Origin of the sequence: Bordetella tumbae (assembly GCF_965139195.1) — a bacterium.
GTDB lineage: Bacteria > Pseudomonadota > Gammaproteobacteria > Burkholderiales > Burkholderiaceae_B > Bordetella_A > Bordetella_A tumbae.
In genome coordinates, this window is the sequence record NZ_CBCSJH010000018.1 from 61,592 (window position 1) to 109,618 (window position 48,027).

Annotated in this window: 43 protein-coding genes, 1 tRNA gene and 1 pseudogene; 23 read left to right on the top strand and 22 right to left on the bottom strand. The window is 57.9% G+C overall.

All coding sequences use genetic code 11. The features are described 5' to 3' along the window. Positions 1-89: 89 nt before the first annotated feature. The 10 genes and pseudogenes from ACNA0J_RS18125 to ACNA0J_RS18170 all read right to left on the bottom strand — a co-directional run. Positions 90-788: a class II aldolase/adducin family protein gene (locus tag ACNA0J_RS18125; protein ID WP_415820246.1), complete on the bottom strand. Its 699-nt coding sequence runs from the start codon at positions 786-788 to the stop codon at positions 90-92. A 64-nt stretch (positions 789-852) separates the two neighbouring features. After that, the gene (locus ACNA0J_RS18130) at positions 853-1,800 is read right to left on the bottom strand and encodes a helix-turn-helix domain-containing protein (RefSeq protein WP_415820247.1); all 948 of its coding nucleotides are present in this window, start codon (positions 1,798-1,800) and stop codon (positions 853-855) included. 143 nt (positions 1,801-1,943) lie between these two features. Next, complete coding sequence (locus ACNA0J_RS18135) at positions 1,944-2,936, bottom strand: NADPH:quinone oxidoreductase family protein (protein ID WP_415820248.1); 993 nt, start codon at positions 2,934-2,936, stop codon at positions 1,944-1,946. Further along, on the bottom strand, positions 2,936-3,370 hold the full coding sequence (locus ACNA0J_RS18140; protein ID WP_415820249.1) for a PaaI family thioesterase: 435 nt from the start codon (positions 3,368-3,370) through the stop codon (positions 2,936-2,938). The genes ACNA0J_RS18135 and ACNA0J_RS18140 overlap by 1 nt, the downstream gene beginning before the upstream one ends. After that, positions 3,367-5,058, bottom strand: coding sequence for a class I adenylate-forming enzyme family protein (locus ACNA0J_RS18145; RefSeq protein WP_415820250.1), 1,692 nt, complete (start codon positions 5,056-5,058; stop codon positions 3,367-3,369). The genes ACNA0J_RS18140 and ACNA0J_RS18145 overlap by 4 nt, the downstream gene beginning before the upstream one ends. A gap of 52 nt (positions 5,059-5,110) precedes the next feature. Continuing rightward, positions 5,111-5,911: an SRPBCC family protein gene (locus tag ACNA0J_RS18150; RefSeq protein WP_415820251.1), complete on the bottom strand. Its 801-nt coding sequence runs from the start codon at positions 5,909-5,911 to the stop codon at positions 5,111-5,113. An 8-nt stretch (positions 5,912-5,919) separates the two neighbouring features. Continuing rightward, positions 5,920-8,334: a xanthine dehydrogenase family protein molybdopterin-binding subunit gene (locus tag ACNA0J_RS18155; RefSeq protein ID WP_415820252.1), complete on the bottom strand. Its 2,415-nt coding sequence runs from the start codon at positions 8,332-8,334 to the stop codon at positions 5,920-5,922. Then, positions 8,321-8,815: a (2Fe-2S)-binding protein gene (locus ACNA0J_RS18160; protein ID WP_415820253.1), complete on the bottom strand. Its 495-nt coding sequence runs from the start codon at positions 8,813-8,815 to the stop codon at positions 8,321-8,323. Before ACNA0J_RS18160 ends, ACNA0J_RS18155 begins: the two co-directional genes overlap by 14 nt. Before the next feature lie 3 nt (positions 8,816-8,818). Then, the coding region (locus tag ACNA0J_RS18165; protein ID WP_415820254.1) for an FAD binding domain-containing protein at positions 8,819-9,250 on the bottom strand (432 nt) is incomplete at its 5' end. Position 9,251: 1 nt separating this feature from the next. Continuing rightward, a pseudogene (locus ACNA0J_RS18170) lies at positions 9,252-9,703 on the bottom strand (FAD binding domain-containing protein); the annotation flags it as partial. Between the two features lie 111 nt (positions 9,704-9,814). Here ACNA0J_RS18170 and ACNA0J_RS18175 point away from each other — a divergent pair. The 8 genes from ACNA0J_RS18175 (at position 9,815) to ACNA0J_RS18210 (ending at position 17,927) form a co-directional block, all read left to right on the top strand. Continuing rightward, a complete protein-coding gene (locus ACNA0J_RS18175) occupies positions 9,815-10,714 on the top strand; it encodes a polysaccharide deacetylase family protein (protein ID WP_415820255.1) in 900 nt (299 codons plus the stop codon). Positions 10,715-10,960: 246 nt separating this feature from the next. After that, positions 10,961-11,743, top strand: a complete 783-nt coding sequence (gene xth, locus ACNA0J_RS18180) for an exodeoxyribonuclease III (RefSeq protein ID WP_415820256.1) — start codon at positions 10,961-10,963, stop codon at positions 11,741-11,743. Between the two features lie 261 nt (positions 11,744-12,004). Beyond that, the gene (locus tag ACNA0J_RS18185; protein ID WP_415820257.1) at positions 12,005-12,304 is read left to right on the top strand and encodes a type II toxin-antitoxin system RelB/DinJ family antitoxin; all 300 of its coding nucleotides are present in this window, start codon (positions 12,005-12,007) and stop codon (positions 12,302-12,304) included. After that, positions 12,291-12,578: a type II toxin-antitoxin system RelE/ParE family toxin gene (locus tag ACNA0J_RS18190; RefSeq protein ID WP_415820258.1), complete on the top strand. Its 288-nt coding sequence runs from the start codon at positions 12,291-12,293 to the stop codon at positions 12,576-12,578. The genes ACNA0J_RS18185 and ACNA0J_RS18190 overlap by 14 nt, the downstream gene beginning before the upstream one ends. Before the next feature lie 158 nt (positions 12,579-12,736). Then, positions 12,737-12,812, top strand: a tRNA-Ala gene (locus ACNA0J_RS18195). Positions 12,813-13,353: 541 nt separating this feature from the next. Then, positions 13,354-14,712: an ATP-binding protein gene (locus ACNA0J_RS18200; protein WP_415820259.1), complete on the top strand. Its 1,359-nt coding sequence runs from the start codon at positions 13,354-13,356 to the stop codon at positions 14,710-14,712. 570 nt (positions 14,713-15,282) lie between these two features. Beyond that, the gene (locus ACNA0J_RS18205) at positions 15,283-16,464 is read left to right on the top strand and encodes a GmrSD restriction endonuclease domain-containing protein (RefSeq protein ID WP_415820260.1); all 1,182 of its coding nucleotides are present in this window, start codon (positions 15,283-15,285) and stop codon (positions 16,462-16,464) included. After that, positions 16,461-17,927 (top strand): ATP-dependent nuclease, encoded by a 1,467-nt coding sequence (locus ACNA0J_RS18210; protein ID WP_415820261.1) that lies wholly within the window; start codon positions 16,461-16,463, stop codon positions 17,925-17,927. The genes ACNA0J_RS18205 and ACNA0J_RS18210 overlap by 4 nt, the downstream gene beginning before the upstream one ends. Before the next feature lie 571 nt (positions 17,928-18,498). On the opposite strand, the gene ACNA0J_RS18215 is transcribed toward ACNA0J_RS18210, so the two are convergent. After that, complete coding sequence (locus ACNA0J_RS18215) at positions 18,499-21,057, bottom strand: DNA primase family protein (protein ID WP_415820262.1); 2,559 nt, start codon at positions 21,055-21,057, stop codon at positions 18,499-18,501. Between the two features lie 952 nt (positions 21,058-22,009). Between ACNA0J_RS18215 and ACNA0J_RS18220 the strand changes: the two genes are divergently transcribed. Both ACNA0J_RS18220 and ACNA0J_RS18225 read left to right on the top strand, forming a co-directional pair. Next, a complete protein-coding gene (locus ACNA0J_RS18220; RefSeq protein ID WP_415820263.1) occupies positions 22,010-22,624 on the top strand; it encodes a tail assembly protein in 615 nt (204 codons plus the stop codon). Between the two features lie 527 nt (positions 22,625-23,151). Beyond that, the gene (locus tag ACNA0J_RS18225; protein WP_415820264.1) at positions 23,152-24,165 is read left to right on the top strand and encodes a hypothetical protein; all 1,014 of its coding nucleotides are present in this window, start codon (positions 23,152-23,154) and stop codon (positions 24,163-24,165) included. A gap of 153 nt (positions 24,166-24,318) precedes the next feature. Here the strand turns inward: ACNA0J_RS18225 and ACNA0J_RS18230 are convergent, their stop codons facing one another. The 6 genes from ACNA0J_RS18230 to ACNA0J_RS18255 all read right to left on the bottom strand — a co-directional run bounded on the left by ACNA0J_RS18230 (position 24,319) and on the right by ACNA0J_RS18255 (position 30,836). Further along, positions 24,319-24,597 carry a helix-turn-helix transcriptional regulator gene (locus ACNA0J_RS18230; protein ID WP_415820265.1) on the bottom strand — a complete coding sequence of 93 codons (279 nt, stop codon included), beginning with the start codon at positions 24,595-24,597 and terminating at the stop codon, positions 24,319-24,321. Then, positions 24,557-24,970: a hypothetical protein gene (locus tag ACNA0J_RS18235; RefSeq protein ID WP_415820266.1), complete on the bottom strand. Its 414-nt coding sequence runs from the start codon at positions 24,968-24,970 to the stop codon at positions 24,557-24,559. The genes ACNA0J_RS18230 and ACNA0J_RS18235 overlap by 41 nt, the downstream gene beginning before the upstream one ends. A 678-nt stretch (positions 24,971-25,648) precedes the next feature. Next, entirely contained in the window at positions 25,649-26,686 is a 1,038-nt protein-coding gene (locus ACNA0J_RS18240) for a tyrosine-type recombinase/integrase (protein WP_415820267.1), read from the bottom strand. A gap of 787 nt (positions 26,687-27,473) precedes the next feature. After that, positions 27,474-28,760: a M28 family peptidase gene (locus ACNA0J_RS18245; protein ID WP_415820268.1), complete on the bottom strand. Its 1,287-nt coding sequence runs from the start codon at positions 28,758-28,760 to the stop codon at positions 27,474-27,476. 49 nt (positions 28,761-28,809) lie between these two features. Continuing rightward, positions 28,810-29,787 carry a Bug family tripartite tricarboxylate transporter substrate binding protein gene (locus ACNA0J_RS18250; protein ID WP_415820269.1) on the bottom strand — a complete coding sequence of 326 codons (978 nt, stop codon included), beginning with the start codon at positions 29,785-29,787 and terminating at the stop codon, positions 28,810-28,812. Between the two features lie 125 nt (positions 29,788-29,912). Beyond that, positions 29,913-30,836: a LysR substrate-binding domain-containing protein gene (locus ACNA0J_RS18255; RefSeq protein WP_415820270.1), complete on the bottom strand. Its 924-nt coding sequence runs from the start codon at positions 30,834-30,836 to the stop codon at positions 29,913-29,915. A gap of 152 nt (positions 30,837-30,988) precedes the next feature. Here ACNA0J_RS18255 and ACNA0J_RS18260 point away from each other — a divergent pair, with 152 nt between their 5' ends. After that, a complete protein-coding gene (locus ACNA0J_RS18260) occupies positions 30,989-31,339 on the top strand; it encodes a DUF2200 domain-containing protein (RefSeq protein ID WP_415820271.1) in 351 nt (116 codons plus the stop codon). A gap of 41 nt (positions 31,340-31,380) precedes the next feature. Here the strand turns inward: ACNA0J_RS18260 and ACNA0J_RS18265 are convergent, their stop codons facing one another. Beyond that, entirely contained in the window at positions 31,381-32,718 is a 1,338-nt protein-coding gene (locus ACNA0J_RS18265; RefSeq protein ID WP_415820272.1) for a DUF7256 domain-containing protein, read from the bottom strand. Between the two features lie 254 nt (positions 32,719-32,972). On the opposite strand from ACNA0J_RS18265, the gene ACNA0J_RS18270 reads away from it, so the two are divergent. From ACNA0J_RS18270 to ACNA0J_RS18285, 4 genes are all read left to right on the top strand, one after another. After that, positions 32,973-34,001, top strand: coding sequence for a Bug family tripartite tricarboxylate transporter substrate binding protein (locus ACNA0J_RS18270; protein ID WP_415820273.1), 1,029 nt, complete (start codon positions 32,973-32,975; stop codon positions 33,999-34,001). 36 nt (positions 34,002-34,037) lie between these two features. Beyond that, entirely contained in the window at positions 34,038-35,015 is a 978-nt protein-coding gene (locus ACNA0J_RS18275) for a LysR substrate-binding domain-containing protein (RefSeq protein ID WP_415820275.1), read from the top strand. Between the two features lie 163 nt (positions 35,016-35,178). After that, complete coding sequence (locus ACNA0J_RS18280) at positions 35,179-35,991, top strand: aspartate dehydrogenase (RefSeq protein WP_415820276.1); 813 nt, start codon at positions 35,179-35,181, stop codon at positions 35,989-35,991. 19 nt (positions 35,992-36,010) lie between these two features. Continuing rightward, positions 36,011-36,967 (top strand): hydroxyacid dehydrogenase, encoded by a 957-nt coding sequence (locus ACNA0J_RS18285; RefSeq protein ID WP_415820277.1) that lies wholly within the window; start codon positions 36,011-36,013, stop codon positions 36,965-36,967. A 266-nt stretch (positions 36,968-37,233) separates the two neighbouring features. Here the strand turns inward: ACNA0J_RS18285 and ACNA0J_RS18290 are convergent, their stop codons facing one another. Next, positions 37,234-37,377, bottom strand: a complete 144-nt coding sequence (locus ACNA0J_RS18290; protein WP_415820278.1) for a hypothetical protein — start codon at positions 37,375-37,377, stop codon at positions 37,234-37,236. 53 nt (positions 37,378-37,430) lie between these two features. On the opposite strand from ACNA0J_RS18290, the gene ACNA0J_RS18295 reads away from it, so the two are divergent. The 8 genes from ACNA0J_RS18295 (at position 37,431) to arsH (ending at position 42,562) form a co-directional block, all read left to right on the top strand. Beyond that, entirely contained in the window at positions 37,431-37,580 is a 150-nt protein-coding gene (locus ACNA0J_RS18295; RefSeq protein WP_415820279.1) for a hypothetical protein, read from the top strand. Between the two features lie 195 nt (positions 37,581-37,775). Further along, entirely contained in the window at positions 37,776-38,102 is a 327-nt protein-coding gene (locus ACNA0J_RS18300; RefSeq protein ID WP_415820280.1) for an ArsR/SmtB family transcription factor, read from the top strand. Between the two features lie 13 nt (positions 38,103-38,115). Continuing rightward, positions 38,116-38,610: an ArsI/CadI family heavy metal resistance metalloenzyme gene (locus ACNA0J_RS18305; protein ID WP_415820281.1), complete on the top strand. Its 495-nt coding sequence runs from the start codon at positions 38,116-38,118 to the stop codon at positions 38,608-38,610. An 8-nt stretch (positions 38,611-38,618) separates the two neighbouring features. Further along, the gene (locus ACNA0J_RS18310) at positions 38,619-39,119 is read left to right on the top strand and encodes an arsenate reductase ArsC (protein WP_415820282.1); all 501 of its coding nucleotides are present in this window, start codon (positions 38,619-38,621) and stop codon (positions 39,117-39,119) included. A gap of 4 nt (positions 39,120-39,123) precedes the next feature. After that, positions 39,124-40,203: an ACR3 family arsenite efflux transporter gene (arsB, locus tag ACNA0J_RS18315; protein WP_415820283.1), complete on the top strand. Its 1,080-nt coding sequence runs from the start codon at positions 39,124-39,126 to the stop codon at positions 40,201-40,203. 3 nt (positions 40,204-40,206) lie between these two features. Further along, positions 40,207-41,394, top strand: a complete 1,188-nt coding sequence (locus ACNA0J_RS18320; protein WP_415820284.1) for an MFS transporter — start codon at positions 40,207-40,209, stop codon at positions 41,392-41,394. A gap of 30 nt (positions 41,395-41,424) precedes the next feature. Further along, the gene (gene arsC / locus ACNA0J_RS18325) at positions 41,425-41,847 is read left to right on the top strand and encodes an arsenate reductase (glutaredoxin) (protein WP_415820285.1); all 423 of its coding nucleotides are present in this window, start codon (positions 41,425-41,427) and stop codon (positions 41,845-41,847) included. Further along, a complete protein-coding gene (gene arsH, locus ACNA0J_RS18330) occupies positions 41,840-42,562 on the top strand; it encodes an arsenical resistance protein ArsH (RefSeq protein WP_415820286.1) in 723 nt (240 codons plus the stop codon). The genes arsC and arsH overlap by 8 nt, the downstream gene beginning before the upstream one ends. A gap of 74 nt (positions 42,563-42,636) precedes the next feature. Here the strand turns inward: arsH and ACNA0J_RS18335 are convergent, their stop codons facing one another. The 3 genes from ACNA0J_RS18335 to ACNA0J_RS18345 form a co-directional block, all read right to left on the bottom strand. Further along, the gene (locus ACNA0J_RS18335; protein ID WP_415820287.1) at positions 42,637-43,341 is read right to left on the bottom strand and encodes a hypothetical protein; all 705 of its coding nucleotides are present in this window, start codon (positions 43,339-43,341) and stop codon (positions 42,637-42,639) included. Further along, complete coding sequence (locus tag ACNA0J_RS18340) at positions 43,338-47,744, bottom strand: beta-ketoacyl synthase N-terminal-like domain-containing protein (protein WP_415820288.1); 4,407 nt, start codon at positions 47,742-47,744, stop codon at positions 43,338-43,340. The genes ACNA0J_RS18335 and ACNA0J_RS18340 overlap by 4 nt, the downstream gene beginning before the upstream one ends. Positions 47,745-47,804: 60 nt before the next feature. Next, on the bottom strand, positions 47,805-48,027 hold a 223-nt coding region (locus ACNA0J_RS18345), incomplete at its 5' end, for a hypothetical protein (protein WP_415820289.1).

Consider the following 48,027-nt stretch of genomic DNA (forward strand, 5'->3'; position numbering starts at 1 on the left):
GACCGACTCCGTGAAGCGCCAACGCGGTCACTGCCCCGCNTCGNCGTCCAATAGAACTCAATCCCTATCCGCCAATAGGCTGGCCGTCATCACGCCTCCCCCACCCACAGATCCCAAGCCCGATCTATAGCCGCCGGCGGCACTTTAGCAGCAAGCTCAATCTCCCCATCAGTAAGCCCCGTCACCGTCCCAATCGCCATAGCACGATACTGAAACTCCGCATTCTTGCACGCCGAAACAGACCGAAATACCAGCTCACGCAAACCAGTACCCACGACAGTCGCGCCATGATGCCGCATTAACACCATCGAAGCGGAACCCAACGCACGCGCCAAAGATGCCCCCTGCTTTCCGTTAGTGACGAGCAGATTCGTATCGCCAAATTCGTCCCGACTATCCCACATAGGCACATGCCGGCCAATCAACGCACCGTGCTGATATACAGGAACAATCGATACGCCAGCCACGCAAAAAGGCAGCACCGACGGACTGTGATGATGGCAGATCGCCATCACATCCGGACGCGCGCGATATATCTCGTTATGGATAAAACGCTCGCTATACTGCGGCACTCCTACACCGTCCACGGGCACAGCTTCACTGTCATATTCGAGAATGTCCGCATCGCTCACCAGCTCAGGCGCTTTCGATTTCGACAATAGAAAATTATCGGGCCGATCTGGATGCCGGATACTCACGTGACCGAACGCGTCCAGCACGCCAGCCCTGGCCAGAATACGATTAGCGAGAACAAGCTCCGTACGGCAGATGTCGATATTGGTTGTCATGGCGGCTCTAATCAATATGGTGTTTGAATACAGTTGCAAAACTGCCGCGATGACACCGCGGCCACTATTTCGACGAACGCGCAGCGCGCTTTCGGCCGGGTTTCGGATCGGGTTCTACAGCGTCCGTGGCGCTCTCCGTTGCCGCAAGCAACTCACGCAAATGTGCCGCCGCGGCCTCACCTTTGATTGCCGTCCGCCAAGCTTCTTTCACGATCTTTTCGTGCAGTTTCAGTGCCTCCGGGGCCGAAGTCAGCATCGCTACACCCACCCGGATATTGGGCTGTTCCCCCAAGCGGAACGGACTGATCGTCAAAGTACGACGCTCCGCTTGACGGAAAATCTGGAATCCGTTGTGCGGCAAAATGTCAGTAGCCAAACCGATTTGCACGCCCAGATCGTCGGCCTCCAGCAGCGTGGCCAGATGCTCGATCTCGGCACGCGCCTTCTCCTGCCGTTCCCGGCGCACTGTCTCCGGCAAATCCCGTTTCCCCATCAGCCCCATCTTGAGAAAACGCTCGATCGAATCAGCCGAGATCAAATTCACGATGCTGGGCCGCCGGCGCCGGTAGGTCTGTTTACGCGCAGCGAGTATGTCGATGACCTGGCTCACGTCAGTCATATATTTGGCGCGGTGCGGGTAATCCTCGGGCACGGACTCGCGCAACGACTGGTCGAGCACAGTAATAAAGTCATCCGACGCCAGCAGGAATGACACAGGGCTGGCCAGCACGATGATCTGATCCGCCCGTTCCTCCAGCTGACGGGTACGCTCGAAATAGCTCACCGCGGAAGCCAGGTATTCGATACCCACCCCCATCAGCGTGGGCATCGAAACGTCAAGCAGCTCGGAAAGCCGCTCCAACGTATCAATTTTTGCAATATCACCCTTTTCTACACGGTACAGGGCGGTACGTGAAATCCCGATACGTTGTGCGACCTCGTCGGCACTGAACCCCGAGGCCATCCGGAACGCCCGGACCCGTTGACCGATTTCTTCATACTGCGAAGGCATTTTGACTCCCGTAGTGTCTTGCCGAGCATACAAACGCATCGACGAAAGGGACTGAGATCATACAATGTTGACCCAATTTTGGAACATTCCCCCCTTTAGACACATGATGCTGCAAGTTCCATGCACCCGCCGGCAGCTTGGCATCAGCCCTGAGGGACCAGGATCAGCCGCCCCCCTGCCGTACGCGTTTCCAGGGCACGCAATGCTTCTCCAACGGATTCGAGGGAATAGGTGTGGCTCGGCGTCTTTACCAGCTTTCCTTCACTATAAAGTCGGAAAATCTCGGACATGCAGTGCGCCATTTTTTCGGGCGTACGCTTGCGATAGTCACTAACCTGAACGCCACTGACCTCGATGTTCTTCAACAGCACGTAATTGACCTTTAACGTGGGAATACGCCCCGCCGCAAACCCGATCACCACCAGACGTCCGCACCATGCGACCGCCCGAATGGCGCCGTCAAAATAATCCCCGCCTAACGGATCCAGCACGATGTCAGCGCCTTTACCGTCGGTCAGGGCATAGACTTGCTCGCGTATGCTGTCGCGCGGGTTGTCGCGAGAGAGGTCGATCCACGCGTCGGCGCCGGCCTGCGTCACGAGATCGGCTTTGCCAGGTCCCGATATGCCGGCAATGACCTTGAGCCCGTAGGCCTTGGCCAATTGCAGCGCAGCCAGGCCTACCCCGCCCGATGCGCCCATCACCAACACGGTCTCGCCCGCTGCGGCGCGGCCACGGTCACACAGCGCGAACCAAGCCGTGTCATACGCCAGCGCCATACTGGCAGCTTCGACAAAAGGCAAACCCTCCGGCATACGGAAACAATCCGCGGCCTTGACGACCGCCTTTTGTGCATATCCCCCGTGTTCGGCCAGTGTGAGCACGTGGTCGCCCACCCGCGGCTCCGTCACGCCCTCGCCCACCGCACGCACGATACCCGTAGGCAGTTTCCCGGGCACGAACGGCCGCTCAGGCAAGAACTGATATTTCCCCGTGACGACCAGGGTGTCGACGAAATTGACAGCCGTCGCCTGGACGTCGATCAATACCTGGCCGGGCTGAGGCACGGGATCCGGGACTTCCTCTACACGCAAGGCGTCTACCGGGCCAAACTCGCGGATCAATACGGCTTTCATCACTGCTCCTGTGCGTTCATATTCAAACTGCTGAAGGTCCCACGGCCTGCGGCGATCAGCTTGTCATGCTGACTCCGGATCTCGATGTCGACGCGCGATACGGCCTTGCCTACCTTGAGCGTATGGGCGGTCGCAATCAGATCGTCTGCAGGTGCTGGCCTCAGGAAATCGATGCGCAGATCAATGGTGGGGGCCATCCTGCCAATCTGCACCGCAACGGCTGCGTGCCCCGCCAGATCGATCAGCGCGGCGATCACCCCGCCATGAACTTCCGGGCTGTTTTCCGCTCGGCCGAATACGGGCTTGTACGGCAGCCGGATCACTACTGTGCCGTTATCCGCGTCGGCCGAGATGGCTTGCGGTTCCAACACGGTATGAAACGGTGGGTGTGCCAACTCGTGGCGCAGCCGATCCAGGGCATCGCGCTGGCTCATGACGCCACCGTCGCGCTCGCCTTGAAGCGGACAGGCTCGATTGCCAAACGCCCCTCGCGTACGTCGTCGACGAGCCCGCGTTTGAACATTTTTCCGCTTGCTGTCAGGGGTATTTCATCCAATGCGATGAAATACTCAGGCATGTCATAGCGCGACAAACCCGCCTCGTCCAAATGCGCCAGCAACGTATCCGCATCGACAGACCGGCCGGGCTTGAACATGACAGCCAGGCAGACCTTTTCTCCCATTCTCGAATCCGGCACAGGCAGTGCCGCGGCGCGAGCGACGGCATCATGCTGCATGGCCAGGTTCTCGATTTTGGCCGGATAAATGTTGTGCCCGCCACGAATGATCAGGTCTTTCTTGCGGCCGGTGATCACCAGATAGCCGTCTTCGGTGAGCCTACCCAGGTCACCGGTCATGAACCAGCCAGAGGCGTTGAACGATTCTTCGGTGGCCTGTTGATTATCGAAATAGCCCAGCATGAGGCTGGCACCTCGCCCGCCAATCTGGCCAATCTGGTCAGGACCGATCTCAGTATCCGGATCCTCTGTGGAGAAAATACGTACCTCATAGCCGGAGCACACGCGGCCAGAGGTGTTGATGATCCGGTCGGCACTATCGTCGGGAAGCGTGTAGTGATGCGAGCAAGCCTCGGTCATGCCGTAGCCGCTTTGCGGCTTCACGCCGTGTTCGATCAAGCCCGCGACCACCTCTGGCGGAGCAGAGGCGCCCGAAATCCGAAAGCCCTCCAGGCGGCCCAGTTTTTTGAGGCCCCTTTGGCGTAGCTCATTCAAAATATCGATACCGTGCGTCGGCACGCCAAAGAGAAAAGTCGTATTGGTTTCAATCAACCGGTCAACGAGGCTCGCGCCACGAGCCAGATCGTGCACCACCAATTCGCCACCCGTGGCAAAGGCGCTGATCATGGCACCCAAGCCGAGGTTGTGGCTGAGCGGACTCATCGTATACAACACAGACGCAGGCCCAAAATTCCAATCATGGGCAATGGCACGGGCATTGGCCAGCAAGGTGTTATCGCTGTGCATGACACCCTTGGGCTCGCCGGTCGTGCCCGAGGTAAAGGCCAAGTACACGACGCGATTCGGATCCGTGCAGACAGGCACATCGACCGCACCGGCCTGTACGTCGCTGGTGGCAGCCTTTCTCGAGGCCAGCAAATCCCCCGATCCCGTATCGGCGAGATCAATCACCAGCTTCAGATTTTCCAGATCCGCCAACATTTTAAAAATGTCGTGACGCGCGACGTCCGCGCCCCAGCCTTGTTGGCCGATGAATGCCGCGGCGCGCACCCGGCGCATCAATACGTTGACATCCCCGACCGTGTGATCGCGATGCAATGAAGGGCAGCAGGTATATCCATTGCGCGAGCATGCCAACCACACCACTGCGGTCTCTACGCGGCTGGCGGTCCACAGACCCACACGCTGACCAGGCTGCACGCCTGCATCGTGCAGACGTATCGCCAGCGCATCCGCGCAAGCGATCAATTCTTTGTAAGTCAGCCGATTCGCGCCATCTCGAATCGCATAACTATCCGGATTACGCTGCGCCTGCGCCAATGCGGCCGCATAAATCGTCTGATCGCGCCAATGGCCCGACGCATAGTAGCGCTCGATCTCCTCTGCGCTCAGCATGGTAAGTACCGTGCTTTTTTTGATCGACATGAATGACACTCCTGATAGCGTTGGCTGCACGACTCGCAGCCCATGATTTGTATTAATGCGTACGGCCGCCGAACCACCCTCGAACGGTGGCCCACAGCGACGAAAAGATGAGCGAGATGCCGCCTATCGGCTTGGCAGGCGTGACGGGAGGCAGTGCGCCAGGTGTCCCTGCAGGCGGTAGACCGGATCGTTGCAACGCGGCGGCTGCGGCGAGGCCTGCAGCGTGTCCGGCATTGAACCCGGCGCCAAAGCCATCGCGGTAACCCTGGGCATAAGCAGGCTCCGTCGCGACCGCGCGAGATGCGGTCTCGCCCACGGCAGAACCTGACATACTGGCGGCCGGTGCAGTCTCCTCCTGACGAGGGGGACCCGATACGCCATACACCTTTTCGTGCTCTTTGATTTGCTTGATGCGCGCCTCGAGATTGCGAGCGAACTGCGCCACGATCTGGTTGGCCACGTTCTGAATCAGCCCTGCTCCGCGGCCATACTGCGCCACTGCGCCTGCCAATGTCAGGTCCGTGGTGATCACAATCTCCGACCCGGCGGCGCTAGGCTGACAATGAAACTGAATGCTGGCCTGTGCAGTACCGCGCCCCTTCGCGTCGGCGCCCTCGGCCTGCACGATTGCCCGCCGACGTTCGTCATCGATCTCGGTAAAGTTGGCATCACACAAAAAGACCAGACCGACCGGCCCCAGCCTGACCGACACCTTGCCCTTGAAACGGCGCTCATCAATACGCTCGACGATCTCCGCCCCCGGCATGCAGGGAACCACCGCCGGCAGATCCATCAGCAGCGGCCATGCCTCCTCCGGTGGAAGCGATACCTGGAAATGATTCGTGAATTGCATCTTGTCCCTTACTTGGAGTCCGCCGCATTGCCAGCGGCTGCGTCACGTTGTGTCTGCGTCGATCGACCTTGGGTGAGATAACGCAAGATATCTTCAGGCAATACCGGCAGCCGATTGACCGTACCGGGCATGCCCAGTGCGTCGTCGATGGCCGCGGCAATCGCGGCGCCTGCGGCGTTGGTACCACCCTCTCCTGCGCCTTTCAAGCCCAGAGGATTCAATGGGCTGGGCGCGTCTTCGGTAATGAGGACATCGACCGGAGGCATCTCATGCGCCGTGATCATCAGATAGTCGGCAAACGTCGTCGACTGAGGCTGCCCATTGGCGTCGTAGGTGAACTGTTCATAAAGCGCGCCGCCCAGCCCCTGTGCCAGGCCCCCGACGATCTGCCCCTCGATCATTTTCGGATTGACGGCGCGGCCCACGTCATACGAAACCCAGTAGCGTTCGATATCCACCAGCCCTGTTCCTTCGTCCAGACGGACCTGGGCAACGTGTACGCCATACGGGTAATTCATGTGTTCGCTATAGAACCAGCCTTCCGCGGACAGACCGGGCTCATGGCCATTGCTGGTTTTCTGACTGGGATGCAGATAAGACGCCACCTGCGCCAGTGTGACGCCAGGCTTTTCATCGTCGTCCAGCGACTTGATCACCCCATCACGCACGTACAACCGGTCTGCCGCAACGCCCAGCATCGCCGCCGCAATGCCAAGAGCCTTGGCACGGATTTTTTTCGCCGCGATCTGCGTGGCAGATCCTGACATCACCGTGACGCGCGAGGCATGGGCACCGTTACCAAACTCGATCTGGTCGGTGCGGCCTTTGATCACGCGAATCTTGCGGTAGTCCACACCCAGCTCGTGCGCGCAGATCTGCGCCAACGCGGTCTGCATCCCTTGGCCTACGGAGCCTGCGCCGGTAACGAGCTCGATAGAGCCCCCACGATCGACCGTGAGGCGAACCATATCGGAGGGCCCCAAGCCGGATTTTTCCACGAACATGGCCAAGCCCAGGCCGACACGTTCTCCGGCCTGACGGCGAGCATGCAGATTCTCGCGCAACGCCTTCCAGTCTACGCGCGACAGCGTCTTGTCCAGCAGCCCCGCGTAATCGCCAGAGTCCAGCAACACATCGACCCCCAACGCATCGAGCGGACGTGTGTACGGCATCTCTGTTTTGTCGATCAGATTACGGCGCCGGATATCGACGGGATCAATCCCGGTACGCGCAGCGATGGCATCCATCAGCCGCTCGCGTACGAAGCTGGTTTCGTAGCGCCCAGGCGAGCGATATGTCGCGGCAGGCGTCTTGTTCGTCAATCGATAATGGCCAGCGACCTCATAGGCCGGAACGCGGTACGGTCCCAGCAACAGTCCCGCAGACATATCCGCTACGCGCGGCCCGTGCGTGCGCACATAACCGCCCTGGCTATGGAAAAAGCGATTGCGTATTCCCAGAATATGCCCGTGTTCGTCGATAGCGGCATTGATAGAGTGGTACTGTTCGCGCGAGTGATTCGTCGCCAACAGGTTTTCGCGCCGGTCTTCGATCCACTTCACTGGCCGCCGCAAACGCAATGCGCCGAGACAAACCAGTACGTCTTCAGGATAAAGCTCGCCGCGCACACCGAATCCGCCACCTACATGGCCCTCATACAGATGAACCGTCGCGGGCGCGCGGCCTATCATCTTTGCCATTTCGTCGCGGTTCCAGTGCGATTTCTTGGCCGCGCCATGCATTTCAAGCACATCCCGAGACGCGTCATAGCGAGCAATAGCGCCTCGGCATTCCAATGGCACCCCGCTGTGACGACCGATGGACAAATCGAGTGACACGACGGCCCACGCAGCACTGAAAGCCGATTCCAAATCGCCGTATCCTTTGCGGATCACGGTAGGTTCGGTATTCAACCCCGGCAAGAATTCCTGCGGCGGGTCACGCGCATCCATCAATGCCGGCAACGGCTCGATATCCATGCGCACGAGTGCGGCAGCGTCTTCTGCGACATAGGGATCAGTCGCAAAGACAACGGCGACGGGCTCACCCACGTAGCGTACGTGGCTTTGCGCGAGAATGGGTTGGCAGTACGGCTCCAAACCCTGGACTGTCGTGGCACGAAATGGAATGGGCGGAATATCGGCCACATCCGTACCGGTCCACACCGCAATAACGCCCGGGATCTGCAAGGCCTCGCTCGCGTCGACATCCCGCACGCGGCCATGCGGCACCTCGGAGCGAACCACCCGCATATGCAATTGACGCGGGAAATTCACATCCGCGGCAAAGCAGCCCTCGCCTCGCACCAGCGCGTCGTCTTCCAGTCTGGTGACCGACTTGCCGATCACCGCATCCGCGGTCTCTGCCCCCTGAGCGATCGCGCCGGTACCGGGATCCACCATGGTGGAGTCACGCGCATTCATGATGGCCCTCTTTGTTCAAGATGTCTCGCGCCTGCTTCACTGCGGCAATGATGTTGTGATAGCCCGTACAACGGCATAGATTGGAAGACAAGGCATCGACGATTTCCGCATCGCTGATGTGCGGGTTACGCTCCAGAATGCCCTGGGCCAGCATCAAGAACCCCGGCGTACAAAAACCGCATTGCAGCGCATGTTGATCGACAAAGGCCTGTTGCAAAGGACTCAGCTGCTCACCACAGGCCAGACCTTCGACGGTGCGCACAATTCGCCCGTTCGCCTGTACCGCAAACATCAGGCAGGCACGAACAGGATCACCGTCAACCAATACGGTGCAAGCGCCGCACACGCCGTGTTCACAGCCGATATGTGTGCCAGTCAGGCCACATTCATCGCGCAGCACATCCACCAGGCTCTGGCGAGGCTCGACCCGCAGATCCTGAATCTCGCCATTTACATTGAGCGTTATATCGAGTTTGTCCATGATTTATTCCCCCTTGTTCGTGGCCAGGAAACGGGCGCATGCTTTTGCCAACGCTCGACGAACGACGGTATTGACCAGATGGCGTCGATACTGCTGCCCCTCCTCGCTGATATCGGAGGGGGTTGCATCTGCGCTGGCACGCTGGGCAACGGCGTCAATGAGGTCCTGCGTCACGGACCGGCCCTCGATCATGGCCTCGGCATCGGTCATCCGGCGAGGCGTGGTCTCGACCGCGCCCAAACCAATCCGGACATTGCGCACGCGATCGCCGTCATGCTCGACCACGACCAGAGACATCGCCTGAGCAAAATCGCCCGCACGCCGGCTGACTTCTTCGAAACCAAAGGAACAGTGTTGAGACAGCATCGGCAGCGATACCGATTCCAACAGCTCATTGGCCGCCAGCGCTGTCGTCATGTAACCGAGGAAAAACGANGCGGCCGGCACCTGCCGTGCCTCGTCCTGGCTACGTACCTGCATCGTCGCATCCAGCGTGACGCTGACCAGACACCATTCAGAAGCCGGATCCGCATTCGCCAGACTCCCACAGAAGGTGCCACGATTGCGTATAGGCAAATGCGCGATATGGCGCACGACAGTACTGAGCAATGCGCCAAGCGGCCCATCAACGACCGGCTGATGAAAAGCCGCATGGCGAACACAGGCACCGATTTTCAAGGTATCCCCCTCGGCGACAAGCTGCTGCAGGGAGGCGATACCGTTGATATCGATCAGATAGGCCGGCTGCGCGAAACGCAATGCCATCGCAGGCACCAAGGTCTGGCCGCCAGCCAGGATGCGGCCGTCCTGATCCGCCACATCGGCCAGCATCATGACCGCCTGCTCGACGGAACTGGGTTCGTAATACGTAAATTTGCCGGGCTTCATTGGGTCATCCGTTTTACGCTGAATTGTCGCTATATTGGAATCATAACCAATTTTGGTACACTCGTGCTACCGAATTTTGTTCGATGCAGTCCTCTTCCCAAAGGAACTCTCATGCAACTGCCTCACCACAACCGTTACGCCTACCGCCCGATCACAGAACGCCCTGCCTACACGTGGCCAGAGGGCAAGCGCCTGGCCTTCTTTATCGGGCTGAACATCGAACATTTCGCCTTCGGTGCCGGGTTGTCCCATTCTCTGTCAGTGCCACTGCCGGCGCCGGATCAGCGTGCCTTCGCCTGGTCGGATTACGGTAACCGGGTCGGCGTCTGGCGCATCTTTGACATGCTGGACGATCTGCAGCTGCCGGCGTCTCACCTGATCAACACCACCTTATTCGAATATGCGCCTCAGATCCTGGAACGCATCAAGGCGCGCAACGACGAGGTCATCGCCCATGGCCGCACCAACGCAGAGCGCCACGCCGGCATGTGGGAAGCCGATGAGGCCCGCTTCATCGCCGAAGTGCGCGACGACATCCGAAAACATTGGGGCCAGGCTCCGGCAGGCTGGATGGCGCCATGGATGTCGGTGACCCCCTCTACCCTGGACCTGCTGGACGAAGCGGGATTCAAGTTCGTCATGGACTGGCCAGCAGACGATCAACCCCTGTGGATGAAAACGCGTAAAGGGCGAATCATGTCCGTGCCCTACCCCTTTGAACTCAATGACTCTCCGCAAATGCTCGTGCGCCATCAAAGCCCGGATGATTTCAGCCAGGCCATTATTGATCAGTTCGACGAAATGCTGGAGCAGAGCGAAAAGCAACCGCTGGTATTCAGCCTGGCTCTGCATGCCATGATCGTGGGGCAACCCTACCGGCTGCGCGCCTTGCGCCGCGCGCTGCAACACATCGTCAATCATCCGCAGCGCGACAAAGTGTGGTTTACCCACCCCGGCGAAATCTATGCGCATTGCACAGGGTTGCCGGAAACGACAATGCCGGCTCCCTGACTCAGTTCGTCAGGCGGCGGATGGAATATTCATAGCCGTAATTTCTTTCGATCAAGACCCTTGGTGGCGGGAACAATTCAAGCAGCAGAGATCGGTCTGCAGAACCGCTGATACTATGGCGTAGACGCGGCACGCAGAAACCTGTTGCCGCGCCTTGAGTTTGGGTAGCCAACTACTAGGCAAGCCCATAAAATCAAGGCGCAAAAACCCGCCAAACAGTTGAAATAAAAAGAGTTTTGATACGGAATGAAATTAGCCACCTGGAACATCAACTCCCTGAAAGTCCGTCTGCCTCAAGTCCTGGACTGGCTTTCAGCCAACCCCGTCGACGCCCTCTGCCTCCAAGAACTCAAACTCACCGACGATAAGTTTCCATTGGACGCTTTCACCGAGCTCGGCTATCAAGCCGTCTGGGCCGGGCAAAAAACCTATAACGGCGTCGCAATCATCTCGCGCGAAACGGGCTCTGCCATGGTGCGCAACATCCCGACGATGGACGACCCGCAACAGCGCGTACTGGCCGTCACCCTGCCCGCGCCGGGCGGCGACGTGCGCGTCATCTGTGCCTATTGCCCCAATGGACAATCGCTGGATTCCGAAAAATATCCCTACAAACTAGACTGGTTCCAGCATCTGAATCGCTGGGTTGCGGAAGAACTGAAAAACTATCCGCGCCTGGCCTTGCTAGGGGACTACAACATCGCCCCTGCCGACGAAGACGTGCACAATCCCGCCAAATGGGTGGGTCAAGTGCTGGTCTCAGAGCCGGAACGCGAGGCCTTTCGCGCACTGATCGATCTCGGCCTGGCCGATTCATTCCGCAAATTCGAGCAGCCCGAAAAATCCTTTACCTGGTGGGATTACCGGCAATTCGGCTTTCGGCGCAACGCGGGTCTGCGGATCGACCATATTCTGCTGTCCGAGCCGTTGATCAAGCAGTGCACCGCCTGCGCCATCGACAAAGCGCCGCGCGCGAACGAACAGCCCTCGGATCACGCACCGGTGATCGCTACGTTGAATCTCGAATGAGGTGTCCCACGGCGTGGAGGTGAGACGTTGCGGGATTAGTCCGATTCGAGGTTTATGCTGGTCGAATATCCAGGTTTTTGGTGTGCTGAAGCTATATTTTTGCCATTGACGTTATGTCTAGAGTCCGTCAGACGAGCTTGTCTGACTCTCAATAGATAGCTGAGGAAAGGGCAATATCATATGGACAGTACCATGCAGCTCTTGAATGCATCTCGATTGAGATACATAATTGAAGCATCACCAATCAAGAGAGATGCGACGATGGCCGCTCAAACATCCATGCTGCACGTCCGTGTAGATGAAAAACTCAAGGCAGATGCAACCGAGACACTCGCCAGCTTTGGGTTGTCTATCTCGGATGCTGTACGCATCCTGTTGACGCGCGTGGTAAAGGAGGGAGGGCTACCGGCAGGGCTGACCTTTGATCCAGACGCACATGATGCGTGGTTTACTACCAAAGTCCGCGAGGCGCTGGCGAACACTCAACAGACTGTACCGCATGAGCAGGTACTGGACGAGGTACAAGCGCTGATCGACCGGAAGCGCCGTGCCAGAAGTTGAATGGACCGAGTTTGCCCGCGCAGACCTGCTGGCAATTGTCGACTACATTTCGGACGATAACCTGGATGCTGCACAACGTTTAAAGGACGACATAGAAACCAAAGCCGCGAGCTTGCGAGAGTATCCCCGGTTATATCGTTGCGGTCGAATCCCTGGGACGCGCGAAATGGTGGTGTGGGGCAATTATGTCGTTGTTTACACAGAGGATCCGTTCTTCGTGCGCATCTTGCGAGTCCTTCATGCCGCGCAACAGTGGCCACCGGCGATAGAATAAAAAAGCCTTTTTATTGTGTAATTTAGCAAGGCTAGCCCCATGGTTTGATACTACAAAACCCCGTCCGCGGCAAGACTCCGACCGGATTTCAGAAGCATGGTGAATCCCTTCATCGGCCACAAGGAGGCCGCCGGATATGCTATATTTGTCGACTAAACGGGGCGGTAGCTCAGCTGGGAGAGCGTCGCGTTCGCAATGCGAAGGTCGGGAGTTCGATCCTCCTCCGCTCCACCAAAATTCTTGCTTTAATACAAGAACTTATGTGCCGGGGCTTCGTGCCAGTCCGGTGACTCTTGTTGTCACCACTTGCCTTGAGCAAGTTCACATATTATCTCACGAAAACCTATCCTTGCGGGTAGGTTTTTGCATTTAAACTCCTGATTTTTAACGATAAATATTGAGCGATCATCGCTCCTGCGAGACCTAACTACGTCTTTGACCCAGACTGGCCCCACCTCCGCGTTTGTCACCATGGTGTCACCACGACTGAGGCTAAGTGTGAGCGTACTAATTGCTCCTGCCGACACTCGTTTACTACCGCTCCCAGGTAGGGGCCGAGGTCGATGCGTCGAGTGACGGGGTAAGTTTCTCTACACGGGTTTTCACATTGGGCCGGCCAAGTCCCTCAAAAAAATTTTTGGATTTTTGAAACTTCGGATGCTCCTAACGCTAGTGCCTCTCGGGTAGTATGTGCACAAGCAAAGGCCAGCATTAAGCTCGTAGTGTTGGCGTACGCCAGTAGAATCATCGATTGGCCCTGAAAGCGGAGATTAGAATGGGAGTTTCCGGTTATTCCAAAGATGACTTCGGAAAAAAGGTCGCAATGGTCGTCAATGCCGCCACGCCGATACGCTCTGTCGAGCATCTTAAGGGACGAGACCAAAAGCTTGAAGAAATTCAAAGAGCTCTGTATGCCGCAGGACGCCACATTTTTGTTTATGGTGATCGTGGCGTAGGAAAAAGTTCGTTAGCTGCCACCGCAGCATATCAATACCAAAGCTCGGACGCTGAGCCAATATTTGTCTCTGGATCCCCCGACGATACCTTTCAGTCAATCATTGCCAATATAGCAGTACAAGCTTTGGGTCGGTCAAAGGTACAAAGTAAAAACAAAAGAGAAACAGCTTCGATCTCGTTTCGAGGCTTACAGTGGTCTTCAACCAACGAAATTAGCGCTACCGATTTGATAGGCCAAGTCAAAAGTATTGGCGACGCGTCTGAGCTTCTTAAACAGGCATCGGCAGCGCATTCAGACAAACCTACTGTCGTGCTAGACGAATTCGACATGATTAAAAATGTCGACGAGCGAGCTAAGTTTGCTTCTTTACTAAAGCAGCTTGGCGATCAATCCATCAACCTAAAATTCTTCATCACGGGCGTGGGCCCTTCATGCCAAGAATTGCTAGGTGCCCATCCCTCAACCCATCGTCAATTGGCCACCTTCGAACTTATGCGCTTAGGTTTTGAGGGCCGCCGAGAGATAGTCCAGGAAGCTGCATCCGCGTTTGATTTCGAACTGGACGACGATGTGAACTGGCGGATTGCACTTATCAGTGACGGGTATCCATACTATATACATCTAATCGTCGAAAAAATGCTATGGGCTGCCTTCGACTCAAATTCGGACGACCCAAAGCTTGGATGGGATGAGTTCCACACAGGCCTAAGAGTAGCTGTGGAAGAAACCAATGCAGACCTAAAAAAGCCTTATATGAAGGCTGTTTTATATCGCCCTCCAGAACTAGAGGACATAGTCTGGTCAACTGCAGACGGAGACGATCTATTCCGCGACTCGAAATCAATGTTTTCTTCTTACGAACATGTCATCTCAAAGCGCTTAGACCGACCAACTGTCGATCGCAGCAAATACGGGGACTATTTGCGAAAGTTGCGCACAACGGTATACGGATCGATCCTTAAGCCAATAGCAGGTAGAAGCGGATGGTACGAATACAGTGAGAAAATGCTTAGGGGTTACGTCCGTATGCAAGCAGAAGCCAACGGTGTCACTCTCAACGGCGAAAGAGCTATTCCCCGCCAGCACATGTACATCGGCAACAGTCGTACCGGCAGCTACGGCCCGACTATACCTAAAGGCGTCAACCAAAATCGCCAAGTGTCCGAAGATACGTAAGCGGACTGCTGGTATACGAAGTGACGTTGTTCCATAGCACCATGGAGCGAGTAGACGGCTACGCTCGTAATGCGTCGGACTTCGCGCAGCAGTTGAACCAGCACAGTGAACGCCAACAGCCCGGTCTCAATGGATCAGGAACCTGTCGCAGCACGTCAATAACAAGCCCGTCTAATTGAGGACTAACCTCGGCTAGTCAAACGGTGCATTTCCGTGACTTTACATTTCTTAACTCATAGATAAAATAAGGTACTTTTATTAGAATGGCGGCATGGCTGATTCTGTCTCCAGTTACTTTGAAACCTCATCAGTAAGCGATGTGAACATTTCAGGATATGCAGCTTGGGGGACATTCATAGGTATGAATTAGATGGCAGTTTGTAGGACTTTCTATCTGTCAACGATTACCCCGTGAGGCTTTATCGTGAATGGCGTCCATAAAGTGATAGACGTTAGTTTCGGTAGCCAATGCCCCGCCTGTCGCGGCTCGACGCTGGTATCAATACATGAAGAGACAGTATGAAGGCTGTGACCCGCCGTTCGACGCAATGATCGATAAGAGACTCAAATATGCGCCTGCTACCGTCCGACCCCGATATAGAAACTATCGTCTCACGCATCAAGAGCGGCGATATCGATTTACAACCAGATTTCCAGCGGGGGGAAGTTTGGACTCGCGCAAAGAAACAGCGCCTGGTCGATAGCGTCCTGCGTGATTGGCACGTACCACCTATTCACGTTATCGAAGACGTGCAAACACGTAAACAAGAGGTACTCGACGGCCAGCAACGCCTAGCTGCTATCAGAGACTTTGTCGATGGCGAATTTGCGCTAGACGGTACGATTGAACCTCTCGACGATGGACTAACCCCCCTTCACGGGAGCAAGTATCGAGATCTGCCAGAAACGTGGAGAAGGAGATTTAACCAGTTCACAATCCGCCTCTTTCGAATCGTTGATTATCGCCCTGGAGAACCGGGGGAGTTGTTCTTTCGTTTGAATCAACCGACCAGCCTTACAGGCGCAGAACAGCGAAATGCATTTTTTGGACCTGTCCGCGCTCAAATAAAGAGCTTGGTAGAAGGCCTCAATGAAATGGGTCTAGGCAAGGACTTTCTCGGATTTTCTAATTCAAGGATGGCATACGACGACGTTCTATCTCGCGTTGCATTGTTCTTAGAGCGAGGATCCTTGGACATAAAAGTGAAGTCCTCAGACTTAATTGAACTCTATCGATCAGAGACTCCCCTGACCCCCGAGACGACGCGATTAATCCATGAGGCGCTGGAATTATTTGGCAAGACTCGAGAACATCTCATGGTGGACATGAAGTTCAACAAGGCGACTCTTTCCACTTGGCTGCTGTTCACAGTTCGATGTTTAACGCGTGATTACGATTGGATGTCTGCCAAAACGCTCGCAGATTTCATGGAATATTTTGAAAAAGCTCGCTTACTTGGCTCATCCCACTCCGAGCGTGTTAGTTCGACGGTTTCGACCGAGTGGTTGTTTAACGTATATGTAAGTCGGTCGACGGCCCGAGTCGCAGACGTTTCTTCAGTGTTACTCCGTGACGCGACCTTGTGGTTGGTGTTCGATGAGTTCATACGTGCGCATGCAATAAACACAGCGCGTCCCGACATCGACTCGATCCTATCAGCGTTCGCTTACGATCCAAATAGCAACCAACCACCGGAGGACGATTCGGTCGCTCGACGGCTAATCGAAAATGGTTGGGGAGATCTAGCATGAGTCTGCGAAGTGCTCGGTTTAATGACCATTGGCGTCGTACATTTGCTAGGAATTATCCTACCCGACTTGAAACTATAGGGTTCAAGCAACTCCTATGTATAGCAGATAATGAATTGTCTATCCCACGGGGAATTTGTGCCATTGTGGGCGGGAATGGTGTGGGTAAATCAGCATTACTCGCCGCGGTTTCTGAGCTGTTAGCAGATCCGGAGATGCCCCTTGGCGTAGGGCACCACACGAGACTGCGACACAGCGAGCTTGAAGGGACCGTCGTCGATCAAACGGGTCAAAAAAAAATAATTGTTCGCGAAGACGCTGCCGGAGTACGAAATTCTGAAGGAGACAAATTCCAAGCAGAATTCCACTGGCTCGAACCCTCCTATCTTGTCAACTTGGCACATAAGCAAATAAACGAAGACGCCAATTTTTCTGACTTACTAGAACCTCTTAGCCCCTCCAAGCTTGAGGACGAAGAACTGGAAATACTCCGGTACTTGTTGGGGAAAAAGATCGATTCATGCTTAATCTACGAAATTACAGAATATGGTGACCTGGACCCCTTTCCATATTTCGTCGCCGAGGCTGGAGGGCACCACTATGGAAGCGAGCGCATGGGCTACGGTGAACTTGCGCTCCTATTTGTAGTATGGAAATTGCGAACGATCGAGAAGAACTCAGTCTTAGTTCTTGAAGAGCCCGAAGCTCACGTATCTCCGCGATCCCAGCGAGCTTTGATGGATATTCTTGCAAAAGCTTGTGACGAAAGAGGTTTGTCGATAATTTTAACTACTCACTCGCCCACCATTATCGCCAAGCTGCCGAATAGAAACATCATCTTAATTTCTAAGAGTGCACACGGAACCCAGGCCTCCATTGGGCCAAGCAAAGTGCAAGTGAACGACCTGCTCGGCGCGACTACGCTAAAACATGCGATGGTCTTAGTGGAGGACAGGACAGCGACTCTGTTCGCACTTGCACTAGTAGGCGAGCTCAATTTCGACCTATTGTCCCACCTCGAGGTCATAGAAGCGCGAGGTGCCGCAAATATTGATTCGATTCTTTCAACACTACCAGCCTCCCAAACAGGTTGGCCGAAGGTAATCGGTATATATGACGGGGATATGCGCAAGCGTGTAGAGCCCCGTAACTTCAATTGGCCACACCTATTCTTGCCCGGAAACGCGTCACCTGAGCAAATGCTGCGTGACATGCTTACTTCCCTACAAGCAGGGCAAAAGTTGCTTGCAACGGAGCTACATAGTAATGAAGAGGTAGTTAGGACTGCATTAGATATGGTAGAAGGCCTGGACGCACACGACTGGTTCACAGAATTAACACGCTCGCTCAAATGTGAGCCTCAATCCCTTATGAAGGCACTCGTAAGAATCTGGTTACGCGATAACCAACAAACGGGGGAAGAGTTTTCTCAAAATATTGTCGATACGCTTAACTTGGTTGATTAGCCCTAGGGACTTCAAGCAAAAACGTCAACGGCTCAAGCGGTCAGAGAAAGTCCGACTTGCCCGTTTATTTGCAAAAAACTACCGAATCAGGTCTGCCTCAGCGGACAGATTCCCACAACTGACGCTAGCACTTTAAGCAGCCGAGGCATTACTACCATCTCACATATTCGCCTGACAGTGCCATCAGTTTCACTGGAAGAAGTAATTTGCCTAAGTGGATCGCTCATGCTTCTGCTCACTGAAAAGAATAATTGATAAATCAATAAACTGCAGGATAAAATTCTGAGGATTCATGCGGCTCGACGCGCAGTATGCCGAAAATTCCAACACAGAGGGCGAGACCGTGGAGTTGGGCCGTGAGCTCGTAAAATTTTCTAAAATTTTGGATTTCCGCCTCGATCAAGGCTTAGCCGTCCCGCCAATTGGTGATAGTGGTGATAATTAATCCCGCCAAAAGGTATCTTTTTTTAATAATCTATTCATGAGGATTTCATACTTTTTGAGGGATTAATTATCACCACTATCACCAATTTTCCGACGCATCACTTGAGCGATGATCGGCCTCGGCCTTTTAGTCGTCTTCGGCTATCGCCATCGCTGCGGCTGCATCCTTCTCCGTCCAGCTCTCCCGCACCGAATCCGGCACCACGTCGTCCCAAATTCGCCAACCGCGATAACTGACCCGTCCCCCAGAGCGGACTTTCGGCACCTTATCCACCATGTCCTCACCGAATACCCGCCCACTTGGGCACGGGAGTCCATTCCGAATGCACCAAGCGCGGAACACCTGAAACAATACCGCCGCTTCTATCTTGCCTCCGTTCTGGCGCCCCGGCTCGTCCTCGACCATGCATTCGTCAACGAACCGCTGTACCGTATCCAGCGATGCGCGATAGTCAGAAGTCTTTTTCTCGACCGATGCCGGCAGCCGCATCTCACGTCGCTGCACCATCTGGAAACCGCCAAGGCACCAATTTAGAATCCCGGCCATCTCCCGTGCCAGTTTTTCCTCTAAGTGCATATCCCGGCCCAACCCCGTAAACGTCGCAGAGAATGGCACCGCACGGACACGCCTCCAAGTGCCATGATCGTTCTCGGAAATTGTCGGTAGAAAATTACCGGGCATCACTACCTTGCACACTGGCCGCAACATGACAGGATTTTGATTGAGAAGCCGGACTGACATCGCGTCACCCGACACAATATCCTTGAACACCCCGCTATTAAGTTGCTGCCCCCGCGCTATCTCTGACGTTACCGCCATGCGAACACCGCGCAGTTGCGCCAAATCAGGAGTCGCCTGACCTGGCTTATGCTTCACCATCAGCGCATCAACAGGCAACGTCGCCGCATACGAACCCAACAACTTGCGCAGAGTGCCAACAAACACCGATTTACCATTGCCGCCAGCGCCGTGCATGAAATAGCTTTCATGTCGCGAAATATCGCCGGACAAGCAATAGCCAGCCACGCATTGCAGATACCGCACCAGCTCGGCATCGCCGCATGCAATTTCATTCACAAACTGTTCCCACCTTGGGCACTGCGCGCCAGCGTCAAAAGCAACATAAGCTCGTTGTGTCAGGAGCAACTCCGGGTCATGGGCAAACAGTTGGCCCGATTTCAGATCGAGTACGCCGTTGTCGACGTTGAGTAGGTACGGTTGAGCATCAAGCAGACCAGACCCAACACGCAGAGCCAACTCCGCCCGCATCAACTCCTTGACCGCTCGCACCGTTGACGCCTTTTCCATGCGTGCCACGAACGATGTAATAGCCTTCACGCGATCCTCGTCCATGTCCGCCGTGATATGCCGCACCAAGCCCCGCCCCTCGACCTTGAGCAGAGGATTAATCGACGCGCCATCAGATTCGAAATTCCACTGCTTGCCGTCCCACACGATCCAGCAGCCCGCATCCTCGACAAATCGTATTTGATGCGAATACTTCGCCGCGATGAATTCAGCCATCCCCAGCTCTGTTAGCTTCGGTCGCGCATCCGGATTCTGTTTTAGATCGGCCAGAGGATTCAACTCTGGATACGGATCGACCCATCCTTTTTCTCGCGCCCGCATAACCAGAGTGCCCAGCGCCACCACCTTGCCCGTCTTGGCGCTGCAAGCATCAAACATCGATTGCCATTCACGCTTTTTGAAAAATTCCTTGCTGCCGCTCTGCTTGGCCCACTCCCGCACCAAAGCCAAACCGTCATCGCGGCCCAACTCGAAATACACTGCTTGTAGCACCTGTAACCTCAGGGAATGCTTGCTCACGCCATCCGCTTCGTCGTCAGGGTGCAGCACTTTCAACAAGCTTTTCACGCGTGCGACTTTCTCGCCAGTGACTGGCGTTGCAGTTGCCGATACCGTATCCCGGGCCATCGCCTTCGAGCCTGCTGCGTCCCAGAGTTCGCCCAATGGCGGCTCATCCTCAGTAAATCGCTCTGGCGCCCACGTATCGCGGGGACTCGCCACCAAGGCGCGGTAACTCTCCGGTGTCATCGCCATGATTTCATCGCGACTGATCTGCACCTTGAACGTGCCCGTGTCCGGTCGCCTCACATTCACGCAGCGCCACATCCGGCCCTTGCGTGCCGAGTAAACGCGCATGTCGAGGCCGTCCACGTACAGCGATTCCGCAAACTTTTCGACAATGCTCGGCAACATTCGCCGCTCATCGTCTCGCAAATTCGCATACCCGCTCTCAACGCAAAACGCTAGCGGGACTTCGACGTGAAAGCCCTTTTTCCCTGTCGCGTACAGTCGCAACATATCCACGTCTACACCGTACCCCTGCAACTTGGACAGGAACCGTTGAACTGATTCGATAGCATCGCCGAGTTCGTCTCGATCAATATCGAACCATGCACAATCAGCGAGGTATTTCACCTCGTTTGGTGGGGTCTCCGTCTCATCATTCTTCTGATACGTGGTCGCACAGATAGTACGGAACAACGCATTGGATGGGATGTTGTCCGCGTTTTCCTCTGGCATAGAAAGCCATGCACTCTCCGCTTGTCGCTGGTAGTAGCGCACGAATTCCCGCCCAGCGTTTCCGCTATCTGTGAGGGCGCTAACATTGTCAGCGCCCTGTGTGTCGGCTTCAATGCCGATCTTGTTGTTTTGGTACATAGGACCTCATGAAACAAGGCATATTGATAGCCACAGCGCCAGCCCAGAGGTAAAATACACCTGTTATTTGTTCCCGCTGTGCTCAGGGCCTGACGTTATGCCGATGACGTCAGGCCTTTCTCTTTGGCAGCGGCCCAGCGCCGCCTACTTTTCCTTATCATCCGCCTATTTAGGCCTTCTGCAATACGCTCGCAGGTAGCGCCAACACGGCCAAGGCACCAGCGCCGCCCTGGCGTATATCTCGATGCCAACGGAAGGCACCGAGCGTCAAATCAGGTGTCCCAGCGGTTTATGTTGCGAACGGTCGTAGGCTTCGATCCCGCAAGCGCATTGGCGATTTCTCCCGTCTCCCAGCAACGCACGCCTGCCACCTTCCAGCACGGAATCGCGGCCAACCAGTTAGGGGGAGCGTTACGAACGGATGCCTCAGGCCTGCCCAGGACTCGAGCCAATTCAGCCCAACCAAAATAACAGTCTCGCGGTCGCTCGGAGGTTTGAAAAACGGTTCTCATGTCGTAGGTTCTTATCATTAATTATCGACACCGCTAATTCAACCAGACTTTTGACGAACGTGCAAACATCAGACGGCCCACCATTTGGACAGCCCAGGCGACGCAGACATTGACCTACTCGGCAAGTAGTTTCATAATGGCATCACTGAGTCCCCATAACTATGTCAATAAGGGCCCATTGTGAAAGCACTTCACACCATGCCGCCGAGGCCGATCATCGGTTACCGGCAACTATCTCAGGTACTACATCGTTCTATCGGCGCACTCAAAGACGCTGCATTGAACGAACGACTTCCACTATCCGTTTACCGTGTTGGCAACACCGTCATTTTTGATCGTGACGAGGTAGAGGCCTACGCAAAAAACTACGTCCCGTGGCGTCGTATTCGCAGCTAGTCACCCTGCACAAAACTGCTCACACAAGAGGAGAAAAATCCCAAATGAGCGAAGTCATCCAACCCACCGAAAAACTACGCACTATCCGCTTGTACGGCGACCTCGGCTCCAAGTTCGGGCGCGAACATAAGCTATACGTCAGCACACCCGCCGAGGCTATCCGTGCACTATGCAGCCAAATCGAGGGCTTCGACAAGCACATAAGCAATGAGGCGTACCGCTACGCCGTCCTGATCGGCAAACGTCGCGTCAACTTACACACGAAGCCTGAAGAGCTTCACGAGCCCCCCGGCGATGGCATCGTCAGGATCGCACCAATTCCCGCTGGCGCAAAACGAGGCGGACTATTTCAAACAATCCTTGGCGTTGCCCTGATCGCAACCGCCTGGTTTAACCCGCTGGGTCTAGCCGCCGGCTCGTCGCTGCTTACAGGCATGATGAGCGTCGGAGTCGGCCTCACCCTTGGCGGCATTGCCCAACTCTTGAGCCCACAACCCAAGCTCAACTTGGGTGAGGGTGCAAACAACAAGGCCAGCCAATACTTTTCAGGCCCCGCTCAAACTGTGCCGCAGGGAAATCCTGTGCCGATCTTCTATGGCCGCGGCCTCGTAGGTTCAGTTCCGATCAGTGCCGGCATTTACGCCGAGAACAGCCAGTAATCCCGTCAACCACGCAGAGGACACACAATAATAATGAAAAAGCTCGACTCACTCATCGGCGGATTTGACGCCAATGTTTACGGCAAGAGTCCCAGTCGCTTGCATGAGCACTTCTGTAAACACACGCGACACAAAGGGTTCACTACCATGCCTCGCAGATCGTTAAACAGCGCCAAAGAAGAGGCGTCTCCCCTCCTTGTCCAAACGATTCAAGCAGAAACGCTGGCCGTCCAACGCTTGAATTCTTCGGAATGTGCTCCGGCTAGCATCGGAGGGCAAGATCTCAAGCGATACCGCCTGGGCTTTCAGGTATGCCATCTCGCTTGGTCCCGCGTAATGAGTGCATGGAAACGCATCCCCGGCTCAGAAATCAGTCGGACCCCAGGCATTCAGTTTCTCGAATACTCGAATTTTTCCATGCACCCCGAGGCCTTAGACCTGCTTCGCATGTGGCATGGCGTATATCCAGGGACAAATTTTGAGCAACGCACTATCACCCTCAATGGTCCGGTATGGGAACTCTGCAAATGACCGAACAACAACTCATCGCCACTCTTGATCTGTTGCGGCAAGCGCCCGAGAGCAACTTCCCTATCAACCCCGCGGCAGCGATACAAATGAATGTACGACGGGCAACATTCGATGCGCACTACCGGTCCTGGAACTCGCTGACCTTAGACGATCCCGAATGGCTTACAAACCTAGGCGGCCGTGCGAAGCTGCCTCATATTCGACGCGAACTCCGTCGCCGAGGTTTCGATATCCGCATCCTTGAGGGCGATACAGGCAAGGACCCAGAGACAGGGGCTCCATACACAAGGCAGTGTCTCACCCTTGTGCATAACGCCGTCTCGAAAGAGCAGACCACGGGCGCTGTCGGCATCGATCCCTCCGAGCAAATCGCAAGAGTCGTACAACGCATAGAATCCGCTGCCCAACCCATTCAGCGTGAGTGGGGCTCGTCCACGTATCGACATGAAACTGACATACGCCGACCGTTTTATGGATGGCACTCTACAAATTTCTTCGCCAAAGCCGGGGCCTGCGATCTAGAGTTTCTAAAGCCCCACTTTGAACGGGCTAATTATCACTTAGTGCTGAGTTCATTTGAGCGCATTCTGCAAGATGGCACCACATACAACCTTGAGGGACTCGATCACCGCCTAAATGCCCAATACGACACCGCTTGGGCTCGCCTCGATACGCGTGGAGCGCTCGCTGGTAAACACGGCCCATTGACGGAGAATGAATACCACCTACATAGAGCAGTTCGCCAATTCAAAATAGACCAATGGCACGAACTTCGGCCACGAGACCTTGAACGCATGCAACGTGCAGGCATGTTGGACAGCCATGGCTGGCCCACTGACCACACAGTCTGGACTGATGTTGATTCAGAACTTCTGGCGGCTTGGCGCTTAGGTTGGAGTACCGCCGAATTGCATACCCTCGAAAAGGGTGAGCAGCAATGGGCTGGCCAGACCTTCAACGGGCAACGTCGTTCGCTGCCGTTTCGTATGGCACCTATGCCGCGCATGTAATGCAGGCCAGCAGGCTCGGATTCGAGCCTGCTGATTGCCGTTTTTTAAAGAACACGCTAGGCACCTCGCTGGAAGTGGCTAGCGTGTTGGCTCTTTCGAAAGAGCCAACCGGAACCGCGCAACTTGCCCTCTTGTCAGTTGTCCCTCTGCAAGTCAATCAGGTTCGCTATCGGAGTCGGCCACAGTGCGATAAGTCAGGGGGCTCTCCAGCCAGCGACTGATATCTGCGGAATACCACGCCACTGCTCTAAGTCCGATTTTTATTGGGTGTGGGAATGTACCCAATTTGATCCGCCGGTATAGTTCGGATCGTGACAGACCGGTGATCCCAGGAAGATCCCGCATCCGATACAGTCTCCGCAAGTGCTTTTCAAAGGGCATGAGATTACCCTCAAGCGTGGAAATTAGGCTTCGGCTCTTTCGCGTTTTCATCAAGCGTCCAGCCGAGACGGAACGTCTCACCCGCAAGCTCGCCCAAATCCTTGTGTAATCCTTTGATATGCTGCCGAGCCATCCAAGCGATGTTGGCTAATGACTTGCTCGCGTCCTCTTTCCCGAGACTCGCAATCACTGCAATTTCAGTGCACATTGTCCGGTACTGATCTAGCAAGTCGCTCAAGTCTCTGAGCGAGTGCTGCACGGCCTTGTCAACTGTTTGGCGGCGCAGTGTGCGCAGTAGTTCGTCTGCGGCTTCCAGGCTGAAACGCGCTTGCGGTGTCTCTGGCTGTCGAACATGCTGTGTCCAAGTCAGCGCGCCTTCGCCGTTCAATTTTGGTTTTGCACCCGGGTTTAGTAGTGTCGTCATCTCGAACATCCTCTAACTTGAAGGTGGAGCGGCTGCGCCGCCCCGGCGCATTACAGCGCGGTAAGTGTGTAATTCACCCAACAGTGGTCCAGGTATAGCGAGAACCGAGTATCAACGGTCGTCACTGGCCTTGCTATTGCAAACCAATTGGCTCTATCAGCACCCAACTTACGCCCATACAGTTCCATCTGACGCCTCTCATCCCTCCCTATGCCGGAGTACTGACACGCCTCTTTCCACCGCATTAAATCGGGGTAATCGTCTGGAATCCCAAACCGAGCCAATCCAAATCGAGCAAGTTGCTCGCTGAATGTCATACAACCTCGTTGATTACCCTGCTCGAAAATCTTTAGCGCGGTAGGCTCGTAGTCTTGGCGAGCGGAGAACCATAAGAGAGGGGGCTCCCCCGGTAGGCTGTACGCTGCAACCCTTGGGCGCAGTTCGCCGCACTCCAGTATTCGCCCAGCGCGCACATGTGTTGTGTAATGCCAGAGCATCAGTTATCCCTCAATGAGTAAGCAAGCTGTAAACCCGGCCCCTTGGACATCTTGTGAATACGTAGTCGCACAATAGGCCAGAAATAACGTATGAATTGGGGGGACTCCGCCTCTGGCGGTAGTGAACAACGACACACATGCAAGAGCGTCTCCAGGCCCATGGCCGCGATAGCGGTATCATTCATGGCATGCCCCCTTCGAGTTGTGCTAGCTTGTTGACCAAGTGCGACGCGCGAACATGGCTATACCGTGCCAATTGGGTGAGTGTTCGATGTCCGCTAATCGCTTGAATCTCGCCCAGGCTCAAGCCTAATTCGTGCAGCTCGGAAACCCGCGTATGTCTGCTATCGTGGAACCGAACTCCCACAAGCCAATCAGGATCAGGCGTCACGCCTTCGCGTTTGCATTGCGCCTCGTATGCTGCCCTAGCACGCTTGGCCGCACGACTCCATGCCTTACTCATAGCATCAGCCCTCACATTGAACACGCGTTCACCTGTACGCGGTAGATTCCTCAGAATCTCCACTGCCTTAGCCGTCAACGGAACATCGCGCCCGTAGCCGTTCTTCGTCTCCACCAAATGCGCCACGCTGGCAGCCAGATCGACGTAACGCCATTGCAGGTTCACGACTTCGCCCAAGCGCATACAGGTCGCCAGTGCCAAGCCCGCTACGGCAGGTAGAACTGCGCTATCGCTGGCCTCGATGACCGCCTCGAACTCCCCCTCTTGATAACGACGGTCGCGCTGGTTGCGTATGGTCGGCTTACGAATGTCGCGCACAGGATTGCCACACGGCACACCCCAATCCAACTTGGACACCTGAAACACATGACCCAACACAGCCAGGTGGCGCGCTACGGTAGCCGGGGCCTTGTCTCGCGCAAGATTATTCCTTAGCTGCGTCACGTCGGACGCCTGTACTTGATCCAACGGCTTTGCAGCTATCGAGGCCGAGGCCAAGGCTCGGATGATTGATGCCTCCTTGTCGGCTGACCTTTTGCGAGCGCTGATGTCTCGCTGGTAACGACTAAGCGCCTTGGCCAGCGTCATGACGGCCGCAGTCTGCTCTGGTTGATACAAGCCAGCCCGCATAGCGTCCTCTGTTGCCAGAGCCCAGCGTAGCGCAGCTCTCTTATCATGGAAACTGCGGCTTGCTGCCTGTCCTGCTGCGCGAGCCCGAGCCAGGAACTTGTCGCCTCGAGAGATCACAGTAGGCATGCCGGCACCCATACAGCAACAAGCCACACTCCCGCACAACGTACCGAACGGTAAAACGGTTTAACCCAAGGCCTATGAGCGCGATCGCAGCGCCAGGCCCTACGAAAATAGACCGTGACTCCTCTTGCCGCTTTGCAAGCGAGTAGGTGGCGCTCGACCTCCTTAGACGCTCGGTCCACTGCTTGCGGGTTTGGGTCGTGTAGTGTTTGCATGAACAAATCTCCAGAGATTTGTCACCGGGCTGTCACCACGTCTAGCGAGTCTCCCGACCTTGCGCCTGTCAAGCCTTACGAGTAAAGGCCATTCAAGCGTTCGCTCTCGGGGAGAGCGTCGCGTTCGCAATGCGAAGGTCGGGAGTTCGATCCTCCTCCGCTCCACCAAAATTCCGGATGAAAAAGCCTTGGAAACACAACGTGTTCCAAGGCTTTTTGTTTCTACCATGACCGGCATCCTCACCCGTTCCGTACGCCTTGCTCCGGGCTGCGGCCTCCGGTCCCGCCCTTGACACCTCTTCCAGTCAGAACCGCCACGCGTACGCCGAATTATGTCGCTAGAAGGCGCAGATGACGGGTCAAGGAGAGAGCCAAGACAACCTCGACGACATCTACGGAAGACACTGCACCTTTGACACGGGCCTCCTCCACTCCGACAGCACGCTCCTAGACATCACGGCGCCGATGTCATTTCGCCAAGGGGCGGGAACTATGTGGGTTTTCCGCGTGGGCAAGCAGGCGGCCGCCCGCGAACTCGATGGGCGCCTATGGAGCGCGAGGCCTCGCCCGATGGCCTAGATGCGGGGGCAGGTCGACCCTGATTTCAACGCGTCCAGCTCCTGGTCGGTCATACCCAACGCCAGCGACGCCATCGCGCAGGTCACCGCCAGGGCATTGCGCATTTCGCCCTCCAGGATAATGTCCGGGACGTCGCCACGCGACAGGATGTGACGTACGCACGATTGAGGCTTGTCAAAACCAGCCACCAGGCGAAGTGCGGGAATGCCGTGCCTCGCGAAATTGGCGTGGTCCGAGTTGGGCATGAAGGGCAGCCAGTGCGACACCGGCACGCCAGCCCGCGTGGCGGCACTCTCGACCACGCCCGCCAACGCGGGATAGTCGCTGATCAGCGCGCATAGCGTGTCATCGCCCGCTACGGTGTCCAGGTTGATGTTGAGCTTCAAAGCGTGGCGTTCCGTGGCTGCCATGTCGGCCAGATATCGTGCCGAACCCGCCAGCGCCCACTCTTCAGCCGTGAAAAAGCATATACGCAGCCCCGGCGTGCCGGGTCCCAGCTGTCCGGCTAGGATGCGCGCCGCCGCCAGCGCAACCGCGACGCCCGTGGCGTTGTCCAGCGCGCTGCTTCCCAAGTCATGGCCATCCATGTGCGCGCTGATGACGATCCGGCTGTCGCGTCCGCCGGGCAGATCCAGGATGCCGGCGCAGGCCATCGAATCCCGCAGTTCTTCTCCTTGAATAAGCAAACGCACACGCGCCCGAGGCTGCGCGCACAATGCCAAGGCACCTTCGTGGTCGATATAGGCCGCCGGGATGCCTGCGCCATCGCGGGGCCGCCCTGACGATCCGGATAAAGGGCCCGCGCCAGGCAAGGGATTGGCTATCAGAAAGGCGGCGGCGCCGTGCGCCACCGCCATGTCGTATTTGCGGCGGCGATGTACGTGGCCCTTGGAAAACGGATACTCATGGCGCACCAGCACGATCTTGCCGCGCACGGCGTCGCCCGCGCGTTCAAAATCTTCCTGGCGGCCGGCCCCCAAGTCCAGAACGGTGCCTTCCAGCCCCAGGGCATCCGTCGATGCCGAACGCAGCAGGGGAACACATTCCAGGTTTACGGGCGTGTCGCCCAGCAAGGTCAGGCTGCCCGAGAGACAGCGCCAGCCATCATAGGGCACTGCTACCCGCCGGACGTCGGGTCCGACCTCCCGCAGGCGCGTCAGCGCCCACTCCATGGCTGCTTCATCCTGCCCGGTGCCGGACAAACGTCCGCCAAAACGGCAAATGGTTTGGAAATCGTTCATCAGGGCCGCGTCGTCGGCAGCCGCCTGTTGCCAGGATGTCATCTGTGTCTCCGGCGCCGCGCTGCGATGCGCGCGACGCATGCAAAGCGTGTTATTCGAAAGTGATATTGGCGCGCTGCACGACATCGGCCCAGCGTCCGAAGTCCTGTGCCAATAGCGCTTTCAGGGCAGCGGCGCTGGTATCCGGCGGAAGATCCATGCCCACACTGGCCAGCCGTTGCCTGACGGGCTCGGACTCCATGACTTTAGTCATCGCGTCCGACAGCTTTCTCTGTACATCCTCGGGTGTTCCGGCCGGTGCCACCAGGCCCCACCAGCTTTGCACGGTCAGGCCGTGGTAGCCCAGCTCCTCGAAGGTCGGGACATCAGGCGTATCCGCGTGGCGCGTGGGGGAGGACACGGCGATGGGCTTGATCTTCCCGCTCTGGTACAGCGCTACGGCCGTGGCCATGGTGGTAAAGCTGGCTTCGATCTGACCGCCTGCCAAGTCATTGACCGATGCGGACGCGCCCTTGTACGGGATGTGCGCGAACTCGGTCTTGGTGGTCAGCATGAACAGCTCGGCCATCAAGTGGGTCAAGGATCCATTACCTCCAGAACCCATGGAAATCGTTCCCGGCTTGGCGGCAGCCGCATTGACCAGGGACTTGACGTCCTGTACTTCGAATTTGGGATTGACGAACAGATACATGGGTGACAAGCCCAGCAGCGTGATGGGCGCAAAGTCAATCTTCGCGTCGTATTTCACGCGGTCCTTGTACAGCGCGGGAACGATGGTGAACGGCACATCGGCCAACAGCAGGGTATAGCCGTCGGGCGCTTCGGAGGATACGTAGGCCGTGCCCAGCATCGACCCTGCGCCGGCGCGGTTCTCGACAATGACGGACTGGCCAAGTTGGGCGCTTAGTTGATCGCTGATGGCGCGGGCCACCACGTCGGAGCTGCCGCCGGCCGAATACGGCACGACGATCTTGATCGGCTTATCGGGATAGGCAGCTGATGCCGTTTGCGCGCTTGCCAGAGTCGCGGGGACGGCCAGGGCGGCCAGCAGTTTTTTCCACTTGAACATGATTTTTTGGGTGATCCATGAATAATTTCATGTCATTGTGGTGGCTGCTCCTGCCCTGGGCAAAGGAAGTATGAGCATGGGATATTCCAATCCGGAATGCCGTCAGTCGGCATGCGTGGCGGCCGCTACGCCAGCCCTGCACGGCTTCGAGCCTGCGCATTCAGGCTCTGGCCCTGCGCAATGACCCAATCGCAGAAAGCCTGGCAGTACGGGCCGCCAACATTGGGGCGCGGCTGCATCAGGTGATAGCCGTAGCGGCCTTCGACTGTCTCTCCGAACGGGCGGACCAGCTGACCGGAGTCCAGTTGTTCCAGCACCATACACAGGGGCATGATTCCCGCACCCAATCCGTTCAACACGGCCGGCAGCAAGATCGAAAATCCTTCGTATTCGGGCGCTGTGGCGTCAGGTCCGGTCCACAACGGCACCACATCGGCTTTCCATTCGTCCCAACCATAGCCGCGCTGAGCACGCTTTAGCAACGGCAACCGGGTCACGTCATCCACGGATTGGACAGGATGGCGCTTCAACAGCGATGGCGCGGCGACCAGCGTCATTTCGCGGCCGCAGAGATACTGCGCGCTCATGCCTGAGACGTAGCCGGTATGGAGCTGGATTTCAGCGTCGAACCGTTCTGAACGCTCACGCCCATGCAGCAGGCGGGGGCGTATGTTGACCCGGATCTCGGGGTGCGAATCAAAAAACTCGGACAGCCTGGGCAGCAGAAAGAACTGTGCGAACGATGGAGACACCGCAACGTTCAAGGCGACGCGCGACATGGGATTTGCAACCAGGGCGTCCGCCTCATCGATCAGGCGTACAGCCGCACTCACGCGTTCCAGGTACAAGGCGCCCGCGTAGGTCAGGCGCAATCCTGTGGGCATACGCTTGAACAGGGCCGTGCCCAGGCGGCCTTCCAAAGCAGCCACGTGTTTGCTGACCGCGCTCTGGGTCAGGCTCAGGGCTTCAGCCGCTCGGCTGAAATTCAGGGTCTGGGCGGCGGTGAGGAAAATGCGCAGCGAAGACAGAGAGTTGCGGGTGCCTTTCATAGGTATTTTTTGGACTTGCGAGTGGGGAGTGATGTAGATGCGAGTCGTAAACTATTCGCTGCGGCATATTTGCGACCCAAATGGTACATAGCCAAATCGAATCAGGCACGAGTGCATCCCGCACATCGGCCCGAGCCATCGGAGGAATGATAATGAGCAACGAACGAATCTTCACAACACAGTTCGCACAGATTTATCCGATGTACATTCAAAAGGCCGAGCGTAAGGGTCGGACGAAAGAGGAAGTGGACCAGGTGATCTGCTGGTTGACTGGATACAATCCGGCCGAACTGAGCCAGCAGATTGAACAAGGAAACGATTTAAGGACATTCTTCGCCCAAGCGCCAGCCCTACATCCCAACAGTTCGATGATCAAAGGTGTGGTGTGCGGGATTCGTGTGGAAGACATCAAAGATCCATTGATGCAGCAGATCCGCTACCTGGATAAACTTGTGGACGAACTCGCCAAGGGGAAGGCGCTAGAAAAGATCCTGCGGCAATAATCGCATCGTGCCTGGCCAAGGCGTTTAGATCAGACTGCGACTCACCCGCAAGCCCAATCGATCTTCATCTGCTCCAAGTCCACCTGCCCCACGCCACCGCCGAAGTTAAAGCAGGCGAGCTCTTCCCCGAATTCGAAATAATACGGACTGAATGGCGGATAGCCTTGCACCGGGATCATCGTGCCGCCCAGGTGATGGGGCGTCTCCTGAAACCTATCCAATCCCAACGCTTGGCCTTGGTCGCTGAACGCCGGCACATAACCACTGCACTGATTCTCGTGTTCCCATTCTCGTGCCGGCTTGCCGGCGTTGGGATCCTCGCGTTCTTCAATGGTGATCGGGCGGGCCGATCCCGCCCCATAACTGGCCATGTCCGGTTGTGATCGCGAGAGCCAGTCAGGAGCCGATTGTCCCAGACGCCAACTCGGCTGCGGCGTCCCGTGCAGCCACGGATACTCGGTCATATCCGGTGGCGAGGCTAACGGACCGGCGAATTCCGCCTCGGTCAGCCACAGGACGGCGTATTCACATCCGAGAACATCGCGCATCTTGTAGCTGCGCGGATGTCGGTGGTGATGCGGTTGTTCAACCAGGCCACCTCCAGCCGGAATACCGTCGCGCCCTGATGACGACGTGAATTCCGGGAGTCGAGCCAGGCTCTTCAATTCGACGAATTGCTCATCCACGAACAGACTGAGGGCGACATACTCCGAACCTTGTGCCCGGTAGTCCTCCGGAACCCGCAAGGTAAACGCATGGCGCAATGGGTGACCATAGGTCTCGCTCAATGGCCATTGCGCCGCGGAGATACCTGGTGGCCGACCCAGGCACCATCCGTTACCCCAGAGAGCCGCCCTCTCGGTGACCGGCAATGGCGTCAGCTCGCCGGGAAAAACGTTGTAAGCCCGTGTCAGGCGTGGATCGGCGTACTTGTACGGACGCTCGGGCGTCGCTAACCCGGGGCGTGATAGTTCAATGACCAGTAAACGACCCTCCTTCGCCCGCAGTTCCATGACATCACCGGCGGCGGTCGTCTCCCGATAGACGGCGATCTTGCGCTGCGCCCACTCCTCTGCTTCGTCGCCATCAATGGGGCGCATGCCAGGCCTGGCGGCGAGCGCGGCCTCTACTGGCATTCCGATAGAGACGCCATCCAGTACCAAGTCTCCGGGGAAAGTCCGGTAAAAACTGATCTTGTGCAGCCGATTCTCGACGTCCAGATACGCGCTGCACACCGGCATCCCATCTGCGCCTTTGTAGCCCACATACCCTTCATCCTCGGGTGTCGGCGCCTTCCAGGCGTCACCGGCCGCCTCGATCAAGGCTTGAACTGGCATCATGGGGCGCAGTCGGGCAAAGGCTTCGAAGTTCAGAGTCATCGACTTGCTTCCTTGAAAGAACCACACACTCAGGCGGAAGGAGTTTACCGCCAGTAAATGGTCGCTCGCCCCAGCCAGCGCAACCAGACGGCCCACACGTGCATGTTCATCGACTATCTGGTCGAGGCCCTGCAGGCACCTTCGTCCGCGCATCCGGGCAGGTGATTAGCCTGGCTAATGCCCATGCCAAAAAAAACGGTTTGAATGAATTTGCTGCGCCACAGTAGGCTGGCATCAACGCACCGGAAAGACCAGTGCGTAAAACAATCAAGGGGAAGTCCATGTTCTGCTCACGTATTGCGCCCGCGGCGCCGATCCCACGCACCTGCGCTTCGGCCATCCTGGCGGTGGCCGCCGTCCTGTCCTGCACGGCCGCCGTGGCCGCCTATCCCGAGCGGCCCATCACGGTGCTCGTGCCTTTCCCCGCGGGCGGCATCAACGACACCATCGCACGTCCCGTCCTGCAAAAACTGGGCGAAGCCCTGGAAACCTCCATCGTGGTAGAAAACCGCCCCGGCGCCAGTGGCGCGATCGGCAGCAGCCAGGCCGCACGCGCCAAACCCGACGGCTATACCCTGCTGCTGGGCGCGGCCAGTACCCTGGCGGTGGTGCCGCAGTTGAACACCAACGCCGGCTACCATCCGCTCGACGATCTGGTGCCGGTGGGCGGCATCGCCTCAGTCGCCAGCGTACTGATCACCGGCCGCAAGGACACCTACAGCACCCTGCCCGCCGTACACGCAGCGGCCAAGGCCAGACCCGACCTGCTTACTTACGGTTCGGCCGGGCCGGGCACCTCGCAGCACATGCAGATGGCCCAGTACAACCTGGCCCAAGGACTGCAGATGATGCACGTGCCCTACCGGGGCGGCGCGCCCGCCATGACTGACCTCGTGGGCGGGCAGGTCGACCTGATGATGGAACCGGTCGCCACGGCGCTGCCGCAGATCCGCGGCGGGCGGGTGCTGCCCCTGGCCATCTCGCAAAAGACCCGCTCGGCGCTCCTGCCCGATGTGCCCACGTTTGCCGAGGCCGGCGTGCCGGGATACGAAGTCAGCACGTGGTTTTCCCTGATGGCACCAGCTGGCGTCGACGCCGACGTGCTGCAACGGCTGAGCGACACGCTCGTGCAAGTCCTGGCCGACCCGGAAATCGTCAAGGCGCTGGGCGATCGCGGCGTCGACGCCATGCCCCTGCCCTCGGCCGCCATGAAGGCCTACATGGCGCAGGAATACGCGCTGTGGGGCAAAGTCATCAAAGAGGCCGGGATCACGCCGCAGTAGAATCCCAGGTTCTTCCCGCAGCATGGTCCATGATCGATGCGTCGACGCCTTCCTCCACTGACAACGCTGCGGCCTTTCGAGGCCACGGCAAGGCTGGGTTCGTTCACACAGGCCGCCCGCGAACTCTCGCTCACCCAGGGCGCGGTCAGCCAGCAGGTGCGCAACCTCGAAGACTTCCTGGGCGTGCGGCTGTTCGAGCGGCACGCCCGCCGGCTCGATCTTTCCGAAGCCGGCCGGCAGTTCTACGCGTCGGCCCGGCGGGCGCTCGACGACCTCGAGCGCTCCACTGCGCGCATCGTCGCGCGCGGAGCCCGCGAAACCGTCACGCTCACCACCATGCCCACGCTGGCCACAGTCTGGCTGATGCCGCGCCTGTCCTCGTTCACTTCGCTGCACCCCGACATCGACCTGCGCCTGATGACCTCGATAGAACCAGCCGACCTGCATGCCGGCGGCGTGGATGTCGCGATCCGGGTCGGCAAGCTGCCCGGGCGCAGCTATCGCCGCGACCGCGCGCATATCGATCTCGTCATGACCGAGCGTTGGGACGGCATCGTGGCCGACCCGCTGTTCCCCGACGCACTGGTGCCAGTGGCCTCGCAGGCCTTGCTGGCGGCCGGTCCGCCGATCGCCACGGCCGCCGATGTATTGCAGTATCCGCTCATCCACACCGTCAGCCGGCAGCGGGCCTGGCAAGACTGGTTCCAAGCCCACGGCCTGGCCTTCCATCCGCGCGCCGACGCCCCGGAGTTCGGTCACTTCTTCATCTCGATGCAGGCGGCGCTCGAAGGCATGGGCATTGCGCTGGTTCCCGAGCTCATCTACCACTACGCCCGCCAGCAGTCCACGAACCTGACCGCGGCCTGGTTGCCGGCTGTTCGCAGCGCGGGCGAGTACTACGTGCTCACCCACGAATCACAGGACACCTCACCCGCAGTGCAGGCGGTGCGGCAATGGCTGGGCGAGCAGGCCGGCGCTACGCGCGCGCAGCATGGGCTGGACGACAGCGTGTGAGCCTGCACAGGCGCCAGAAAGGCGGACACACCCCTTGGGGGACGGCGCGCAGCGCCGCTATTACTTCTGCTAATGACAGCCGGCAGAATTAATCTTTTGCATGCTCCCGCCTTTTTACGTAGCCTTGCCCCCTCATTGCTTCATCCAGCTTCAGGAGTCATCCATGCACGCAGCACAACCCATTCGTGTCGGCATCGCCGGCCTCGGCGCCATCGGCAAATCCATAGCCCGCAAACTGGATGCCGGCATCCCCGGACTGCGCCTGGCCGCGGTGGGCGTGCGCGATGTCGGCAAGGCGCAGGCAGCCTGCGCGTTTGCCACGCCGCCGGTCTATACGGATATCGACGACCTGGTCAATCACTGTGACGTGGTCGTCGAATGCGCACCGGCCGCCTTGCTGCCGCAGATCGCCACGCCAGTGCTCAAAGCCGGCAAGAAGCTGCTGGTGCTGAGCAGCGGCGCCCTGCTGATGAACCAGGATCTCGTCGAGCTCGCCCGTGAGCACGGTGGCCAGATCATCGTGGCCACCGGCGCACTACTCGGGCTGGACGCCGTCACCGCCGCCGCCGAAGGCAAGATCAATACCGTACGCATGGTCAGCCGCAAGCCGCCGATCGGCTTCGCCGGCGCACCCTATGTGGTGCAGCACGGCATCGATCTGGACGCCATCAAGGAACCGACACGCATCTATACCGGCACGGCGCGCGAGGCGGCCACGGGTTTCCCGGCCAACCTCAACGTCGCGGTCTCGCTGTCGCTGGCCGGTATTGGACCGGATCGCACCATCCTCGAGATCTGGGCCGATCCGACCATCTCGCGCAATATCCACCGCATCGAGGTGGACGCCGACGAAGCCATGCTGAGCATGGAGATCCAGAACGTGCCCAGCGAAAACCCGAAGACCGGCCGCATCACGGCGCTGTCGGCGGTGGCAGCGCTGCGCAAGCTAGCCGCTGCCCTGCGTGTCGGAACCTGACAACAGAGCCCCCGCATCCATGCCTGTCTGCCTCATCGCCCAACCCATACACGAAGCCGGCACTGACGCCTTGCGCGCGGCCGGTCTGGAAGTTCGTCTGGCCAGCGCGCCCGATCTCGACACACTGGCCGCCGAGATCGCCGAGGCCGACGCCGTGCTGATCCGCGATGCGCTGCCCGACTGGGTGATCGACCGGGCGCCGCGTCTGAAAGTCATCGCCAACCACGGCACCGGCACCGACGCGGTAGCCGTTGCGCACGCCACGCAGCGGGGCATCCCGGTGGTCTACACCCCCGAAGCCAACGTCCAGGCGGTGGCCGAGCACGCGATGATGCTAATGCTCGCCACCGCACGCCAGGCCTCGGCGGCCGACGTCGCCACACGCCGCGGCGACTGGCGCTTCAAGTACCACCACGATACTTACTCGCTATCGGGCAAGACCCTGGGCGTGATCGGCTATGGCCATACCGGCAAGTGGGTGGCGCGCATGGCCGCAGGCGGTTTTGGCATGCGGGTACGCGTCTGGTCGCCGAGCGCCGATCCGGCAGGCATTGAGGGCGTCGAAGTTGCGCCGACGCTGCGCGACCTGCTTGCGCATGCCGACGTCGTCAGCATGCACCGGCCGCTGCGCCCCGACACCCGCCATACCCTGAACAGCGAGTCGCTGGCCTGGCTGCCCCCACATGGCATCGTGGTCAATACCTCGCGCGGCGGCCTGATCGACGAAGCGGCGCTGGTGTCGGCCCTGCGCGGCAAACGGCTGGCCGGCGCCGGGCTGGATGTCTTCGAGAACGAACCGCTGGCGCCCGGCCATCCGCTGACCGAACTGGAAAACGTCGTGCTCACGCCGCACATGGCCGGCTCGACCGTCGAGGCGCTGAAGGAAACCGCGCTGCAGTGCGCACAAGGCATCGTGGCGGTGCTGGCAGGCGAGCGCCCGCCGAACCTGCGCAACCCCGAGGCCTGGAAAGCCTGACGCGCGACGTTACCGCTGTCACACGTTCAAGGAAAAAAGAAAGGGGCGACCAGGGCATCATGGCATTCTTGAGTTGAACAGCCGCGCCTCCATCCCAAATGAGGGCAGAAACTCACGGCCTTCCAATACGGGAGGAACTGGCGTGCTTCGTGCCTCTACCGGTCTCAGAATGCCGGCTTGCGCCCCCGCCAGGGTGCCGCCCGTTCGAGTTGGGCTGATACCCGCAATATCACGTCTTCGCGACCGAATAGTGCCGATATCACTGATCACGTTGGCCTGGCAGTGGAAAACTCTACCTCGATGCCCGCTGCGGCACACGCCCCGGGCATCAGCAACGCGTTCAAGGTGTTCAGCTTGTTCAAACGTCCAAGCGTCGCCGTAGGCATGCTGGCCAGCAGCTTGCTGTTCATGAGGCAGTTCGGCCTATTCACCTACGTGCGGCCGTTCCTTGAAAGCGTCACGAATGTCGATCGCGCTGGGCTCCACAGTCGGCGGCCTGCTGTTCAACTACAGCGGCTATCGCAGTACCTTCATCGCAAGTGCAGTGCTGCTGGCGAGCTGCGCTGTGTTGACCGTGGTGACCGCACGCCAGTCCTCGGTTCATACAGCCTGATACCTGCATCCTCGTCAATGAGCAGTTGCGGTGCGACGTCCCGGACTGCGCATCAATACCCATCGGGCCGTATCGAAAGAGTATGGACAAGTCATCAAGTCCTGTCATACCTCACTCGATGAGCTAGCCAATGCGCTAGCGGCTTCATCGAAAGAATTTTTTCCTTTAATTCAATAAACGTTGTATTATTGAATAATGAATGAAACCCAAGCTATTGCCGCCCTCTCAGGCCTTGCTCACCCCCAGCGGCTGCGCACGTTCCGCGCTCTGGTGGTGGCCGGCCTTCCCGGGCTTACCCCCAGTGTCCTGGCCGATCAACTCGGCGTGGCCCGTAACGCGCTGTCTTTTCATCTGAAGGAGCTCGCGCACGCCGGCCTGGTCAATGTCGAGCAACAAGGACGCAACCTGATTTACCGCGCCGATTTCTCTCAGATGAATGGATTGCTTGGATATCTCACGGAGCACTGCTGCGAAGGAGCCTCCTGCGAGGTTTCCGACCCAGGCGGCTGCTCGACCTGCTAATCAGGAGCTTTCGATGAAGCGCTTTCATGTCCATTTGCATGTCGATGACCTCGAAAAAAACGTCAGCTTCTACTCCCAGTTGTTCGCCCGAGAGCCAGCCCGTGTCGAATCGGACTACGCAAAATGGATGCTCGACGACCCTCCCGTAAATTTTGCGATATCGACTCGTGGCGCTGGCCACGGAGTCGACCATTTCGGCATTCAGACCGAGAGCGCCGAGGAGCTCATCGTATTGAAGTCCCGAGCGGAGGCTGCGAGTTTGGTCCTGGAAGACCAAGGCGAGACCTCCTGCTGCTACGCCCGCAGCGACAAGTACTGGATCACCGATCCCCAGGGGTTGGCATGGGAGCACTTCCACACGCCGGGCGCCATTCCCGTCTATGGCGAATCGCACGGTGCGTCTGCCAACGAGTCTGCAACGTCCGCCTGCTGTTCGCCATCGATCGAAACCTCAGCGCCAGCCAATTGCTGCGCTCCGACAACCACTTTCCCCACTCGTTGCTGCTAGGAACTTCCATGTCGCCCCCCCCTTTCAACGTGCTTTTTCTCTGCACGGGCAACTCCGCCCGCTCGATTCTGGCTGAAGGGCTGCTCAAAGGCCTGGCTGGTGATCGCTTTCAGGCGTATTCCGCCGGCAGTACACCTAAAGGCGAAGTCCACCCACTCGCTCTCGCTACCCTGAAGTCTTATTCGCTGCCGGCCGACGGCTATCGAAGCAAGAGTTGGAACGAGTTTGCAGCCCCTGATGCACCGAAAATGGACTTCATCATCACGGTGTGCGACAACGCCGCTGGTGAAGTTTGTCCCGTCTGGCCCGGTCATCCAACGACGGCGCATGGGGGTGTGCCTGATCCCGCCGCGCGCGAGGGAAACGACGAAGAGCGCCTGAAGGCTTTCCATGACGCGGCTCGCATGCTCAAGCGCCGGATCGAACTGTTCCTGTCCTTGCCGCTCGACCGTCTGGACACCATGTCGCTGCAGACCGAGCTGCGTGGCATCGGCCAGTCTCGGGAGTGAACCGATGTCGTTCAATACACAGGTAGCGTCGGCTCCGCGCCAGCGCTCCGGGATGAGTATTTTCGAGCGCTACCTCACGCTGTGGGTTTTCCTCTGCATCGTGCTGGGAGTGACGCTTGGCCAGCTTATGCCGACGGTGTTCCAAGCCATTGGGGGCTGGGAAGTCGCCCAGGTCAACCTGCCGGTAGGGATCCTGATCTGGGTGATGATCATCCCGATGCTGCTCAAGGTGGATTTCGGCGCACTGGGCCAGGTCAAGCAGCATTGGCGCGGCATCGGCGTGACGCTGTTCATCAACTGGGCCGTCAAACCGTTCTCGATGGCCTTTCTGGGCTGGCTGTTCATCCGCCAGCTCTTTTCCCCCTGGTTACCCGCCGATCAGTTGGACAGCTATATCGCGGGCCTGATTCTCCTGGCCGCTGCTCCGTGTACCGCCATGGTCTTCGTCTGGAGCCGGTTGACTGGCGGGGACCCTGTGTTCACGCTGTCCCAGGTGGCGCTGAACGACACCATTATGGTGTTCGCGTTCGCGCCCGTCGTTGGATTGTTGCTAGGTCTGTCGGCCATCACCGTACCTTGGGATACATTGCTGGTGTCAGTGGGTCTATACATCGTGATTCCGGTCATCCTTGCTCAGCTATGGCGGCGCGCGCTGCTGCGCCGCGGCCAAGCCACTTTTGAGGCAGCGCTGGAGCGAATCGGGCCGTTTTCGATGGCTGCGTTGCTGTTGACGTTGGTGCTGCTGTTTGCGTTCCAGGGCGAAGCCATCATTGGCCAGCCACTGGTGATTGCGATGCTGGCCGTACCTATTCTCATCCAGGTGTTCTTCAACTCGGGCCTGGCGTACTGGCTCAACCGCCGGGTCGGTGAAAAGCACAACATTGCGTGCCCGTCCGCGCTGATCGGGGCGTCCAACTTTTTTGAGCTCGCCGTGGCAGCTGCGATCAGCCTATTCGGATTCCAGTCGGGAGCCGCGCTCGCAACGGTCGTAGGCGTGCTCATTGAGGTGCCCGTCATGCTGCTTGTCGTGCGGATCGTCAATCGGAGCAAAGGTTGGTATGACGCCGGCGTTAAGCGGAGCTGATGCATGCCAGGCGCCCCTGCTCGCGTAGTCGGCACATTGGGAACCACCCAGACGCTGGCCTGGGCATCGTCCTATTACTTGCCGGCGATGCTGGCGGACCCAATGGCTCGCGATCTGGGCGTATCCGCGCCGACGGTTTACGCAGCCATCTCGATCGCCATGGTCGCATCGGCGTTGGCAGGCCCATGGGCAGGACAAGCGATCGACCATCGCGGTGGTCGTATCGTCCTGGTCGGCACCAGTTTGCTGTTTGCCCTCGGGTTGGGGATGCTCGGCGCCGCCCAGGACCTCTGGATGATGGTGACTGCCTGGCTCGTCATTGGTGTGGCAATGGGTTCCGGGCTTTACGAAGCCGCCTTCTCCAGCCTGGTGAGACTCTATGGTCATCATGCGCGCGGCGCCATTACGGGAATCACCTTGATCGCCGGATTCGCCAGCACTGTTGGATGGCCGCTTTCCGCCTGGATGGAAACCGTATTCGGTTGGCGCGGTGCGTGCTTTGGCTGGGCAGTCATGCATCTGTTGATCGGCTTACCGCTGAACGCCGGGTTGCCCAAAGTGCCAGCGGTCACGAAAATGGAAAGCCTGAATGCCGCCAACGCGGAACACGGCGGCGCATCCCCAGCGCCCGAATCGGAACATCGCCAGTACGCCATTGCCCTCCTAGCATTTGTGTTCGCGGCAACATGGTTCATCAGCACAGCGATGGCGACACACCTGCCGAGGATACTGGAAGCGACAGGAACCACGCTCTCCACAGCCGTAGCGGTGGGCGCACTCATCGGTCCGGCACAGGTAGCTGGCCGATTGTTTGAATTCGGCCTTCTGCGACAAGTTCATCCATTGCTGTCAGCGCGGCTGGCCGCTGTCGCGCATCCAGCCGGTGTCGCAGTGCTGCTGACCGTCGGTCCAGCGATGGCTCCGGTGTTTGCCATCCTGCATGGGGCGGGTAACGGCATATTGACCATCGCGAAGGGCACTTTGCCACTGGCGCTATTCGGCCCGATGGGCTATGGGGCACGCCAAGGCTGGCTCATGATGCCGGCGAGAGTCGCTCAAGCGCTGGCCCCGTTTGCCTTCGGTGTGGCGTTGGATGCCTGGGGAGCCAACGCGCTATGGCTATCCGGAGGCATCGGCCTCGCTGCCTGTGTGGCGCTACTCCTGCTGCATGCACGGCCTGTGGCGCATTGAAATCTAATATTGCTTCAACAGAGGTATCTCATGAGTTCCATCACGATCTATCACAACCCTGCCTGCGGGACATCGCGTAATGTCCTTGGTTTGATCCGCAACAGCGGCGAAGAGCCGACGATTATCGAATATCTGCAAACTCCACCTGATGCCGAAATGCTGAAGGCGTTGATTTCCGCTATGGGTATGCACGTGCGTGATGTGCTCCGGCAGAAGGGCACGCCGTACGACGAACTAGGGTTGTCGGATCCGAAATGGACGGCGCAGCAACTGATCGACTTCATGCTCCAATATCCGATCCTGATCAATCGCCCTATCGTGGTTACCCCCCTCGGTACTCGCCTGTGCCGCCCGTCGGAGGCAGTCTTGGATATCTTGCCGCAACCACAGCGCGGCGCATTCAACAAGGAAGACGGCGAGCCGGTGATCGACGCGGAGGGCCATCGTGTCTGATCTGCTCGGCGACCTGTCCAACATTGACGCCACGCTATTGCATACACCGAGTCCCGCGGAACTGTTTGCACCCAAGCGGGCAACCCATGCGCCACGCTTCTTGCTGCTGTATGGATCGTTGCGGGAACGTTCGTATAGCCGTCTGGTCGCTGAAGAAGCGGCGCGACTACTCCAGGCGCTAGGAGGAGAAACCCGCTTGTTCAATCCCTCCGGTCTGCCGTTAGTCGATGACGCCAGCGACAAGCACCCAAAGGTTCGCGAGTTGCACGAACTGGTGCAATGGGCGGAAGGCATGGTCTGGAGCTCGCCTGAACGTCACGGCGCCATGACGGGTCTGATGAAGACGCAGATCGATTGGATTCCGCTGTCGGTAGGCGCTGTGCGCCCGACTCAGGGCAAGACGCTGGCCGTCATGCAAGTATCGGGCGGGTCGCAGTCGTTTAACGCCGTGAATCAAATGCGGATGCTGGGCCGCTGGATGCGGATGCTGACCATACCCAATCAGTCATCGGTGGCCAAGGCATACCAGGAGTTCGACGATGCGGGTCGCATGAAGCCCTCGCCCTACTATGATCGCATTGTCGATGTCGTCGAAGAGTTGATGAAGTTCACCTTGCTCACGCGCGATGTCACACCGTATTTGGTGGACCGCTATAGTGAGCGCAAGGAAACGGCAGCCGCCCTTTCGGCTCGGATGCAGCAACAATCCATTTGAGGTAAAGCTGATACCAAATGCGCCACACGACCAGCGGCAATGCGGGATGCCGCGCATTCTGGCACCGGCATCATTCAACCTACGGGAGACCCCTGGCAATCAAGAACCCCCAGCGACACAATGATACCGTTGGACTCGAAGACTCGAACCAAAATACATGTATTGGTATACGCGCACCTTATCTTGAATCCACGATTTGTCCTGGTGGCAACAAGACGCTCGAATCCTACATAGCATTGAGCGCGAGGCGATATCAACTTAATTGCCGCCTCTTTCGCCCCGAACAGGAGAGCCGCAGACCTCGGATCGCTAGTAATCTCCGACGGTTCACCAGCTGCCCTAACTAGGTGGGAAACCTCCCAATATCGCGCCAAATCGGAAGTGTCTATCAGATCAATCGATAGGGCCGAGGTGGAGGCCTTGATGGGGTGAACGATGGCTGCTGCGAACGGGTCATCATGGCTGATCGACCCGCCGTACCCTGTCGGCCATATCGGTTCTCCGAAATTTCCCTTCGGTATCGCTTGATCAGGCACACTCATTTGCCCCAACGCCCGCCTGGCGGCGGATCGTCCCGCGGCAAACTCCGCCCTCCGCTTCCAGGCAGCGTTCCTGACAACTGACATTTCCTCAGGAAACAGGCCCTCGTCTCGATCAATGAGTTCAACGGCGCAAGCGACAGGCTGACAGGTCAGCTGCAAGAGCTCGCGCCTCAAGTCGGCCTCGAGTCCCAGAGCACAAGACATTGAGCCATGCACGACCGAACGTGAAAGACTCATGGAATTGCAAACGGATAGGCGGGTAGCGCGATTCTGCGGGCACCCTGGGCAGAGCACTCATTCCATGGCACATCGCCGCCGTCGACCCACCATGACGCCAAGTTTAATAAATCACTTTCATCGGCATGATTCCAAACCGGACACTGCGGACCTGCCCCGCCGGACATTTCTCTGCGTCGTTGCGAGAGGTCGGCGGCACAACCGAAAAATACGTGGTTTGTCGGCGCTTGTTCGGGACGAAGCTTTTGGAAAGGGTCGGCCAGCGTATCAAGCAAATCATCGTAGCCCGTCGCAACGGTGGCCCAACGATAGAACATCGCCTCTCGCCCTATTTGCAGGGTGTAGGCAAGATCATCCATTGAAACTTCCGGATTCCCCTTCAAATATTGGGACAGTTGGTTTAGCTTTACCTCGAGGTCACTCTTGTCGTCGGCCGATAGAACAATTACCTGCGGCCCGGGCCCGCCGGTGGAGGAACGAACATTCCGCTGGGTATCATTCTGCTCGATGTATTCCTCTACAATAGCGCCTGCGTAAAACCCGCCATAACCGAACGAATTTATCATGGCTCGCCTCGGAATTTCGTGCTCCGCCCCATCGACCGTGACCCGCTGACGCGGCCATGGTTGAGTCTCGCTGCATAAGAAGAACGGCGAGGATTCCCGACTCAAGATCGGGCTGAACGCCGCGGAATTCATGAGCGGCGCGAATTTTCCGTTTCTCATCTGCATGATCACTTTCAGCAGTTGGGACATTCCCGACGCCGGCCCGAGATGCCCTATGTTCGGTTTAACAGAGCCGATGGAACAGTAATTCCTGTCAGACGTGAAAGCGTCCAGAACCTTGCTCGTAGCAACATATTCGAGTTCATCGCCGAAAGGCGACCCATTCGCCGAGCATTCAACATGAGTTATGGTCCGAGGCGGTACTTTTGCGCGAAGGACATTGTCAGACATTGCCCTTGACAAGGTCTCTACCGAGCCATCCCCAAACTGCGATGTCGTCGACTTTATTGTCGCGAGAATAGTGTCCTTATCTTTGATCGCCTGAGACAGCGGTTTGAGCACCACAGTGGCAGCTCCCTCGCCGAAAAGCGCGCCGTCTCTTCCTTCCGCGAAACTTCGCCTCTCTATTCCGCTAGCCATATAGTTTGCCTCGCATACCCGGCGATACAGCCCCTCGTCCAGAAGCATTACACCGCTGACAACGGCAACATTGCAATTACCATAGTGAAGATCCAGGCAAGCCATATGGATCGAGGTCGCAGACGAGGCACTGAGTGTGTCTACCGCAATGGTCGGCCCAGTGAAATTGAAGAATTTCGAGATATGACCGACAAGGGCACTTGAGCTGCCGGACGACATTGGCTGCGCCGCAGCATCGGAGCCTGGCCCTCGCAGCTCCCCTATCATTCCCAGATATAGGCCAGTTCTGGATTGAGTGCTTTTCTTCAAGGCCGATCGCGTATAGCCGGAAGATTCCAAGGCGCTCCAGATAGATTCTACGGCCAGCCGGTACGGTGTGCTGTCTGGCTCATCGCTCCCCAGAACGCCGGATAAAAAAGATTTCGGACTTCGGCCATCGAATTCAATGAAACCTCCCCACTTGCAGTAGCTCATGCCTTTTTTTATGGCTTCTTCTCGATCGGAATTAAAAAAACCATCGAGATTCCAGCGGTTTTCAGGAATCTCTACAATGCAATCTCTATTGTTAATCAGGTTGTCCCAGAACGCATTCACATCCGGTGCCCCTGGGAAGCGCCCGCTCATACCGATCACGGCGATCGGTTCCAATTGCGGTGTCAGTGCAATTGGCTCGTCGGCATCGAGGCGATCCTCTTGTGGAATGCTTACCACCACTTTGCCTATATTCCTGCGGTCCTGCAGCCAGCGGTAGGCGCTTTGGATATCGTTGAAGTTGAACGTCCGGCCTACCGTCGGACTGATCACTCCGTCGGCCAACAGCCTCCCCATCTCGAGCACGGAATTCTGGAGGATGGCGAGTTTACCGTGGCTAAGCTTGTTCACATCGACGCTGTATAGCGCTTGGTTGTCGGTCAGACCCGACAGGTCGATCGACCGCGCGGATTTCAACGCCGTCATCGCAATCTCAATATAGCGACCGCCGGAAGCCAGACAGTTCAGCCCCTTTTGAACGGCATCCCCGGGCAAGGTATTGATCACCACATCCATCCCCTGACCGTCCGTCAGCCGTTCAATGGCCGCCTCGAAGTCCTCTTCCTGATAGTTGATCCGATGCGGCACACCCAGGGATGCCAGATAATCGAGCTTCGCCTCGGACCCAGCCGTCGCATAGATCTCGGCCCCAGCATGTTTAGCCAGTTGCACCGCGATCAAACCGACACCGCCAGTCGCCGTCTGAATCAGGATCCGCTCGCCAGGTTTGAGCTGCGCCTTCTTGAAACATTCGATCATCGTCAGCGCCACGCCAGGCACTGCGCAGGCTGCCTCAAACGACAAACCGGTTGGACAAGCAAACACCCGGGTCTCGGCGCAGGTCAGCGCCGTCGCATGCGCTCCGAATGTCGATCCCGCGAGCGCAATCACCGCGTCGCCAACTGCGACACGCGATACTTTCGACCCAATCGCGACCACCACTCCGCTGGCCTCGAAGCCTGGCGTGAACGGATAGGCGGGCTGGGTCGGATACAAACCTTTCACACATAACAAGTCGCCGAAGTTCAGTGAAAAGGCTCTTACCGCAATCCGTACGTCGTGTGCGCCCAAGGGAGGCAGGCGGTCCTCTCTGATGTGAAGGTCGTCAATCGTGCCGGGCCTCTCCAACCATACGCGCCGATATAGTGGCCCTGTGATCTGCGCGCCTCGCTGCGCAGCGAGCGGCGGCGCGGCAGTAAACTCCCCACGCCGGCGGCGCCCTCGTCCGATCGGGACGGCCTTGATTTTCTCCACCGGTGCCTCGGGCGTGGGCATCGCCGTCGCAACAGATAAGGCCACCGGACTCGAAGGCTCTTGAATGGTCGGGCTGATCGCACTGATATGCGCACCAAGCTCCTCGATCGTGGCGTGATCGAACAACACGGTGGTGGGCAGCATCAACCCAAGCTGCATATTGATCGCATTGATCAGCGCCACGCCGGTTACCGAATCAATACCGTATGTCGAGAACGGTTGATCGTCCTGCAGGTCTGCCTCGCTCACCTTGAGAGTTTGAGCAATGCTCGTGCGGATTGCGTTCCGTGCCTGCGCCGAGTCTCGTCGGGGTGCTATCTCGGCTGATACACGCATTGGTGCTGGCGTCGACGCCTTGGATTCGTGCGAAGGCATCAATACACGAGGCTCTTCCTGCAGCGTTTTCGTCTCGCTTTGGACCTGTACCAAGCCGTCGCTCGTGGCCACGATGACCTGTTGGCCCAACTCATGGGCGGCCTGCGCTGGCGCTTCGATCGCGCCAAAGCCCTCCGCCGTCAGCACTTCGCGCCAACCTTGCAGACTCAAGGCCGGCGTCCCGGGAATCCGCACCTCCTCGTCCTCGGCCAGCCACCAACCTTCCAACAACCCAAAGCTCAGATGCAAGAACAGACTCGCCGCACTCAACTCGTTGAGCAGCAGCAGACCATTGCCTTTGAGCAGCGTCTTGACGTGCCGCAAGGTGCTCCGCATATCCCGCGTCGCGTGCAGCACGTTGGCCGCCACCGCCACATCAAAATGACCCAACGCAAACCCCTGGGCCACGGGCGTATGCTCGATGTCCAGACGCTTGGTCTGCAGATACGGCGCTTGTGCGGCGTAGTGCTCGCGAGCGTGCAGCAGAAACGCCGGCGATACGTCCGTGTAGCAATACTCCTCGATGTGCTCAGCGTAAGCTGCCAGTTGCGTGAACAACCCCGCACTGGTCCCCCCGGTGCCTGCCCCAATCTCCACGATCCTCAGCTTCGCCCTCGGGTCGTGACTCACGCGGGCACGGACATACGCATCCAGCCGTTCTCCCAACACACCATTGAAGTAGTCCGCCACCGGATGATCTCGGTAGACACCTTCTACCAGACCCAGCTGCCCTTGCGGAAACAACACGTCGGTCGCCGCCCGCTCTCCCCGCAGAATCGCTGGCAGCGCCGGCAGGACGACATCGAGCAATCGCAACTGCGCCGCCACCACCGCGTCGTCGCGGGCCTGTTCTCGATAGGTCTGCCACTGCGACCATGACGTCTCCCAATCCCACTGCGCCGAATCCTGGATCACGCCCTGCTCCCGCAGCATCCGCAGACCCGCCTCGTGCCAGCGCGCATAGCGCGGCGCCAACCCCGCGGCTGCCGAAAGCCAACCCTGCTGCGCCAATAGCGCGTACAACAGTCGACTTAGGTGCTGCTCAAGACCGTACTCCTGTACAGCAACTTCAGGTTCGTCTTGTACCAGTACTGACATGGTTTTCGGTTCCTCATTCGGCAGCCCAATGACTGCGAGATTTTCTGCAGAAGAAGTGAGTTATGCCGCGCGGGCGTCAAGTCTGCGGCGCGCACTGAGCAAGGCTTCCGGCACGGCAGTCACCAACGGTGCCTGCAGCGCTACCCTGGGCGCATCTGATGCCGTCGTGATTGTGACCTTCTCACTAATGCCCAGGCTGCGAGCCGCCGAGGCTTGCGTCGTCTTCACAAACACCACTTGATCCACCGGTCCCGCCAACAACCGATCCAATGCCGCCATCGCC

What these genes read in the sequence shown, in the direction of transcription:
- ACNA0J_RS18135 (WP_415820248.1), bottom strand. Translation starts at nt 2,936, where the DNA reads ATGAAAGCCGTATTGATCCGCGAGTTTGGCCCGGTAGACGCCTTGCGT.
- ACNA0J_RS18150 (WP_415820251.1), bottom strand. Translation starts at nt 5,911, where the DNA reads ATGCAATTCACGAATCATTTCCAGGTATCGCTTCCACCGGAGGAGGCA.
- ACNA0J_RS18160 (WP_415820253.1), bottom strand. Translation starts at nt 8,815, where the DNA reads ATGGACAAACTCGATATAACGCTCAATGTAAATGGCGAGATTCAGGAT.
- ACNA0J_RS18155 (WP_415820252.1), bottom strand. Translation starts at nt 8,334, where the DNA reads ATGAATGCGCGTGACTCCACCATGGTGGATCCCGGTACCGGCGCGATC.
- ACNA0J_RS18320 (WP_415820284.1), top strand. Translation starts at nt 40,207, where the DNA reads ATGCCAGGCGCCCCTGCTCGCGTAGTCGGCACATTGGGAACCACCCAG.
- ACNA0J_RS18220 (WP_415820263.1), top strand. Translation starts at nt 22,010, where the DNA reads ATGAGCGAAGTCATCCAACCCACCGAAAAACTACGCACTATCCGCTTG.
- ACNA0J_RS18305 (WP_415820281.1), top strand. Translation starts at nt 38,116, where the DNA reads ATGAAGCGCTTTCATGTCCATTTGCATGTCGATGACCTCGAAAAAAAC.
- ACNA0J_RS18260 (WP_415820271.1), top strand. Translation starts at nt 30,989, where the DNA reads ATGAGCAACGAACGAATCTTCACAACACAGTTCGCACAGATTTATCCG.
- ACNA0J_RS18290 (WP_415820278.1), bottom strand. Translation starts at nt 37,377, where the DNA reads ATGAACAGCAAGCTGCTGGCCAGCATGCCTACGGCGACGCTTGGACGT.
- arsB (WP_415820283.1), top strand. Translation starts at nt 39,124, where the DNA reads ATGTCGTTCAATACACAGGTAGCGTCGGCTCCGCGCCAGCGCTCCGGG.
- ACNA0J_RS18175 (WP_415820255.1), top strand. Translation starts at nt 9,815, where the DNA reads ATGCAACTGCCTCACCACAACCGTTACGCCTACCGCCCGATCACAGAA.
- ACNA0J_RS18140 (WP_415820249.1), bottom strand. Translation starts at nt 3,370, where the DNA reads ATGAGCCAGCGCGATGCCCTGGATCGGCTGCGCCACGAGTTGGCACAC.
- ACNA0J_RS18225 (WP_415820264.1), top strand. Translation starts at nt 23,152, where the DNA reads ATGACCGAACAACAACTCATCGCCACTCTTGATCTGTTGCGGCAAGCG.
- ACNA0J_RS18185 (WP_415820257.1), top strand. Translation starts at nt 12,005, where the DNA reads ATGGCCGCTCAAACATCCATGCTGCACGTCCGTGTAGATGAAAAACTC.
- ACNA0J_RS18250 (WP_415820269.1), bottom strand. Translation starts at nt 29,787, where the DNA reads ATGTTCAAGTGGAAAAAACTGCTGGCCGCCCTGGCCGTCCCCGCGACT.
- ACNA0J_RS18310 (WP_415820282.1), top strand. Translation starts at nt 38,619, where the DNA reads ATGTCGCCCCCCCCTTTCAACGTGCTTTTTCTCTGCACGGGCAACTCC.
- ACNA0J_RS18335 (WP_415820287.1), bottom strand. Translation starts at nt 43,341, where the DNA reads ATGAGTCTTTCACGTTCGGTCGTGCATGGCTCAATGTCTTGTGCTCTG.
- ACNA0J_RS18130 (WP_415820247.1), bottom strand. Translation starts at nt 1,800, where the DNA reads ATGCCTTCGCAGTATGAAGAAATCGGTCAACGGGTCCGGGCGTTCCGG.
- ACNA0J_RS18285 (WP_415820277.1), top strand. Translation starts at nt 36,011, where the DNA reads ATGCCTGTCTGCCTCATCGCCCAACCCATACACGAAGCCGGCACTGAC.
- ACNA0J_RS18215 (WP_415820262.1), bottom strand. Translation starts at nt 21,057, where the DNA reads ATGTACCAAAACAACAAGATCGGCATTGAAGCCGACACACAGGGCGCT.
- ACNA0J_RS18300 (WP_415820280.1), top strand. Translation starts at nt 37,776, where the DNA reads ATGAATGAAACCCAAGCTATTGCCGCCCTCTCAGGCCTTGCTCACCCC.
- ACNA0J_RS18210 (WP_415820261.1), top strand. Translation starts at nt 16,461, where the DNA reads ATGAGTCTGCGAAGTGCTCGGTTTAATGACCATTGGCGTCGTACATTT.
- arsC (WP_415820285.1), top strand. Translation starts at nt 41,425, where the DNA reads ATGAGTTCCATCACGATCTATCACAACCCTGCCTGCGGGACATCGCGT.
- ACNA0J_RS18265 (WP_415820272.1), bottom strand. Translation starts at nt 32,718, where the DNA reads ATGACTCTGAACTTCGAAGCCTTTGCCCGACTGCGCCCCATGATGCCA.
- ACNA0J_RS18235 (WP_415820266.1), bottom strand. Translation starts at nt 24,970, where the DNA reads ATGACGACACTACTAAACCCGGGTGCAAAACCAAAATTGAACGGCGAA.
- ACNA0J_RS18125 (WP_415820246.1), bottom strand. Translation starts at nt 788, where the DNA reads ATGACAACCAATATCGACATCTGCCGTACGGAGCTTGTTCTCGCTAAT.
- ACNA0J_RS18205 (WP_415820260.1), top strand. Translation starts at nt 15,283, where the DNA reads ATGCGCCTGCTACCGTCCGACCCCGATATAGAAACTATCGTCTCACGC.
- ACNA0J_RS18295 (WP_415820279.1), top strand. Translation starts at nt 37,431, where the DNA reads ATGTCGATCGCGCTGGGCTCCACAGTCGGCGGCCTGCTGTTCAACTAC.
- ACNA0J_RS18275 (WP_415820275.1), top strand. Translation starts at nt 34,038, where the DNA reads ATGCGTCGACGCCTTCCTCCACTGACAACGCTGCGGCCTTTCGAGGCC.
- ACNA0J_RS18230 (WP_415820265.1), bottom strand. Translation starts at nt 24,597, where the DNA reads ATGAAAACGCGAAAGAGCCGAAGCCTAATTTCCACGCTTGAGGGTAAT.
- ACNA0J_RS18280 (WP_415820276.1), top strand. Translation starts at nt 35,179, where the DNA reads ATGCACGCAGCACAACCCATTCGTGTCGGCATCGCCGGCCTCGGCGCC.
- ACNA0J_RS18200 (WP_415820259.1), top strand. Translation starts at nt 13,354, where the DNA reads ATGGGAGTTTCCGGTTATTCCAAAGATGACTTCGGAAAAAAGGTCGCA.
- ACNA0J_RS18145 (WP_415820250.1), bottom strand. Translation starts at nt 5,058, where the DNA reads ATGTCGATCAAAAAAAGCACGGTACTTACCATGCTGAGCGCAGAGGAG.
- ACNA0J_RS18240 (WP_415820267.1), bottom strand. Translation starts at nt 26,686, where the DNA reads ATGCCTACTGTGATCTCTCGAGGCGACAAGTTCCTGGCTCGGGCTCGC.
- ACNA0J_RS18245 (WP_415820268.1), bottom strand. Translation starts at nt 28,760, where the DNA reads ATGACATCCTGGCAACAGGCGGCTGCCGACGACGCGGCCCTGATGAAC.
- ACNA0J_RS18255 (WP_415820270.1), bottom strand. Translation starts at nt 30,836, where the DNA reads ATGAAAGGCACCCGCAACTCTCTGTCTTCGCTGCGCATTTTCCTCACC.
- xth (WP_415820256.1), top strand. Translation starts at nt 10,961, where the DNA reads ATGAAATTAGCCACCTGGAACATCAACTCCCTGAAAGTCCGTCTGCCT.
- ACNA0J_RS18340 (WP_415820288.1), bottom strand. Translation starts at nt 47,744, where the DNA reads ATGTCAGTACTGGTACAAGACGAACCTGAAGTTGCTGTACAGGAGTAC.